Raw genomic sequence first — 56,994 nt, forward strand, 5'->3', positions numbered from 1 at the left:
CTGGACCGTTACCCGATGACCTTGTGACACGTACTTCTTCACCGTCTCGGGCGTCGCGGCGACGCGTGTTTCGTACGGCCGCGTCTCGGCTGGCACTCCGATGTGCATCGTAAATCCTCCTCGACCATCCTGTTATGAAAATCTGGAATCGCCGACGAGGGGCCACGCCGGCAATGCAATATGGCAAGTGCAACGGCTACGCACGGCTGGGGCTTCAGCCTACGCTGCCACTTTAACTGAAGTCCGGGGGCGGATCGAAATTCGTAACAATCCCGGTATTCAGGAACACGATCCTTGTGTCTTTCCGTGATTTTTTCACCGACATGTGCTAGGGCACGGCCCGCGCGCGTTGCGAGCGCCGGCAAGCCCGGCCCATAACCGGTAAAATGCCGTCCCATGAAACCGGAAACCTGGGCCCCGCATGTGACGGTGGCGGCCGTCGTCGAATGCGACGGGCGCTTTCTGCTGGTCGAAGAGCACACGCCGGCCGGGCTGCGCCTCAACCAGCCCGCTGGGCATCTGGAAGCGGGCGAAACGCTGACGCAAGCCGTGATCCGCGAGACGCTCGAAGAGACGGCGCAGGCGTTCACGCCCGAGGCTTTGATCGGCGTGTATATGACGCACTTCAGCCGGCCCGAAACGGTCGATGGCCCGTCGAACGGCGTCACATATCTGCGCTTCACGTATTGCGGCTCGACGGGCGGCTCGCCCGCCGCGAGCCGCGCGCTCGATCCTGACATCGTCCGCACGGTATGGATGAGCGCCGACGAGCTGCGCGCATGCCCCGAGCGGCATCGCACATCGCTCGTCATGCAATGTATCGACGACTACCTCGCAGGCCGGCGTTTCCCGCTCGACTTCGTGCAAACGCATTCAGTCGGGCCGTCCCGATAGAACGCGTGCTTCGGCACGGATGAAAGCTGTAGGCAGATTCAGATGAGCAAACAGAAGGTAGTGGTGGGCATGTCGGGCGGCGTCGATTCGTCCGTCACGGCATGGCTGCTGAAGGAACAGGGTTACGACGTGGTCGGCCTGTTCATGAAGAACTGGGAAGACGACGACGACAGCGAATACTGTTCGACGCGTCAGGACTGGATCGATGTCGTGTCGGTCGCGGACCTGATCGGCATCGACGTCGAAGCGGTCAACTTCGCAGCCGAATACAAGGACCGTGTGTTCGCCGAATTCCTGCGGGAGTACTCGGCGGGCCGCACGCCGAACCCCGACGTGCTGTGCAACGCCGAGATCAAGTTCAAGGCGTTCCTCGACCACGCGATGTCGCTCGGCGCGGAAACCATCGCGACGGGCCACTATGCGCGCGTGCGCGAGGTCGACGGCCGGTTCGAGCTGTTGAAGGCGAAGGATCACACGAAGGACCAGTCGTACTTCCTGCATCGCCTGAACCAGGCGCAGTTGTCGAAGACGCTTTTCCCGCTCGGCGAGATACCGAAGACCAAAGTCCGCGAGATCGCCGAACAGATCGGCTTGCCTAACGCGAAAAAGAAGGACTCGACGGGCATCTGCTTCATCGGCGAGCGGCCGTTCCGAGACTTCCTGAACCGCTATCTGCCGACGAAGCCCGGCCCGATGAAGACGACCGATGGCAAAGCCGTCGGCGAGCACATCGGCCTCGCGTTCTACACGTTCGGCCAGCGCAAGGGCATCGGCCTCGGCGGCAGCAAGGACGGCAGCGGCGAGCCGTGGTTCGTCGCGGGCAAGGACATCCCGTCGAACACGCTGTATGTCGCGCAAGGCCACGATCATCCGTGGCTGCTGAGCCACACGCTGACGGCGGGCAACACGAGCTGGGTCGCGGGCCACGCGCCCGACGAAGGCCACGCGTGCGCAGCGAAGACGCGCTATCGCCAGGCCGATGCGGCATGCACGTTCGGCGCGGCTGACAGCGGCAACGAAAATACCGCCAGCTTGGACGCCGTAAGCACGGACGCCGTAAGCACGGACGCCCTCTTCTCCCTCCATTTCGCCGACGCCCAATGGGCCGTCACGCCGGGCCAATCGGCCGTGCTCTACGATGGCGACGTGTGCCTCGGCGGCGGCATCATCGAACACGCGGCCACCGCGCAGCCGGTCGCCCGCCAGCCGCAGAAGGCGGCGCTGCTGACAACGCGCCAGGCCTTGCCGGGACAGGCTCGCGGCTGATTTTCGCGAGCTTTTCCGTCTGTCGACGCTGCACCGATCTCCGGTTCGTTGTATCTTCCGGGCGGCGGTTGTCCCGCCGCCCGCTTTGCGCGCGCCATCGCGCCGCTTCCAAGGCCGCCTTGAAGGCCGACTCAAGCGCCGCCGTCATTGCGCCGTAAAACATCGGTGTCTGGACAACCTGCCGTACCGACTCGCAGCGCAAGTCATCCGCACGGGCCGCCTCGTCTTCGCGCAAGACCCGATGCAACCCGGCGCCGATGCATCCGCTGCGGTGAAATCACTGCAATGGAGTTGCCATGTTTTCTCGACGCTATCTGGCGATGTGGTGTGTCATCCTGCTGCTCGCGGCCTGTGCCGCGCTCGCGGCAACCCGTCACATCGGATGGCCATGGATCGTCGTGCCCGTGCTGCTGGTCGCGCTCGGCGTCTACGATCTGACGCAGGAGCGCCACGCGATCCTGCGCAACTATCCGCTCTGGGGCCATCTGCGCTTCCTGTTCGAGTTCATCCGTCCAGAAATCCGCCAGTATTTCGTCGAAGACGACACCGACGAAAAGCCGTTCTCACGCGCACAGCGCAGCATCGTCTATCAGCGCGCGAAAAACGAAGTGGACAGCCGTCCGTACGGCACCGAGGTCGACGTGAAGGCAGCCGGCCATGAATGGATCAGCCATTCGCTCGTGCCGACGAAGCTCGAAGGCCATGACTTTCGCGTCGTCGTCGGCGCGAACCGTGCGCAGCCGTACTCGATGTCCATCTTCAACATTTCGGCGATGAGCTTCGGTTCGCTGTCGGCGAACGCGATCCGCGCGCTGAATCTCGGCGCGAAAAAAGGCAACTTCGCGCACGACACGGGCGAAGGATCGATGTCGAAGTATCACCGTGAGCATGGCGGCGACATCATCTGGGAGATCGCGTCGGGTTACTTCGGCTGCCGTAACGACGACGGCACGTTCAACGCCGACAGGTTCGCGAGGCAGTCGCGCGAGCCGCAAGTGAAGATGATCGAGGTGAAGCTGTCACAAGGCGCGAAGCCGGGCCACGGCGGCGTGCTGCCCGCCGCGAAGATCACGCCCGAAATCGCCGAAACGCGCGGCGTGCCGATGGGCCGCGACTGCATCTCGCCCGCTACGCACTCGGAGTTTTCGACGCCGCGCGAGCTGCTCGAATTCGTCGAGCGTCTGCGCAATCTGTCGGGCGGCAAGCCGACGGGCTTCAAGCTGTGCATCGGCCATCCGTGGGAATTTTTCGGCATCGCGAAGGCGATGCTGGAGACGGGCATCCTGCCGGACTTTATCGTCGTCGACGGCGCGGAAGGCGGCACGGGCGCGGCGCCGCTCGAGTTCACCGACCACGTCGGCGTGCCGCTACAGGAAGGGCTGCTGCTCGTGCACAACACGCTGGTCGGCATCGGGCTGCGCGACAAGATCCGCATCGGCGCGAGCGGCAAGATGATCACGGCTTTCGATATCGCCAAGACGCTCGCGATCGGCGCCGACTGGGTGAACGCGGCGCGCGGCTTCATGTTCGCGGTCGGCTGCATCCAGGCGCAGACGTGCCACACGGGCCGCTGCCCGACGGGCGTCGCGACGCAGGACCCGGTGCGCCAGCGCGCGCTGATCGTCACGGATAAATCGGACCGCGTATTCAATTTCCATCACAACACGCTGCACGCGCTGCAGGAAATCGTGCAGGCGGCCGGGCTTCTTCATCCCGCCGATCTGCGCGCGCATCATATCGTGCGACGCGTATCGTCGTACGAAGTGCGGCTGATGTCGGATCTGCTGAAGTACCTCGAACCGGGCGATCTGCTCAAGGGCAACTATCGCTACACGCTATACGAGAAATGGTGGCCCGTGGCGCGCAGCGATTCGTTTGCGCCGAATCTCGAACGAGTTGCCGCCTGATAGCGCGCCCTTCGCTTCAACGGAATGCAAAACAAAAACGCGCGCCGGATTTCAGCCCGGCGCGCGTTTTGTATTCGGCTTTAGCCAATGCTCAAGGTCGTCTCGCGCACGATCCGCGTCTGGCACCAGCCAACACCGCATTCCGAGACGATGACGCTATCACGCTAGCCTTCGTGCTCAGCGAAAAGATCGCCAAAAAGATCCGTCGTTGCAGCGCGCGCCGGTTCAGGCGGTGGCAACTTGCCGTCCCTGACCTGCGCGAGAAGGGCTGGCGGCAGCCAGGTCTCTTCCATCGCGCCGATGCTCGTCTCGATCATCTGCTGCAGAAAGAACGACTGCTTGCGTCCCGTTGCTTCTGCCAATAGCCGCAGCCTTCGTTCGATCGCGGGATCGATACGTACCGCGACCACATTGCGCCTGTTTTCGGCGGTCCTCTTCACCGTATGCTCCTGTAGACAAACTGCGCGCGGGAATCGGGCGCGTCCGCGCGATGCTTCTATCACGGAACCTGGGCACAAGGCAATGCCTTCCTTAGGTTGCCTGCCATCGAGACGGAGCAGTTCGTCGAGTATCCGGCCGCGCTACTTGCTCGACGCAATCCGCTGCTGGATATGCTGTGCGCGCGACGCCGATGCCGGATGTGAGTTCAGCATGCTCGAGTTGCCGCCGTCGAGCTTCGCGAGCTTGTTGAACGCGGTGACGAGGCCCGATGGATCAAGGCCTTTCTTCTTCTGGATATCGAACGAGTAGTCGTCGGCCGCCGACTCCTGCGATTGCGAGAACTGCGCGTTGATCAGCTTCTCGGAAAAGTCGCCAAGCTGCGACGCCGAAATCGCCCCTGTGATGCCCCCAGCCGACGACGCCACCGAACGCAGCGCCGATGTCGCATACGCGACCTGCATCGCCTTCTTCGTATGGCCGAGCGCCACGTGTCCCATTTCGTGACCGACGACGCCGCGCACTTCGTCGTCCGTCATCATGTCCATCAGCCCGCTATAGACGCGCACGCAGCCGTTCGCCATCGCCCATGCGTTGACGTCCTTCGTGATGTAGACCTTGTAGTTGACCGGCACGCCGTTGATATTGTCGCCAAGCTGCGCGGCGATCTTGTTCAGGCGAGTCGTGTACGCGCTGCCTTTGGGCGCGATCTTGTTCTCGGCATCTAGCTGCGCGCACGACTTGTCGGACAGCGCGCGCACGTCGCTATCGGTGAGCGACGCGGCCTGCAAAGCCTGTGAGCCGGATTGAACGAGGGAACTGGGGTCGAGGCTCGCAGCCGAACAGGCGGCGAGCACGCCGCACGCGGCGGCAGCGAGAGCAACGCGGATCGTTTTCATGGTCGAACGTCCCTTTGACGGATGTTATCGATGGTCGAGCGCCGGCTCCGTCACGCGTACAACCCTGAACGGACCGATCGCCGGCGTCTTTGTCCGCGCAGGCTATAAAAAAGGCGCCTGACGGTCAGGCGCCTCTTTTAGCATGTAGTAAGGAGATTACGCGAAAATCGAAAGATTTCTTGACATTTCTTCCGTGATGTTCGCCATCCGCGTGAAGCGGGGCCGCCCGTCAGCTCAATTGCGTATCGATGAACGACTGACGTTGTGACAGCTTCTGATAGTACTTGTCGAGGTTCGGATGCAGCTCGCGCCAATTGACGTGCGGCATGCGGAAGTCGAGATAGCTGAGCCCGCAGCCGACTGCCACGTCGGCAAGCGTGTAGTGATTGCCCGCGCACCACGTCTTCGAGCCAAGCCCTTGCGCCATCGCCTTCAGACTGTCGTCGATCTTGTGACGTTGACGCGCGACCCACGATTCGCTGCGGTGTTGTTCTTCGCGCAGCACGCCTTCGAGGCGGATCAGGACGGCCGCGTCCATCATGCCGTCGGCGAGCGCTTCCCAGCAGCGCACTTCGACACGCTCGCGGCCCGATTGCGGCATGAGCTTGCACACGGGCGACAGCGTATCGACGTACTCGCAGATCACGCGCGAATCGAATACGGCCGCGCCGTCTTCCATCACGAGACACGGGACCTTGCCGAGCGGGTTGTAGTCGTGGATGGCCGTGTCATCGGCCCAGACGTTTTCAAGTTCGAGCTTGTAGTCGATTTTCTTTTCGGCGAGCACGATCCGCGCCTTGCGGACGAACGGGCTCGATAGCGAACCGATGAGTTTCATCACATTCTGCCTCTATTGGAATTGGCCGAAAGTATACGTGCGTTACCGAGCGCCGAGGATTTTCCGTGCAGCGCGCCGGGCGCTTCGCCCGGGCGGCGCACTGGGCTGTAGACAGATTGCAACAATGCCGGCCGCACGCACAGGCGGTCTACCTGGCCTGATGGCCAGGCTCTCCGGATGACCGTCGCCAGATCGGCGATGAAGTCCGTCGCACATCCGACGCGTGCAGCGCGTTCCGGACCGCTCGAGTCCGGGGCTTGCGGGCCGCCAGGAAGCGATTCCGGTTGGGCGATACAATCGCAGCATTGCAGCGCGGTTCGGCCTCAAGTCGACCCCAAGGATGCGCCGCCCACCTCGCACGATGAACCCGCCGACGGAACCTATGACCGATCTGAATCCCGCTATCGACATCTACCGTCAGCGCCGCGCGCGCGTGCTCGACGCGTTGCGCGCGGCGGGCGGCGGCGTCGCGATCGTCCCGACCGCGCCCGAAGCGCTGCGCAACCGTGACGCCGACTATCCGTACCGGCACGACAGCTACTTTTACTATCTGACAGGCTTCACCGAGCCCGAAGCGATGCTCGTGCTCGACGCGAGCGCGAAGCAGAACGAGCCTGCCGCGATCCTGTTCTGTCGCGCGAAAAACGCCGAGCGCGAGACTTGGGAAGGCTTCCGCTTCGGCCCGGAAGGCGCGCGCGAGGCGTTCGGGTTCGACGCCGCCTTCGCGTTCGACGAGATCGACACCCAGCTGCCGCGCCTCATCGCCGACAAGCCCGCGCTGCACTATGCGCTTGGCGCTTCGGAGCAGCTCGACGGCAAGGTGCGTCAATGGCTCGATGCCGTGCGCGCGCAGGGCCGCAGCGGCGTGGTGGCGCCGTCGGCCGCGCACGACCTGATGCCGCTGCTCGACGAGATGCGCGTCGTCAAGGACGCTCACGAACTGTCGATCATGCGCCGCGCCGCCGCGATCTCCGCGCAGGCGCATCGTCGCGCGATGGCCGCTTGCCGTCCCGGCGTGCGCGAATACGAACTCGAAGCCGAGTTGCTGTACACGTTCCGCAAGCACGGTGCGCAGGCGCCCGCCTATGGCTCGATCGTCGCGGCGGGCGCGAACGCGTGTGTGCTGCACTATCCCGCCGGCAATGCCGTCGCGCAGGACGGCGATCTGATCCTGATCGACGCGGCGTGCGAACTCGACGGCTACGCGTCCGACATCACGCGCACGTTTCCCGCGAACGGCCGCTTCACGCCCGCGCAGCGCGAGCTCTACGATATCGTGCTGGCCGCGCAGCAGGCCGCCATCCACGCGACGCGCGCAGGCGCGAGTTTCGACGCGCCGCATCAGGCCGCCGTGCGCGTGCTTGCACAAGGGCTGCTCGACACGGGCATTCTGAATAGGGATCTGTTTGCGGGCGTCGACGAGGTGATCCAGGAGCGCGCCTATGCGCGCTTCTACATGCATCGCACGGGCCATTGGCTCGGCATGGACGTGCACGACGCAGGCGACTATCGGGAGCGCGGCTTGCCCGCCGACGAAAACGGCGCGCTGCCCTGGCGCACGCTCAGAGCCGGCATGACGCTGACTATCGAACCCGGCCTCTATATCCGCGCCGCCGACGACGTGCCCGAGCAATATTGGAACATCGGCATCCGCATCGAAGACGACGCGATCGTCACGGCCACGGGCTGCGAGTTGATCACGCGTGACGTGCCCGTCGACGGGGATGAAATCGAAGCGCTGATGCAACAGGCGCAATGGGAGCAACGGGAGCAGCATGCGCGCAAGGCCAGCGCCGCCTGAGCACCAAGGAACACACAAGAAGATGAACGACGTCCAACAGGCGACGAGCGCGCCGCCCTTGCCCTCGAACGGCGAGCCCTTCGACTACGACGTGGCGATCGTCGGCGCCGGGCCCGTCGGGCTCGCGCTCGCGGGCTGGCTCGCGCGTCGCAGCGCGACGCAGAACCTGAACGTCGCGTTGATCGACGCACGCGAGCCGGAAGACTCGGTTGCCGATCCGCGCGCGATCGCCGTGTCGCACGGCAGCCGCATGATCCTTGAACCGCTGCGCTGGCCCTCCGACGCGACCGCGATCCAGCGCATCCATGTGTCGCAGCGCGGTCATTTCGGACGCACGCTGATCGATCACGCCGAACACGGCCTGCCCGCGCTCGGCTACGTGCTGCGCTATGGATCGATCGTCCACGCGCTCGCCGAGGCCGTGCGCACGACGCCCGTGCACTGGTTCAAATCGACGAAGGCGCAATCGCCCCAGCAACTCGACGACGGCGTTGTGCTGCCGATCGAAAGCGCACACGTGACGCGCATGCTGCGCACCCGCATTCTGGTGAACGCCGAAGGCGGCCTCTTCGGCGAACAGCAGGCAGGTTCGGGCGAAAACCGCGATTATGGGCAAACCGCGCTGGTCGGCACCGTCACGCTGTCCGCGCCCCAGCCGCATGTCGCGTGGGAGCGCTTCACGTCACAAGGCCCGATTGCGCTGCTGCCGACGGGGGGCGTGCGCGGCGCGGACTACGCACTCGTCTGGTGCTGCGCACCGGAAGAAGCGGCCCGGCGCGCGCAATTGTCGGACGAAGCGTTCCTGCGCGAACTCGGCGCGGAGTTCGGCGGCCGGATGGGCCGCTTCACGCAGATCAAAGGACGCGCAGCGTTCCCACTCGGCCTCAACACTGTCGATACGCTGGTCAAGGGCAGCGTCGTCGCGATCGGCAACGCGGCGCAGACGCTCCATCCCGTCGCCGGCCAAGGGCTGAATCTCGGCCTGCGCGACGCCCACGCGCTCGCCGACGCGCTTTCGCACCACGGTGCGACGCGCACCGCGCTCATTGCCTTCGCGCAACGCCGCGCGCTCGACCGGCGCATGACGATCGGCGCGACCGATACGCTCGCGCGTCTGTTCACGATCGATTTCCCGCCGCTTGCGACGCTGCGCGGCCTCGCCCTCACCGCACTGGAGTTCGTGCCGCCCGTGAAGACAGCGCTCGCCCGCCAGATGATGTTCGGGCAACGCCGCTAGCGCGCCGCATGTCGAAGCCAAAGTGGCCGCCGTTCTATGACTGCGGCCACTTTCATAGAAGATTTAATGAGTTACCTTAGGGCCGGTTGTGCCGGGGGCGATTCCGTTAACGCTAAAATATCGGTTTTCCCTCGTATTTTGCGGTCCGTGCCGCGCGCCATTTCTTTGATTTGACGCACCGAACACTTACCGCCGATGTCCGCCATGCCTACTCTCGGCTCCCACACACTGCGTAATAACCTGTTCGTCGCTCCGATGGCGGGTGTGACCGACCGGCCGTTCCGCCAGCTCTGCAAGCGGATGGGCGCGGGCTATGCGGTGTCGGAAATGGTGGCGTCGAACGCGCAGTTGTGGAAAAGCGAAAAGACGATGCGCCGCGCAAACCACGCGGGCGAAGTCGAGCCGATCGCCGTGCAGATCGCGGGCGCCGACCCGCAGATGATGGCCGAGGCCGCCCGCTACAACGTGGCGAACGGCGCGCAGATCATCGATATCAACATGGGCTGCCCGGCCAAGAAGGTGTGCAATGTCGCGGCGGGGTCGGCGCTGTTGCAGAACGAGCCGCTCGTGCAGCAGATCGTCGAGGCCGTGGTGAACGCCGTGGGCGTCGGGCCGGATGCCGTGCCCGTCACGCTGAAAATCCGCACCGGCTGGAACCGCGAGAACAAGAACGCGCTGAACGTCGCGCGCATCGCCGAACACGCCGGCATTTCGATGCTGACCGTGCATGGCCGCACGCGGGCGGACCTCTACCACGGCGAAGCCGAGTACGCGACGATTGCCGCCGTGAAGGCCGCCGTGAAGATTCCCGTAGTGGCGAACGGCGACATCACGTCGCCGCAAAAGGCGCGCGACGTGCTGACGGCGACGGGCGCCGACGCGATCATGATTGGCCGTGCGGCGCAGGGGCGCCCGTGGCTCTTCCGTGAGATCGAACATTTTCTGCTGACGGGTGCACTGCTGGAAGCGCCGCGCATCGACGAGATCCAGCAGGTAATGAACGAGCATCTGGAGGATCACTACGCGTTCTATGGCGAATTTACGGGCGTTCGCACTGCGCGCAAGCACATCGGCTGGTACACTCGCGGCCTTTCCGGCGCCAACGTGTTCCGCCACCGCATGAATACGCTGGATACGACGCGCGAACAACTGCTCGCCGTCAATGAGTTCTTCGACGCGCAAAAGGCGATTTCGGACCGCCTCGTGTACGTCGACAACGAAGTCAACAACAACGGTGAGCAGGACCAAACCGACCGACTAGCAGCATGAGCAAGCACAATATCGAACAATGTGTCCGCGACAGCCTGGATATGTACTTTCAGGATCTCGACGGCTCCAATCCGCACGACGTCTACGACATGGTGATTTCGTGCGTCGAAAAACCGATGCTCGAGGTGGTGCTCGAGCAGGCCGGCGGCAACCAGTCGCTGGCCGCCGAGTATCTCGGCATCAACCGCAATACGCTGCGCAAGAAGCTGCAACAGCACGGCCTGCTGTAGCTTCGGCGCCCCGCCACGCCTTTCATCGGCTTTTGTTCCCATCATGATCAAGCAAGCGCTCATCTCCGTTTCCGACAAGTCCGGCATCGTCGATTTCGCGAAATCGCTGTCGGACCTCGGCGTCAAGATCCTGTCGACGGGCGGCACCGCGAAACTGCTCGCGGACGCCGGTCTTTCCGTCACCGAAGTGGCCGACTACACGGGCTTTCCGGAAATGCTGGATGGGCGCGTGAAGACGCTGCACCCGAAAGTGCACGGCGGCATTCTTGCCCGCCGCGATCTGCCGGAGCACATGGCCGCGCTCGAAAAGCACGACATTCCGACCATCGACCTGCTCGTCGTAAACCTGTATCCGTTCGTGCAGACCGTATCGAAGGAAGAATGCACGCTGGAGGACGCGATCGAGAACATCGATATCGGCGGCCCGACGATGCTGCGCTCGGCGGCGAAGAACCATCGCGATGTGACGGTCGTCGTCGATCCCGCTGATTACGCGAGCGTGCTCGAAGAAATGCGCGCGAGCGGCAACAAGGTCGGCTACAAGACCAACTTCCGCCTGGCGACCAAGGTTTTCGCGCACACCGCGCAGTACGACGGCGCGATCACGAACTACCTGACGAGCCTCACGCAAGAACTGCAGCATCGCGACCGCAACACGTATCCGGCCACGCTGAACATGGCGTTCGAAAAGGTTCAGGATCTGCGCTACGGCGAGAACCCGCACCAGAGCGCCGCGTTCTACCGCGACATCGCGGTGCCCGCCGGCGCGCTAGCGAACTATCGCCAGTTGCAGGGCAAGGAACTGTCGTACAACAACATCGCCGACTCGGACGCCGCGTGGGAATGCGTGAAGACGTTCGACGCGGCCGCCTGCGTGATCATCAAGCATGCGAACCCGTGCGGCGTGGCCATCGGCGCGAATCCGCTCGAAGCGTATTCGAAGGCGTTCCAGACCGACCCGACTTCGGCGTTCGGCGGCATCATCGCGTTCAACCGTGAAGTCGACGAGGCGGCGGCGCAGGCCGTCGCGAAGCAGTTCGTCGAAGTGCTGATCGCGCCGTCGTTCAGCGAAGCCGCGAAGCAGGTGTTCGCGGCCAAGCAAAATGTGCGTCTGCTCGAAATCGCGCTGGGTCTCGGCCACAACGCATTCGATCTGAAGCGCGTCGGCGGCGGTCTACTGGTGCAGTCGCTCGATGCGAAGAACGTGCAGCCGCATGAGCTGCGCGTCGTCACGAAGCGTCACCCGACGCCGAAAGAGATGGACGATCTGCTGTTCGCGTGGCGCGTCGCGAAGTTCGTGAAGTCGAATGCAATTGTGTTCTGCTCGAACGGCATGACGATGGGCATCGGTGCGGGCCAGATGAGCCGCGTGGATTCGGCACGCATTGCGAGCATCAAGGCGCAGAACGCAGGCCTGACGCTGTCGGGCACGGCGGTGGCGTCGGATGCGTTCTTCCCGTTCCGTGATGGTCTCGACGTGGTCGTCGCAGCAGGTGCAACCTGCGTGATCCAGCCAGGCGGCTCGATGCGCGACGACGAAGTGATCGCCGCCGCCGACGAACACAACATCGCGATGGTCGTGACGGGCATCCGCCACTTCCGCCACTGATCGGCTGACCCGCTTCCCTGGAAACGGCCCGGCGGTTTGCAACTGCCGGGCCGTTTTACATTTGAATCGTTGTAGTATCGCAGGCACTGAACACGCACTGCACTTATGAGAATTCTCGGCATCGACCCAGGCTTGCGCGTCACCGGCTTCGGCGTGATCGACCAGTCCGGCCATCAGCTGACTTACGTGACGAGCGGCGTCATCAGGACAGCCGATGCCGATCTGCCGACGCGCCTCGGCACCATCTTCGAAGGGATCTCGACGCTGATCCGCCAGCACGCGCCGGATCAGGCGGCCATCGAAAAGGTCTTCGTCAACGTCAATCCGCAGTCGACGCTGCTTCTCGGACAGGCGCGCGGCGCGGCGATCTGCGGACTGGTAGCGGGCGGCGTGCCCGTCGCCGAATACACGGCGTTGCAGTTGAAGCAGGCCGTGGTCGGCTACGGACGCGCGACCAAAGATCAGATGCAGCAGATGGTCGTGCGCTTGCTGTGCCTCTCGGGCATCCCGTCGACCGATGCCGCAGATGCGCTTGGCATGGCGATCTGTCACGCGCACGGCGGCGGGACGTTGAGCACGCTTGGCGGCATCGCACCGGCGTTGGCGAAGAAGGGGCTGCGGGTGCGGCGTGGCCGGTTGGTGGGTTAGCGCCCCGCCTCGATTCACACGCAACGAAAACGCTCGGCCCTGCGCTACACTCGCGCTTTCCCTCATTCTCGAACCCGCCATGATCGGTCGCATCGCCGGCGTCCTGCTGGAAAAAAATCCGCCTCACCTTCTGATCGACTGCAACGGTGTCGGCTACGAAGTCGATGTGCCGATGAGCACGTTCTACAACCTGCCCGGAACAGGCGAAAAAGTCGTGCTGCTTACCCAGATGATCGTGCGCGAAGACGCACATCTGCTGTACGGCTTCCTTACGCCGCAAGAGCGCTCCACGTTTCGCGAGTTGTTAAAGATCACGGGCATCGGCGCGCGGATGGCGCTCGCCGTGCTGTCCGGCATGAGCGTGCAGGAACTGTCGCAGACGGTGACGATGCAGGACGCCGCACGCCTCACACGCGTGCCGGGCATCGGCAAGAAGACGGCGGAGCGGCTCCTGCTCGAACTGAAGGGCAAGCTCGGCGCCGACCTTGGCGCGATGGCGGGCGCCGCGTCCCAGTCCGACCATGCGTCCGATATCCTGAATGCGCTGCTGGCATTGGGCTACTCCGAAAAAGAAGCGTTGGCGGCCATCAAAAACGTACCGGCGGGCACCGGCGTTTCCGAGGGCATCAAGCTTGCGTTGAAGGCGCTGTCGAAAACCTGAGCGGGCTTGCGGCAACGGCGATGCATGAAGCTTCGCACGCGGCGCGAGCGCCCGCACCCTGGCCATTCGGCCAGGTCTTCGAACAGGCCGCGCGCGGTACAATGCCCGCATGATCGAACACGACAAACTCGCCGCCGAACGCATCATCGCCGCCACGCCCGTTTCGCCGAACGAGGAAGCGTTCGAGCGCGCGTTGCGCCCGCGTCACCTCGACGAATACGTCGGCCAGGAAAAAGTGCGCGGCCAGCTGGAAATTTTCATCGAGGCGGCCAAACGCCGCTCGGAATCGCTGGATCACGTGCTGCTGTTCGGGCCGCCGGGGCTCGGCAAGACGACGCTCGCGCACATCATCGCGCGCGAAATGGGCGTCAACCTGCGGCAGACATCGGGGCCCGTGCTGGAACGCGCGGGCGATCTCGCCGCGCTCCTGACCAATCTCGAAGCCAACGATGTCCTATTCATCGACGAAATTCACCGGCTGTCGCCTGTCGTCGAGGAAATCCTGTACCCGGCCCTCGAGGATTATCAGATCGACATCATGATCGGCGAAGGCCCCGCCGCACGCAGCGTAAAGCTCGATCTGCAGCCGTTCACGCTGGTCGGCGCGACCACGCGCGCGGGCATGCTGACCAATCCGTTGCGCGACCGCTTCGGGATCGTCGCGCGGCTGGAGTTCTATAACGCCGAGGAACTGGCGCGCATCGTGAGCCGCTCGGCATCGCTGCTCGGCGCACAGATTCATCCCGACGGCGCACTGGAAATCGCAAAGCGCTCGCGCGGCACGCCGCGTATCGCGAACCGGCTGCTGCGCCGCGTGCGCGACTACGCCGAGGTGAAGGCGGACGGCAATATCACCGCGAAGGTCGCGGACGCCGCGCTAAAAATGCTCGACGTCGATCCCGTCGGCTTCGATCTGATGGACCGCAAGCTGCTCGAAGCGATCCTGCACAAGTTCGACGGCGGGCCCGTCGGCGTCGACAACCTGGCAGCCGCGATCGGCGAAGAGCGCGACACGATCGAAGACGTGCTCGAACCGTATCTGATCCAGCAAGGCTTTTTGCAGCGCACGCCGCGTGGACGCGTCGCGACGCTTTTGACGTATCGGCACTTCGGCCTCGCCGCGCCAGATTCGACGAACCCCGTGCGCGGATTGTGGGATGCTGAGCCGAGCTGATTCGTGCGAGCGCGACGCATACGTCGGACCCCGGCTCTTTGAAATTTGGAGCCGGGATGCTGGTGGGCTCTTAGGTGAGCAACGCAGCACCTGCGTCGATTCCTGGCCGCGCCGCCCGCTGCGTTTGCCGACCGTCAACGCCGCGCTTCGGGCGTCTTCTTGAAGCTGTCATCGGCGCTGCGGCCGTCGAGATGTGCGACATCGGCCCAAGATATGACCGTCGCGTGCCCGTCTTCGAAATCGACCACATTCATACTCGTGTTCAGTAGCGCGTAGTTGCGCGGCGCATCGAGCGGCAAACCGTTCGCGAAGCGATACACGCAATCCAGCACGCCGCCATGTGCGACGCACGCGATCCGCCCGTTTTGATGGGCGGCGACGATCGGCTTGATCGCATGCAGCACGCGATGATAGAACACGCGCTGCGATTCTCCCTCGGGAGGCGAAAAGCCGGGATCGCGCGTCTGCCACTGCGCATATTCATCGGGAAAGCGCAGCGCAATCTCATCGCTGTCGTGCCCCTGAAATGCGCCGTAATTGCGCTCGCGCAACCCTTCCTTCAGTTGCAACGGCAGACCCAGCACCTCGGCAAAAGGCTGCGCCGTCTGCTGCGCGCGCAACAGATCGCTCGAATAAATCGCATCGAGACGCGCGCCGTCCTGTGCCTCGCGCGCGAAACGCCCGGCGAGACGCTGTGCCTGCTCGATGCCGCTCGTCGCAAGCGGAATGTCGATATGCCCTTGAATCCGCTTGATGCGGTTCCAGTCGGTCTCGCCGTGGCGGATGAAGAGAACTTGTGTGGCCATGAAATCGGCGTCGGTTATCGATGAACGCGACGGTTAAGCGCGCGTTTGCAGCCAGAACGTGACAGGTCCGTCGTTGACGAGCGAAACCTGCATGTCCGCGGCGAATTCTCCCGTTTCGACTACGGGATGCTTCGCGCGTGCGGACGCGACGAAGTACTCGAACAGGCGCTTGCCCTCGTCGGGCGGCGCAGCGGGCGTGAAGCTCGGGCGCAGGCCGCTGTTCGTGTCGGCGGCCAGCGTGAACTGCGACACGAGCAGCAGGCCGCCCGCGCGGCCCGCGCCATCGATGTTCTGCACGGACAGGTTCATCTTGCCCGCAGCGTCGCTGAACACGCGATAACCGAGCACCTTGGCGAGCAGCTTGTCGGCGACGGCGTCGGTGTCGCCGCGCTCGGCGCAGACCAGCGCGAGCAGGCCCGCGTCGATTGCGCCTGTCACACGGTCGCCGACGCGCACCTCGGCGCGCTTTACGCGTTGAATCAGCGCAATCATGCGGCGCGTCGCCGTTGCGGCCAATGTGAAGCGTCGCGGAGCATCATGCCGTCAACGTCACGCGTGCAAAGCGGCGCTTGCCGACCTGCACGACGAACTCGCCCGCTTCGACCTTCAGCCCCTTGTCGGACACGGTCGCACCGTCGATCTTCACGCCGCCCTGCTCGATGTTGCGCAGCGCTTCGCTCGTCGACGGCACGAGGCCCGCCTGCTTCAGCAGTTGGCCGATCGCCAGCGGCGCGCCCGCGAGCGACACCGACGGGATATCGTCCGGCACGCCGCCCTTCGCGCGGTGGTTGAAGTCGTCCAGCGCACGCTCGGCGTCCGCCTGCGAGTGGAAGCGCGCGACGATTTCCTGCGCGAGCATCACTTTGAAATCGCGCGGATTGCGCCCGCCTTCGATTTCACGCTTGTAGCCTTCGATCTCCGCCATCGGACGGAACGACAGCAGTTCGAAGTAGCGCCACATCAGCACGTCGGAGATACTCATCAGCTTGCCGAACATGTCATTCGGCTTCTCGCTGATGCCGACGTAGTTGCCCTTCGACTTCGACATCTTTTCGACGCCGTCGAGTCCTTCGAGCAGCGGCATCGTCAGGATGCACTGCTGTTCCTGGCCATACTGCTTCTGCAATTCGCGGCCGACCAGCAGGTTGAACTTCTGGTCCGTGCCGCCGAGTTCGAGATCGGCGTTCAGCGCGACGGAGTCGTAACCCTGCATCAGCGGATACAGGAATTCGTGGATCGAGATCGGTACGCCGCTCTGGAAACGCTTCGTAAAGTCCTCGCGCTCGAGGATGCGGGCGACGGTGTAGCGCGACGCGAGCTTGATCATGCCGTCGGCGCCGAGCGGCATCGACCATTCGCTGTTGTAGCGGATTTCCGTCTTCGCGCGGTCGAGCACGAGCGCGGCCTGCTCGAAGTACGTCTTGGCGTTCGTTTCGATCTGCTCGCGCGTCAGCGGCGGGCGCGTCGCGTTGCGGCCGGACGGATCGCCGATCAGCGACGTGAAATCGCCGATCAGAAAAATTACCGTATGACCGAGATCCTGCAACTGGCGCATCTTGTTCAGCACGACGGTATGGCCGATATGGATGTCGGGCGCCGTCGGATCGAGACCGAGTTTGACGCGCAGCGGCGTGCCCGTGGCCGCGCTCTTTGCGAGCTTTTGCGCGAACTCCTCTTCGATCAGCAGTTCGTCGACACCGCGCTTGGTGACTTCGAGCGCGTGGCGGACTTCGTCGGTGATCGGGTAGGTGGAATTGGGCTTGGCGGTGGACTCGGTACTCATGTTGGAACGTGAGGTCGCAAAAACGGGCATTGTCCCATAGTTGCGAGTCGTTGCACTCCGATCTCACGCGAAACGCGCCTGATTTGCGGCGCGATGCGGGTCGTCGGCGCAATGTCGCGCGATTGTCCGCGGCCTCCCCGGTTGTTTCGCGTCGCGCCGATGAGCGACAATCGTCGTCAACGGTGCGCCTGATGGGTTCATGAGGCGCGATAGACGACGATGAGAGGAGCACAGCGTGGCCAAAGACGCGGCAGACGGCGTGTATTTCGGGTTGATGTCGGGCACGAGCATGGACGGCGTGGACGGCATCGCAGTCGAATTTGCGAAGGGTAAGGCGCCCGTCGTGCGGTCGCAGGCGTTCGTGGGCTTTTCGGAAGGCCTGCGCGACGCGCTGTTCGCCCTGCAGCAACCCGGCGATAACGAGATCGAGCGCGAGGCGATGGCCGCGAACGCGCTGGCCGCGCGCTATACGGTGTGTTGCCACGAATTGCTGCGCGCCGGGAACCTTTCCGCCACCGAGGTCCGGGCGATCGGCGTACACGGTCAAACCGTGCGCCACCGGCCCGAGAAGGGCTACACGCGGCAGATCAACAATCCGGCGCTGCTCGCGGAAATGATGCATATCGACGTAATCGCCGATTTCCGCAGCCGTGACGTGGCGGCGGGCGGCCAGGGCGCGCCGCTCGTGCCGGCCTTCCATGCGACTGTTTTCGGCGCGAAGAACGAGACGCGGGTTGTCTGCAATCTGGGCGGGATCAGCAATATCACGATCTTGTCGGCCAACGGCGCGGTGCGGGGCTTCGACTGCGGTCCTGCGAACGCGCTGCTCGACGAATGGGCGCATCGCCATCTGGGCAAGCCGTTCGACGAAAACGGCCAGTTCGCGGCGACGGGACAGGTGTACCGGCCGTTGCTGAATACGTTCCTCGAAGAGCCGTATTTCGAGGCGCAGCCGCCCAAAAGCACGGGCCGCGACCTGTTCAATCCGGACTGGCTCGACGCAAAGCTGCAAGGATTCGCCGACGTGAGCCCCGCCGACGTAGGGGCGACGCTGGTCGCGCTGACGGCTTTGACGGTCGCGCGGGAGATCGAGCGTCATGCGCCCGATTGCAAGGCGGTCTACGTGTGCGGCGGCGGCGCGCGCAATCCAGAGGTGATGAAGGCGCTGCAGAACGCATTGGCGGACAGCGGTTGCAGCGGCGTGCCCGTGCTGACGACAGAAGCGCTGGGCGTGCCGCCGCATCAGGTGGAGCCGCTGGCGTTCGCATGGCTGGCGATGCGCTGTGTCGCGCGCGAGCCGGGAAATCTCGCCTCGGTGACGGGCGCCGCTGGGGAGCGCGTGCTCGGAGCGATTTATCCGCGGTGATTCGCGCCGCGCCCGTGTGGCATAAGACACGGGCGCGTCTGCAGTGGCCCGTGCACACGCCACAAATAAAAACGGAGCCGAAGCTCCGTTTTCGTGCAACTTAGGCGAAGTACGCCGTCGATTACACGGAAAACGACGAACCGCAACCGCAGGTAGTCGTCGCGTTCGGGTTCTTGATGACGAACTGCGCGCCGTTGATATCGTCCTTGTAATCAATCTCGGCGCCGACCAGGTACTGGTAGCTCATCGAGTCGATCAGCAACTGGACACCGCTCTTGTTCATCACGGTATCGTCCTCGTTGATCGCTTCGTCGAACGTAAAACCGTACTGGAAGCCCGAGCAGCCGCCGCCCTGCACGAACACGCGCAGTTTGAGGTCCGGATTGCCTTCTTCGTCGATCAGTTGCTTGACCTTTTCTGCCGCTGCGTCAGTAAAGACGAACGGGGCCGGCATCTCGGTCACGGGGGTGTCGGTCACTGCGTCCATGTGAACTCTCCAAAATAGCTTCTACGCGCTATTGTATTGCTCTTCCCGATATCGTGCTGAAGCCCATGAAATCAATAGGTTCTTATGCGAAATAGCTGATCGGATCCCAGCGCGCAAAGTGTTACCCATGTCCGCGCACATCTGTCAGCAATGTCCCATACCGCGCGAAATGCGAAATGCAGCACGAAAACGTAAAAAAGCCGCCTTCGCGTAAGCGTTGGCGGCCTTTTTGCAGCAGGCCCCGTTTGGAAACAGAGCCGGCACGAAGCGATTAACGCTTCGAGAACTGCTTGCGGCGGCGTGCCTTGTGGAAGCCGACCTTCTTACGCTCGACTTCACGTGCGTCACGCGTGACGAAGCCTGCGTTCGACAGTGCCGACTTGAGCGTCGCGTCGTAGTCCATCAGCGCGCGGGTGATGCCGTGGCGAACCGCGCCGGCTTGACCCGTTTCACCGCCGCCCGACACGTTGACCTTGATGTCGAACGTTGCAGCGTGGTTCGTCAGTTCCAGCGGCTGACGCACGATCATCAGCGAGGTTTCGCGCGAGAAGTAGTCGGCGATGGGCTTGCCGTTGACGACGATATCGCCCTTGCCTGCCTTGATGAAGACACGAGCAACTGCGCTCTTGCGGCGGCCCGTACCGTAATTCCAGTTACCGATCATGTGGGCTCCCCTTAGATCTCGAGCGCCTTCGGCTGTTGTGCCGAGTGCGGATGCGTTGCGTCTGCGTAGACCTTCAGCTTCTTGATCATCGCGTAGCCGAGCGGGCCCTTCGGCAGCATGCCCTTGACCGCCTTCTCAAGCGCGCGGCCCGGAAAGCGTTCCTGCATCTTGCCGAACGTCGTTTCATAGATACCGCCCGGGTAGCCCGAGTGGCGATAGTACTTCTTGTCCGTGGTCTTGTTGCCCGTGACCTTCAGCTTGCCGGCGTTGATAACAATGATGAAATCACCGGTGTCGACGTGCGGAGTGAACTCAGGCTTGTGCTTGCCGCGAAGACGGTGTGCCACTTCGCTGGCGACACGGCCGAGAACCTTATCCGTCGCGTCAATCACAAACCATTCACGCGTCACCTCATGGGCTTTTGCGGAAAACGTCTTCATGATCGATCCAAAAAATAGTGCTGCGCCCTGTGTTTTTTCCTGCTTGTAAGTGCGCATCGAGGCGCGTGCAGGCTCTCCCTGTTCTTCCTCCGCGGGCACGAATGCGGAAAAGCTGATGATTATAAAGGATTTTGCTTCGAGGAGTCAAAAAATGCGGAGCAACTGGGGCGGACGGACGAAAAAAAGCCCGAACTAGCGGTTCGGGCTTAATCCACCTTAGGAGGAGGGTGGAGGAGACATGCGGAGGCTGCCGAACTGCGACAACCAATGAGCAGATTATAAGGTCGACGCTTGTGCAACGCAAGAACATTTGCAATGCGAAATACGATTTCATAATTTGAAATCAGCCCGGCCCGCCTGATCCACGTTACATATTTTTTAAAAACAATGACTTGTAGTAGTTTCATCTGAAGCTGCCACAAGTGACGTCGAAGCAACACCCTAAAAATCGTCGGTCTATCCCGGATATTGGAAGCATGCGGCACTGCAGCAAACGGCCCTGAACCTACATAACCTGCGGCAAGTGTCGCCTCGGGCGAGCCAGCACCCGTCGGGCTACAATGCGTTTCCCGAATATAAGCTTGCGAGCGGAGTACACGCATGGAATGCAAAGTCAGCTGGATGGGTCAGGAGGGCATGGCGTTCGCCGCCGAAACGGGCAGCGGCCATCTCGTCGCGATGGATGGCGCACCGGAAGGTGGCGGCCGCAATCTGGCGCCGCGTCCGATGGAAATGGTGCTGCTCGGCACAGGCGGCTGCACGGCGTACGACGTCGTGATGATCCTGAAGAAGAGCCGTCAGGAAATCACGGGCTGCTCGGTGACGCTGAAAGCCGAGCGCGCCAGCGAAGATCCGAAGGTCTTCACCAAGGTCCATTTCCACTTCACGGTGACGGGCAAGAACCTGAATCCGTCGACGGTGGAACGGGCGATCAATCTGTCGCACGACAAATACTGCTCGGCGTCAATCATGATCGCCAAGACTGCCGAACTCACGCATTCGTTCGATATCGTCGCGGCCTGAGCCTCGCTCTCGCGCGAGCGCGCTCAACGGCGCGAAAGCCGAAAAAAATGCCGGCGTCCCCAAGGACGCCGGCATTTTTCACTTGAATGGGCAAAGCAGGCCGATAAGCCGGATTCTGTGCACGCGACGCGCCCTGAAGCGCGCCACGCGTGGCAGTCATTCCTCTAGGCGCGCCATTGCTGACGCGCTCAAGCTTCCTACCCGCAGACGAGACGGGGGCCCCGTCCTGCATCGCGAAGATGCGCGCCTGCCTACTTGGAATTGCTCCGGGTGGAGGTTACCGTGCCGGTCTGCGTCGCCGCAGCCGCGGTGCGCTCTTACCGCACCGTTTCACCCTTGCCTGATCCCGGCTTGCGCCGGGCCATCGGCGGTTTGCTTTCTGTTGCCCTGTTCCGCGTGTCGCCACGGATGGCCGTTAGCCATCACCCTGCCCTGTGGAGTCCGGACTTTCCTCGCCCTCGCCGGCCGAAACCGTCGAGGCCGCGACTGCCTGACCTGCTTTGCTGGCGGCGATTTTACCATCTGGCATCGCGCGGGACCGCCGCCGGCCGCTGCGAAACACGGACGCGTCGTCGTAGAACGACGGCGCGCTGTTCTCGCCCCACCAGCCCGGGATGCCAAGCACGGGGAGCGGCGCGAACATCCGGCCGCTGAATTCGATGCCGTCGAGCAGAGCGCGAGCCACCGTTTCGTCCAGAAACGAATCGCGCGCGGCGCGCGTCCACGAAAAATACCCAGGCGGCACAATCACGATCCACGCATGCGCGGTGCATGCCTTATACGGCGTGACGAGCTTTTCCAGCAGTGCGTGCCCGGAGCAGCGCACCTCGCAACGCTCACCCCACGCGTCGCGATGATCGATGAACAGACTTTTCCAGTCGAACGAGCGCAGCGCGGCGCTCAACGCCGGGTCCGCGCATGCAAACAACACGGCGTTCTCGTCGAACAGCGTTAGCGCGTCGCGCGTGCCGCCGCGAGTCGGGCCGACACCCTGCGCGTCAACCACGGCCGACCCGCGCGCGCTCAGCGCCGCCTTGATGCGCGGAAACTGAAACCACATCAGCGCATTGAAGAAATCGTGCAGATTGTGGCGCGTCGGCACACGACCCGTCGCGGCGATGTGGGCTTCGTAGGCGATGCCGTTCGGCAACGCATCTTGCGGGATGAACGCGAGTCGCTGCCCCCGGCCCGTCGTTTGTCCTGTTGACGCAGCGTCGGCATTCATCTCGTGCAACTGGTCGGCCGCGCTGCGCAGCGCGGCCTGTTGCCAGCGCGTGCCGCGCGCCGCGACCTGCGCGAACCACGGCCTCGACCAGTCGATATCAGCGAAACCCGGCGCAGCGCGCTTCATCTCGCCGCCGGCTGAAACAACTTCACGCGACATCCCGAACGCTAGTCCTCAGACCAGCCGCCAGCCGATCGCCTCGCCGCCGCGCAGTGGCACGACGGGCGTATCGCCTGCTTCGACTTCGGCCGGCAGCGTCCACTCTTCGCGGCGCAGCGTCACCTTCTCGGCGCTGCGCGGCAGACGGTAGAAATCCGCGCCGTGGAAACTCGCGAAGCCCTCGAGTTTGTCGAGCGCGCCCGCCTTGTCGAATGCTTCTGCGTACAGTTCGAGGGCATGCAACGCCGTATAGCACCCCGCACAGCCGCACGCGTGCTCCTTCAGGCCCTTCGGATGCGGCGCGCTGTCCGTGCCGAGGAAAAAGCGCGGATTGCCCGACGTCGCAGCCTCGACGAGCGCCACGCGATGCGTTTCGCGCTTGAGCACGGGCAGGCAGTAGTAATGCGGACGAATCCCGCCCTGGAAGATCGCGTTGCGGTTGTACAGCAGGTGATGCGCGGTGATCGTCGCGCCGAGCAGTTCAGGCGACACACCCGCATCGCGGACGTAATCGGCGGCATCCTTGGTCGTGATGTGCTCGAACACCACTTTCAGCGCCGGGAAATTGCGGCGCAGCGGCGTCATCACGCGGTCGATGAACACTTTCTCACGGTCGAACAGGTCGATCGACGAATCGGTCACCTCGCCATGCACGAGTAGCGGCATGCCCGTTTCCTGCATCATCTCCAGCGTTTTTGCACATTTGCGGATGTCGGTGACGCCCGCGTCCGAATTCGTCGTCGCGCCCGCCGGATACAGCTTCACGCCATGCACGAAGCCGCTTTCGCGGGCGCGGCGGACTTCCTCGGGCGGCGTATTGTCGGTCAGATAGAGCGTCATCAGAGGCTCGAACTTCACGCCGGACGGAATCGCCGCAACGATGCGCTCGCGGTACGCGCGCGCCATCTCCGTCGTCGTGACGGGCGGCTTCAGGTTCGGCATGATGATCGCGCGGCCGAACTGGCGCGCGGTGTGCGGCAGGACGGCGGCAAGCATCGCGCCGTCGCGGACGTGCAGGTGCCAGTCATCGGGACGGGCGAGCGTGAGGGTATCGACGGAAGCAGCAGTGGATGCGGTCATGGCGAGGAGTCACGAGCTTCGCGGACGCGGCAAATGCGCAACTGACGGCACAAATAACGAGGTCTGTGCACAAAATGCAGCCAAAACACCCGTCAATTTTGCTTTTTGCCGCTTCTGGCTCGGTGATATGCTTGGAAAATCATCATTGTAACGGGTCGGCCCACGGGGGCTCATACCCCGTTCGAAAGGCTTGTCTTCCGCATCATGTGCCAATTACTCGGAATGAACTGCGCCGCACCGACGGACGTCACGTTCTCGTTCACCGGCTTTGCGGCGCGCGGCGGCGTCACCGACCACCACGCCGACGGCTGGGGCATCGCCTTCTTCGAAGACAAAGCGTGTCGCCTGTTCATCGACCATCAGTCGTCGGCCACCTCGCCGATCGCGGAGATGGTCAAGCGCTACCCGATCAAGTCGAAAAACACGATCGCGCACATCCGCAAGGCGACGCAAGGGCATATCGTGCTCGAGAACTGTCACCCGTTCATGCGGGAGCTGTGGGGACGGCACTGGATCTTCGCGCACAACGGCGATCTGCAGAGCTACAGCCCGGTGCTGTCGGGCGTGTATCAGCCCGTCGGCAGCACCGATAGCGAGCTGGCGTTCTGCGCTCTGCTGCAGGGCCTGCGCAAGGCGTTTCCGGGCTCGCAGCCGCCGCTGGGCGAACTGTTCGCCGCGCTCGAATCGCTGACGCGCGAAATCACCCAGTTCGGCGTGTTCAATTTCCTGATGTCGAACGGGCAGGCGCTGTTCGCGCACTGCTCGACGCATCTGCACTACCTCGTGCGCAGCTGGCCGTTTTCGACCGCGCATCTGGTCGACGCGGACGTTTCTATCGACTTCGCCAAATACACGACACCCGAGGATCGCGTCGCCGTCATTGCCACGCAACCGCTCACCGACAACGAAGTGTGGACCGCCTTCGAGCCCGGCGACCTGCTGATGCTCCAGCATGGCGAAGTGATCGCCCGCGCGAACGTGCCCGTGCCGCCGGCTGTGCTCGAAAAGGCGCGCAATCCGGCGTGCGACGCGAGCGCTTCGGCGAGCATGCTGCCCGCCGCTTCCGTCGTCGATCTTGAATCCGACGACGCCGCCGCGTACGAGTCCTGATGACTGACGGCCGGCTCCGCGCCAGCCGCCGTCATTGCCCACGTGCCTTTGCGCAAGCCCCGGCAGTGATTTGCCCGTCGCACTGACCGGCCTCGCGGCACGCGTTTGCTTCGCAGACAAGCAGACGCAACGCGGCATGACAGCCCAATTCGCCCGACACGTGACGTCCGTTCGCGGCGCCCTTCTCACCGTTGCCTTGCCCGCGATCGCACAGCGTCTCCCGGCAGGCCTTCAGACTCGCAGCCAATACACGCGCGCTCAACGGGTTTGCGTAGTTGACGTCGCAAATATTCCGGAGAAGGCACTTCAACGGCGACCCTCCAAGCCCGGCTTTGCCTTCTATCGTCAGTCGCTCTGCAATCCGAATCGCTTCCCGCTGCAATTCTCCGACAAACCGTTCGGACAACTTCTCTTCAGACGCATGACGAGAAACCCAAAGCCGCGCTGACTCGGTGAACTGCTCCGAAGTCAGCCATCTTCCTTCTAAATGCATTGAAATTAATTCGTGAACGACAAGGTCACTCAGCAAGAATACTTTCATCGATGATCTCTTGTTGGTCGTCACTGAGCGACGGCGACGCACATCGCTCGCCATCGCCCAATCTCGACCACCAAGCTTATGCCTGCGACAGGACTACTCACATGAGACGATTCCGATTTCCAAATCAAAATACTAGATAATATTCCTAAATATTTAAGGAAAATTCAGGCTAGATGTAACTGATCTGCAACTCAATTGCGAAAAGACAAAAAAAAGCCGCTTCCAGAGAAGCGGCCTTTTGATCAATCGATCTTCCAAGCTCTTAGTGCAAGATCTTCGCAAGAAAGTCTTTCGCACGGTCCGACTTCGGATTCGCGAAAAAGTCTTCCTTCCGGTCGTCCTCGACGATGAGGCCCTTATCCATGAAGATCACGCGATGCGCAACCTTCTTCGCGAAGCCCATTTCATGCGTCACGCACATCATGGTCATGCCTTCCTGCGCCAGTTCGACCATCACGTCGAGCACTTCGTTGATCATTTCGGGATCGAGCGCGGAAGTCGGTTCGTCGAACAGCATCGCGATGGGGTCCATCGACAGCGCGCGCGCAATCGCGACACGCTGCTGCTGACCACCCGACAACTGGCCCGGATATTTGTCAGCATGCGCGCGCAGGCCGACCCGGTCGAGCAGCTTCAGGCCCTTTGCGGCCGCTTCGTCCTTCGATCGGCCGAGCACTTTGATCTGCGCGAGCGTCAGATTTTCGGTGATCGACAGATGCGGGAACAGTTCGAAGTGCTGGAACACCATGCCTACCTTCGAGCGCAGCTTCGACAGGTTCGTCTTCTTGTCGGTGAGCGACTGGCCGTTGATCACGATGTCGCCCTTCTGGAACGGCTCGAGCCCGTTCACGGTCTTGATGAGCGTCGACTTGCCCGAACCCGACGGGCCGCACACAACGACCACTTCGCCCTTTTTCACTTCCGTCGTGCAGTCGGTCAGCACCTGGAACTGGCCGTACCACTTGGACACATTCTTGATAGAGATCATCTTGCGACCTTTTTCTGAAGACTTTTGACGAGGCCCGACGCGACCACGCAGATCACGAAGTAACACGCACCGGCGAACAGTACCATCTCGACGTTCGTGCCGTCACGGTCGCCAATATTGGTGGCCGTGCGGAAGAAGTCGGCGAGACTGATCACGTAGACGAGCGACGTATCCTGAAAGAGCACGATGGCTTGCGTGAGCAGCAGCGGCACCATCGCGCGGAACGCCTGCGGCAGCACGACGAGTCGCATCGCCTGCGCGTAGTTCATGCCGAGCGCGAACGAAGCATTGACCTGCCCGCGCGGCACGGCCTGAATGCCCGCCCGGATGATCTCCGAGTAGTACGCGGCTTCGAACAGCGAGAACGCGACCATCGCCGAAGCGAGGCGGATGTCGATGTCGGCTGACAGACCCAGCACATTCTGCAACACCTGCGGCACGATCAGGAAGAACCACAGCAGAACCATCACGAGCGGGATCGAGCGGAAGATCGTCACGTAGAGCTTCGCGAACCACTCCAGCGGCTTGACCGACGACAGCCGCAACAGCGCGAGCACCGTGCCCCACAGGATGCCGATCACGATCGCGAGTATCGTGATCTTCAGCGTGACGACGGCGCCCGTCCATAAAGTAGGCAGTGCGCCCGGAATGCCGCTCCAGTCGAAATGATGCATCACTTGCCTCCGATATAGCCAGGCAGCCGGCTCTTGGCTTCGACGATGCGCATCAGCGACATCACGATCAGGTTGATGAGCAGGTAAGCGACCGTCACGGCGATGAACGACTCATACGTCTGCGCGGTGTAGTCGACGAGCTGGCGCGCCTGCGCGGACAGATCGAGCAGACCGATGGTCGACGCGACGGCGGAGTTCTTGAAGATGTTCAGGAACTCGGACGTGAGGGGCGGCACGATGATCCGGTACGCGACGGGCAGCAGCACATAGCGGTACGTCTGCCATTGCGTGAAGCCGAGCGCGAGTCCCGCGCCGCGCTGGCCGCGCGGCAGCGCGTTGATGCCTGAGCGCACTTGCTCGCACACGCGCGCGGCGGTGAACAGGCCAAGGCAGATGATCGACGACGAGAAGAACTGCGCGGAGGGCGGCAGTTGCTTGAACCATGTGCCGATCGAAACGGGCAGCAACTCCGGTATCACCAGATACCAGATGAAGAACTGAACGATCAGCGGGATGTTACGGAAGATCGCGACGTAGACGGTGCCGATGGCCGCGAGCTTCTTGTTCGGCACCGTGCGCAGCACGCCGAACAACGACCCGACGATCAGCGCGATCACCCACGCGGAAAGCGAAACGGTGACCGTCACCCAGAGACCGGACAGCAGCCAGCCGAGATAGGTGGTCGGCTCGCCGGTGGAAACCGGACTCAGCAGAATGCCCCAGTTCCAGTGGTATGACATGACGAAGACTCCAACAAAAAGAAACGGAAGAAGCGCCCGCCCCTTCCGTTCCGTTCAACACGTTGTCCGACTAGTTCAGCGTAGTTAGTCGATTGCCTTGTCGTTCGGTGCCTTGTACAGCGCCTTCATGTCGTCGCTTTCCGGGAAGGCCAGGTTCAGGCCCTTCGGCGGAATCGGCGATTCGAACCACTTCTTGTAGATCTGCGACGCTTCGCCCGATGTTTCGACCTTCGCGATCGCGTCGTCGACGACCTTCTTGAATTCCGGATCGTTCTTGCGCAGCATGCAGCCGTACGCTTCATGCGATTGCGGCGCGCCGACGATCACGAAATCGTTCGGCGTGTTCGACTTCGCGCGCTCGCCGGCGAGCAGTGCGTCGTCCATCATGAACGCAGCGGCACGACCCGTCGACAGCGTCAGGAACGATTCCCCGTGATCCTTCGCGCTGATGATGTTCATGCCCATGTTCTTGTCCTGATTCATCTTGCGAAGCAGGCGCTCGGACGTCGTGCCCGCCGTCGTGACGACCGTCTTGCCCTTCAGGTCAGCCCAGTCCTTGATGCCCGAATCCTTCTTCGTCATCAGGCGCGTGCCGATCACGAAGATCGTGTTCGAGAACGCGACTTGTTGCTGACGCTCGGCGTTGTTGGTGGTCGAGCCGCATTCGAGGTCGACGGTGCCGTTTTGCACCAGCGGAATGCGGTTTTGCGACGTGATCGGCGTCAGCTTGACCTTCAGGTCCGGCATGTTCAGTTTGTGCTTGACGGCCTCGACGACCTTCAACGCGAATTCCTGCGAATAGCCGACCACGTTTTGCTTGTCGTCGTAGTACGAGAACGGAATCGACGATTCGCGGTGGCCCAGCGAAATGACGCCCGTGTCCTTGATCTTCTTCAGCGTGCCGGCGTCCTGCGCTTGCGCGCCAACGGTGAACAAACCCAGTGTCGCGAGAAGCAGCGCAGCTTTTTTAACCTTCATTTGTGATCTCCTTGGCAAGAACCGGCGCCAGTTTATATCAGTAATTATTCTGAAAGTATGGTTGTTAACCATGTTCCGCGCGCAGTGTTGCATAAAGCCACCACTTGGCGCGGCGCGGCGCCGGCATTGGCTTACAGCGGCGTTACCGGACGATGCGTGTGTCATCGAATGCGTCGTTTTTGCCGGGTCGAGCCGCCTTCATCTGTACAAAAGCGGACGGCACCCGAATGATGCCGTCCGCCCGGTATTCTGCGCGAGAACATGCAATCGCGCTGGTGAAGCTACTGGTGACGCGTTCCCTGCAAGGCGCCCGCCTCCGTGTTGGGCGCCTTGTCAGCCATGCGGCCGTGTATCGATCGATACCGGCTGCGAGCCCGGATCAGGGATACAGGCCGCGCATCTCGCGCGCTTGCAGGATACGCTTGCACGCGACGATAAACGCCGCCGTGCGCACCGACACCTTCTGCTCGCTCGACACCTGCCACACGGCTGCGAACGCTTCGCGCATCACGCGCTCGAGACGCTCGTTGATCTCGTCTTCCGTCCAGAAGAAGCTCGAGAAGTCCTGCACCCATTCGAAGTACGAGACGGTCACGCCACCCGCATTCGCGACGACGTCGGGGATCACGAGGATGCCCTTGTCGTGCAGGATGTCGTCGGCGGCCGTCGTCGTCGGGCCATTCGCGCCTTCGACGATGATCTTCGTACGAATCTTGCCCGCGTTCTTTTCGGTGATCTGGTTTTCCAGCGCGGCCGGAATCAGGATATCCGATTCGATCGTCCAGAAGTCTTCGCTGGCGATCTTGTCTGCTTCAGCGTAGCCGCCGACACCGCCATGCTTCGCGACATGATCGAGCAGCGCGACCGAGTCGATGCCCGATTCGTTGTACAGCGTGCCCGTGTGATCCTGCACGGCGACGACCTTCGCGCCCGCTTCCTGATATAGACGCGCCGCGATGCCGCCCACGTTGCCGAAGCCCTGCACGGCGATGCGCGCGCCTTCGATGTCCATGCCGATGCGACGCGCCGCTTCGCAGCCGACGACGAACACGCCGCGGCCCGTCGCTTCACGACGGCCGAGCGAGCCGCCGAGCGTGATCGGCTTGCCCGTCACGACGCCCGTCGAAGTTTGGCCCTGGTTCATTGAGTACGTGTCCATCATCCACGCCATGATCTGCTCGTTCGTGTTCACGTCCGGCGCGGGAATGTCGGTGTTCGGTCCGATGATGATGCCGATTTCGCTCGTATAGCGGCGCGTCACGCGTTCGAGCTCGCCACGCGACAGCGTGCGCGGATCGACACGGATGCCGCCCTTCGCGCCGCCGTACGGCACGTTGACGGCGGCGTTCTTCACCGACATCCACGCAGACAGCGCCATCACTTCCGACAGCGTGACGTCCTGGTGATAACGCACACCGCCCTTGCCAGGACCGCGCGAAACATTGTGCTGCACGCGATAGCCTTCGAAGTGGGCAACGGTGCCGTTATCGAGTTCGATAGGCACATCGACGACGAGAATGCGCTTCGGGCGCTTCAGCGTTTCGAGCCAGCGCGACAGCGAGCCGAGATACGGCGCGACGCGATCGACCTGACGGAGATAGTTGCCCCAGGGGCCGAGATCGTCGGCGTGAAGGTAGGACGGGATGGACTGCAGATTTGCCGCGGTAGACATGAACGCTCCAGCGTTTTATCGGGTGCCGCCATTGTCGAAAAAAAGCGCCGAACGGGTCCAATGCCGTTTGATCATCCCTTTATGTTTTTTTTGCATAACGCTGTGGAAACCGCAAATACGTGTCGCGAAGCTGGTATTTGCGAGTCCGGCAATGCACTGTTGACTACTTCGAGGCTTGCGCGAGCTCCGCGCTCACGACGTCCCACAACGCGCGCACGAGTTGCTGACGCGCATCGTCGGCCTGTGCCGCGAGCTTGTCGCGATAGAGGCGGATCTCCATCGTCAGCGTGAGCTGTCCTTGCGGGACGCCGCGCGAGGCCCGGTCGAGCCGGATCAGGCGGCCGTCGGCGACGGCATCTTCGACAGCGCTGTGCGGCAGGAATGCGACGCCGTGACCGGCGAGCGCCATCGCCTTCAGCCCTTCAGCCATGTCGGTTTCATACACGCGGTCGAGATAGAGACGCCCCGGCGCGGTCGCGAAGATCACTTCCGTCATGCGGCCCAGGTACGCGTTCGGCGTGTAGGAGAGATAAGGCGTCGGCGCGTCGGGCGTGCCGGGCAGCGTGTAGCGCGGACGTCCGCCTTTGCCCGGCGCGGAGAAGGGGCTGATCGATTCGATGCCGAGCGTGAGCATGTCGTAGCGCGCGGGATCGAGCGCGACGGGATGGCTCGGATGGTGGTAGCCCATCACCAGATCGCAGCCGCCTTCGACCAGCGACAACACGGCATCGTGCACATTCAGCGCGCGCAAGCGCGTGTGGATCGAGCCGAGGTGCGCTTCGATGCGCTGCAGCCAGCGCGGAAAGTACGTGAGCGACAACGTGTGCGGCACGGCGAACTCAATCGTCGCGGCGGGCGTCGCCGTGTGGCCGCGCAACAGCGTGCGTGCCTCGTGGAACTGCGACAGCATCGCGAGCGCCTGCTCGTAGAAGACCTGGCCGGCCGCCGTGAGCCGCGTCGGGTAAACCGAACGGTCGATCAGTTCCGTCCCGAGCCACGCTTCGAGCGCCTGAATGCGCCGAGAAAACGCGGGCTGCGTCACGTGCCGCAATTCCGCCGAGCGACTGAAGCTGCGGGTCTCCGCAAGCGAAACGAAGTCTTCGAGCCATTTCAGTTCCATACGGACCCAGCGCTCCAGCAATGACGGAAAGCCTGCATTCTAGCGGCGGCGCGCCGCCCGAAGCGCTGCCATGCACTCGCACGCTGCGGGCCGACTGTCCCAAAGTGGTAAAATTCGCGGTTCTCCCCGTACTGCTTTCTTCACCGTTCCTGCCCGCCCATCATGTCCGACACTCGCCCCGACACCCTCTTCGCGCTGACTGCCCTTTCCCCTCTCGACGGCCGTTACGCATCGAAAACCGAAGCCCTGCGCGACTGGCTCTCGGAAGCCGCGTTCATGCGCCATCGCGTGATGGTGGAAATCCACTGGCTGATCGCGCTGTCGCGTGCCGGTTTTGCCGAAGTGCCGCGCTTCTCCGAAGCGTCGGAGCAATTCCTGCTGCAACTGGTCGAGCGCTTCACCGCACATGACGCCGCGCGCATCAAGGACATCGAGCGCGTGACGAACCATGACGTGAAGGCCGTCGAGTACTGGCTGAAGGAATCGGTGAAGGGCCAGCCGGAACTGGAGCGCGCAAGCGAGTTCATCCACTTCGCTTGCACGTCCGAGGACATCAACAATACGTCGCACGGCCTGATGCTCGCGGGCGCGCGCGAACATGTCGTCCTGCCCGCGCTGCGCGCCGTGCATCAGCGGCTCGTCGCGCTCGCGCACGCGCAGGCCGGCCAGCCGATGCTGTCGCGCACGCACGGCCAGCCCGCCAGTCCGACGACGCTCGGCAAGGAAATCGCGAACGTCGCGGCGCGTCTTTCGCGCGCGATCGACCGCATCGCGAAGGTCGAACTGCTCGGCAAGATGAACGGTGCCGTCGGCAACTTCAACGCGCATCTGTCCGCTTATCCGGAGTTCGACTGGGAGGCGTTCTCGAAGGAAGTCGTCGAAGAGCGCCTGAAACTCACGTTCAACCCGTACACGATCCAGATCGAACCGCACGACTATATGGCCGAGCTGTTCGACGCGGTCGCACGCGCGAACACGATTCTGCTCGACCTCGATCGCGACGTGTGGGGCTACATCTCACTCGGCTATTTCAAGCAGAAGACCAAGGCGGGCGAAATCGGTTCGTCGACGATGCCGCACAAGGTCAACCCGATCGACTTCGAAAATTCCGAAGGCAACCTCGGCCTTGCAAACGCAACGCTGCGCCATCTCGCCGACAAGCTGCCCGTGTCGCGCTGGCAGCGCGACCTGACGGACTCGACGGTGCTGCGCAACATCGGTGTCGCGTTTGGTTATTCGCTGCTCGCGTACGACGCACTCAATCGCGGTCTCGACAAGCTCGAAGTGAACCCGCAACGTCTGAACGAAGACCTCGACGCGACGTGGGAAGTCCTGGCCGAGCCGGTGCAAACGGTAATGCGCCGTTACGGCATCGAGAATCCGTACGAGCAGTTGAAGGAGCTGACGCGTGGCAAGGGGATCACTCGCGATGCGTTGCAGACGTTCATCAACGGTCTCGCGATTCCCGCCGATGCGAAGGAGCGTCTGCTGGCGATGACGCCCGCGTCGTACGTCGGCAAGGCGGCGGAGCTGGCGAAGCGGATCAAGTGACGATTTGCGGCTGGTAATGTGGGTTTTTGCGTTGCGCGGCATGCGCGATGCCGTTTGCTTTGCCAGCTTTCGCTGGCATTCGCGATTTGCTTTGCCCTTTCGCGGGCATCCGCGATGCGCCTCGCGGCACAGGCGTTGCCCCTGTGCGGGGCGGCACTTACTTTCTTTGCCGCCGCAAAGAAAGTAAGCAAAGAAAGCGGCTCACCCGAGCCGCTTGACGATTACCCACGGGTCCCCAACGTTCCGAGTACAGCACTTGCCCACGGGCCCTCAACGTCCCCACGCTGACAAGGGCGGTGAGATGTTCGGCGCTGTATGTCGGTGCGCAAGCGCCAGATGCGGGTGAGGCGTTAGCCAGCACGTTGGCAACGAACGCTCGCCGGTACGCTAGCGCAATAAGTATGGGGACGCTGAGAGCCCGTGGGTAGGAACAAGGATTGGCGGTGTGAGCGGCTTTCTTTGCCTACTTTCTTTGCCGCGGCAAAGAAAGTAGGTGCCGCCCCGCACAGGGGCAACGCCCGCGCCGCGAGGCGCTTTCGCGGATGCCAGCGACAGGCCGAAACACAAACCGCCTCGCGGATGCCAACGACAGCGGCTAAACACGAGCCGCATTGCCGATACCAAGGCAAGCGGCCGCAGCCAAAAACAGCCCTTAAGACTTCTTCTGAATAAACTCGATCTTATACCCGTCAGGGTCCGTAACAAACGCGATCACCGTCGTGCCGTGCTTCATCGGGCCAGCTTCGCGCACGACCGTGCCACCCTGCTGTTTGATCTTTTCGCACGCGGCATACGCATCGTCGACTTCGATTGCGAGGTGGCCAAATGCGTCACCCATGTCGTATGACTCGGTGTCCCAGTTATGGGTCAGCTCGATCACCGTGCCGTCTTTTTCATCCTCGTAACCGACGAACGCGAGCGTGAACTTGCCTTCCGGATAATCATTGCGGCGCAGCACTTTCATGCCGAGCAGCTCCGTATAGAACTTGATCGAGCGGTCGAGATTGCCTACCCGAAGCATGGTGTGAAGAAGGCGCATCGTGTACTCCCTTGTTGCTTGATGATATCGAGGACGTAAATGTACCGAAAAAGCCGCACGCCCGCTGAACGCGGCCTTCGCGAGATGCCCGCGCACGCACGCGAGGCGCTTTCAGAACAGATGCCGCAGCCCCGCCATCAAGCCGATCTGCGAGCCCTTCTGCGCCAGCCCCACACCGTTGACGCCCTGCAATTGCGCGCCGATCAGATCGCCGTGATACAGCGCGTAATCAGCTTCGAGATAGACATCCGTGCGCCTGGACATATTGTAGTCGGCGACGAGCTGGTACTGCCATGCAGAGCCGTCCTGCGCGGCCGTCTTGCCGTCCTGCAAGGTCCGCCACACATTCGCCGCGAAATGCCATGCCGCGCCCACCTGTTGCGTGATGCCGCCCAGTATCATGCGCCTGCGTGAAAAGTCCGTGTACTTGAGCGCGGCGAGGATGGGCGCCGTGAACGGGCCATTCGCGAAGTTCGAAAAGCCCGCATCGTTCTGGTTGACGATATAGCCGAGCGCAACGCGCGTCTGGGCCCACATGTACGACGCGCCGAATGTCCACGCTTTCGCCGTGCTGCCGTTCACGGAATCGCGCGACTCTTCATAGGCGCCGCCCAGGTTCACGGGCCCGCCGCTTGGCGCATATGCAGCGGCCACGCCAAACTGCGAGCCGTACGACGCATGTCCCGCGACCCCGCCGAACGCATACGCAACCGACAACAGCACGTCATGCGCGCGCGCCTGGTACTGCACCTGATTGCTCGTCCAGATGCCGCCCGACATCGTCACCTCAGGCTGGAAGCTGAAGTCGTACGGAATCCATGGATTGCTGCCGTAGCCGCCGATCGTGATGCCTTCGATCAGCACGTTCGGCATCCGGCCGAAGATCAGCTTGCCATACGACGACGATTGCACGCCGATCTGCGCTTCGTTCATGAACGGCAGTGTCGGATCGCTCTGGCCGGTGTTGATATAGATGCGGTTTTCGAGCTTGAAGAAGGTGGACCAGCCGCCGCCCAGATCCTCGACGCCGCGCAAGCCCCAGCGGCTCTCCGACATGCCGCCGTTGCCGAGACCCACGCTCGAATCGCCATTCCTGTTCACGTGCGTCATGTAACGGACGCTTTCGTCGACGATGCCGTACAAGGTGACGCTCGATTGCGCGTGAGCCGCCGCGCTCATCAATGCAACGGAAAGCGCAGCCCATGCGCAGACCGTGAGCCCCCTGGTCACCTTCGTCATGCCGTCTCCTCATCAGGTATGCATGGGCATTGAACAGCGTGGGAATGTCATCAAGCAGTGAGACGGTGCGCGGCGAGTCGCAAATCGGCGAGCGTTAAGTAGGCTAAAGATTAATCGGTATGAAGGGTTCGGAAGATAAAAGAAAGCCCGCATGTTGCGGGCTGCCTACAGAGATCCGTGCGAATGCAACGAGCTGCCGTGGCGGATCTTCCGGCTAGGCTCGCGATGCGCGCGACACGGCCTGCGCGACGGCCACATATTCATCGACGGGCACGTCTTCGGCGCGGCGTTGCAGATCGAAGCCGAGCGCGTCGAAATCGACGGTATCGCGATACGCCGACAACGTATTGCGCAACATCTTGCGACGCTGCGAGAACGCAGCCGTGACGACTTCGCCGAGCGTCGTTTCATCGACGGAAGGCAGTTCGTGCGGCGCATAGGGAATCATCCGCACGATGGCCGAATCGACCTTCGGCGGCGGCTGGAACGATTCAGGCGGCACGTCGAGCAGCTTGTCCATCACATAGCGGTGCTGCAGCATCACGGACAGCCGGCTGAACGCCTTGCTGCCAGGCTCGGCGACCATGCGCTCGACCACTTCGTTCTGCAACATGAAATGCTGATCGATCACGCGATCGGCGAACGCGGTCAGATGGAACAGCAGCGGGCTCGAAATGTTGTACGGCAGATTGCCGACGATGCGCAGCGTCGGCTTGTCGCCCGCTTGCGCGAGCGAGCCGAAGTCGAACGCGAGCGCGTCGCCTTCGTGCAACTCGAGCAGATCGCCGAATTTCTTCTTCAGACGCCCAATCAGGTCGCGGTCCAGCTCGACGGCATGCAACGGCGTCTCGGGAGTCGCGAGCCGCTCGATCAGCGGCTCGGTGAGCGCGCCCAACCCCGGCCCGATTTCGACCATGCGCTCGCCGCGTTGCGGACGGATCACGTCGACAATCGAATCGATGATGCCCAGGTCGACCAGAAAATTCTGTCCGAAGCGCTTGCGCGCGAAGTGGCCCTGGTGCTGTTTGCTTGAACTGTTGGACATCGGCAAAGCTACAAAAAAATCATGCGGCGCGGCGGTTGCGCGCCATGGAAACGGCCGTGTCGATCGCGGCGATCAGGCTGCCCGCGTCGGCGCGGCCGGTGCCCGCAAGGTCGAGCGCGGTGCCGTGATCGACGGACGTGCGGATGATCGGCAAGCCCAGCGTCACGTTGATGCCTTCGCCGAACGTCGCGTACTTGAGCACGGGCAGGCCCTGGTCATGGAACATCGCGAGCACGCAATCGGCTTCGTTCAGATAGCGCGGCTGAAACAGGGTATCGGCGGGATACGGACCGCGCGAGTCGATGCCCTGCTCATTCGCGAGCTTCAGTGCCGGCGAGATCACGTCGATTTCCTCGCGGCCCAGATAGCCGTTTTCGCCTGCATGCGGATTGAGGCCCGTGACGAGAATGCGCGGCGCGGGCAAGCCGAAATGATGACGCAGGTCGTGATCAATGATACGCAGGGTGTCGACGAGCCCGTCAACAGTCAACGCCGCCGACACGTCCTTCAACGGCAGATGCGTCGTCGCGAGCGCGACACGCAGCGGCCTTGCTCCCGTGCCCGCCAGCATCATCACGACGCGCGGCGTATGGGTGCGTTCCGCCAGATATTCGGTGTGACCGGTGAAAGGCACGCCCGCGTCGTTGATCGTGCTCTTTTGCAGCGGCGCCGTGACGACAGCATCGAACGTGCCGGCGAGCGCGCCGTCAATCGCGGCATCGAGCAGGCCGAGCACGTACGGACCGTTCCTCACGTCGAGCTTGCCGGCCTGCGCGGGCGCAGCGAGCGCATGATGCTGTGTCGTGACGCGGCCGCCCTGCTGCCGCGCCCAGTCGATCCCGACGGCCTTCGCGCGGTCCGCCATCAAGCCGCTGTCGCCGAGCACCGTGAAGTGCGCATCGGGCCAGTGCGCGCTCGCCGCGGCGAGCGCCTGTGCCGTCAGTTCAGGACCGACGCCAGCAGGCTCGCCCGTGGTGATCGCGATATTCAGCGGTGCGTTCGAGGGCTTGGCAGCGGTCATGACGACTCCAGAGACTATTGTGCGGACGTTCCCATAACGGGGCCTACCTTGTAATCGACATACGCGGTGTCGCGCAGTTCACGCAGCCAGTCGGCGTACGCCTGCTCCGCCTTGCGCTGGCCGATGGCCTGGCGCGCGAGATCCATCTGCTGCGTGACCGAGCCTTCGGCTTCGCGGCGGCCCAGCACCTGAATCAGATGGTAGCCGTATTCGCTTCGCACCGGCTGGCTGATCTGGTTGTCCTGCAACGCGTTCATCGCGCGCTCGAACTCGGGCACCGTTTCGCCCGGGCTGATCCAGCCGAGATCGCCGCCTTGCGACGAAGAGCCGTCCTGCGAATACGTGCGCGCGAATTTGTCGAAATCGCCCTGGCCCGTTTCGATATCGCGCCGGATTTCGAGCAGCTTCTGACGTGCCTGCGGCTCCGACATGCCTTCGCCGACGCGCAGCAGAATGTGGCGCACGTGCGTCTGCACGAGTTTCGTCGAGTCGGCGGAAGCCGAGCCCTGGCCCGAGCGGCGCTCGACGAGACGCACGATCTCGAAGCCGTCGCTGGTTCGGATCACAGTCGGATTCACTTGGCCCGGACGCAGTGTCGATGCCGCCGTCACGAATTCAGGCGGCAGCTTCGACGGACTCTGGAAACCCATGTCGCCGCCCTTCGATGCATCGGGAGCCTGCGAATTCGCCTTCGCGAGTTTTTCGAAGTTGCCGCCGTTCATCGCTTCGTGCAGCAGCGAATTCGCCTTCGCCTGGGCCGCCTCGATGTCCGTCTGCGGCGCGTTGAGCGGCGCCTTCAGCAGGATGTGCTCGAAGTGCAGATCGCTCGTCAGCCCCGCCGTCGGCCCGCGCTGGCTCGCGATGTAGTTCGCCACTTCCGCGTCCGATACGGTGATCTTGCTGTCCACTTCCTTTTCGCGCAGGCGCGACAGGATCAGCTCCGTCTTCGCATCGCCCGTGAAGGTCGCCCAGGGCACGCCTTGCGCCTCGATGCGCGCGCGGTACATTTCGAGCGGCATGTTGTTGGCCTGCGCGAGACGTTCGAGCGTGCGCTGCACCGTCGTGTCGTCCACGCTGATGCCGTCTTCGCGCGCCTTCTGCAGCTGGATGCGTTCCAGCACCAGCTGGTTCAGCACCTGCTGGCGCAACTGGTCCGCCGGCGGAATCGGCGCGTGCTGCTGCTCCAGCCGCTTCGTGATCAGGCCGACGCGCATGTCGAGCTCGCGCTGCGTGATGACGCCGTTATTGACGACAGCCGCGATCGTGTCGACCGTTTGGGCATTACTGTCGCCGCTCAGCGCCTGCGCATGTGCAGGGGCGGCCAGCAGAATGGAAGCGGCCGCAGCGAGGCCGGTCGCGAACGTTGCCAGGCGAAGCTTTTTCATGATTGCCACAGATACTCCAAAGATGTCGGGCACGCTCGGCCCGTCTGTCGACCAGAGTTGGCGCTTTAGCGCCTTACTCTGGTCCCATGCCCTGTCGGCTGGTGTTGGCGCTTCAGCGCCTTACTCCAGCCCCATGGCTAGTCGACCAGAGTTGGCGCTTTAGCGCCTTACTCTGGTCCCATGCAAACTCCAGTTTGCGTATCGACTGCGAACGACGCGGTAGCGGTCCGTCATTCGTAGTTGTTGAACTGCGATTCGGGCGGCGGCGGCGGCGGCAGCGGCGTATAGCCCGCCACGCTCGCGCGGAACGCGGACATCAGCCCGTTGTCGACGCTCGACAGCCCCTTGAACGTCAACTGAGCGAGCACCCGCGTCCCGGAGGTCTGGCTGCCCGTCGTGTTCACCCCGTTTGCATAACGCTGGAAGCCCACGCCGAGCGTCCAGCAATCCGCGTCGTATTGCACGCCGAGGAGCGCATCGACGGCGCGATGTCCCTTCAGATCGTAGTTGATCCGCCCGACGCCGAAGACGCGATGCGCCAACGGCCATTGGCCCGAAATTAGCAACTGGTTGATCGGCTGATTTTCGAGCGTCGTGTTGGCGCGCGTGTAACGGTATCCGACGTTGATCACCTTGCCGGCTTGCGGGCTATAGCCGAAGCCGACGCTGGTCTTGACCAGCTGGTTGTTGTCCGCATTATATTGGAACGCCGTTTCCGAAGCGAAACCTGCCCCGAGCTTCAGCGACGCACCGAGAATCAGGTCCGAATGCGTCGCCTGTTCCGTCGTCTGCGTCTGGTTCAGCGTCACGCGCTGGTCGCGGAAATAGTACTGCTGCGCGATCACGAAGCGCGCGCGTTCGTCGCCCGTCGCGGGGTTCAGGAAACGCGTCGTGAGGGCGGCCGTCAGGCGGTTCGCATCGGCGATACGGTCGTTACCGACGAACGTATTCGGCGTGAAGATTTCAGCCAGACCGAAGTCCGATTCGGCCGTGTCGAACAGCGGCGCGAAGTTCTGGTTGCGATACGGCGTATAGACGTAGTACAGACGCGGTTCGAGCGTCTGGATATAGTCTTCGCCGAACACGCGCACCGAGCGGTCGAAGATCAGGCCGGTATCGAACGAGAACGTCGGCACCGACTCCGTGAAATTCTTCGGCTGGCCGGGGGGTGCATCCGAGCCGATGTTGCTCAGGTCATACGACGCGAAGTGCCATTGCACTTTCGGCGTGACGAAGTAGCCCGGACCGACGACGGAATATGACAGGTACGGATTGAAGACGACACGATCGCCTTCCGTCGAGTCCGCCGTCGTGATGCGAAAGCGCGAATAGTCCGCTTCCGCGCCGAAGTCGAAGCCGCCGACGTTGTACTTCCCGTACTTCACGTTCAACTGAGGCTCGCGGCCGTACGGCGCGGTGGACGGCGAAAGCGTCTGCCAGTGCTGCTCGCGCGCGAGCACGGACCACGGCCCGTTGTTGTACGTGAGGCCAGCTTCCTGCTGGAACAGCAGCTGCGTGCCGTTCAGGAACTGGTTCGTCGCCGACGACAGGTCTTCCGGATACGTGTTGTCCGAGACCTTGTTGTAGTAAATGTAGCCGCCGAAGCCGGAACCGAAGTTCTGGTTGTGCTGGATATACAGCGCGTAGCGGTTCGTATGGGTGATCTTGTCGTCGGGCAGGAACTCGCCCGTGATCGAACCACTATACGTCGGCGACAGATACCGGAAGTTCGCCTGCCATTGGACGCCGCGCTTGGACAGGATGCGTGGCGTCAAGGTCAGATCGCGGTTCGGCGCAATGTTGAAGTAGTACGGCAGCGACAGCTCGAAGCCATTGGTCGAACTGAGCGACGCGGTAGGCGGCAGCAGGCCGCTGCGCCGCGCGCCCGACAGCGGGAACGACAGCCACGGGCTCGCAAACACGGGGACGCCCTGGAAGAACAGCACGCCGTTGTGCGCGACGCCATCGTCGGAGCCCGTGTCGAAATCGAACTCGCTGCCCTTGATGTACCACGCGGGATCTTCCGCGCACTGACACGCCGTATAGGTGCCGCGCGTGAACACCGAGCGTTCGTTGTCGAGCAGATCGACGCGCTCCGCGCTGCCCGAGCCGCCCGTCACGTTGAAGCGATACTTCGGCGCGGTCATGAAGCCTTCACTCGACTCGACCTTCATGTGCGCTTCCGGGCCCATGAATACGCTGCCGTTTCCCGACAGATGGACATTGCCGTACGCGTCGGCCATGTCCGTATCCTGATCGTAATGTAGCGCGTCGGCCTTGAGCGCCGAGGTGCCGCGGCGGACTTCGGCGGACCCCTTCGCCGCGATGTCCTGGTCGGCCGTCCCCGTCGTCGAGTCGCCGAGCACGAAGGTCGCGGAACTCTGGCCGCGAGGCGTCGGGTGTTCCTCGAGTTGAGGGTCCAGCCGCAGGCCCCACGGCGCGTCGATCGGCTGTGCTTGCGCCGCCTCCCCCGCCAGCTGCGCATGCGAAAGCGCGGGCAGCAGGCCCGGCACGGCGACCAGCGCCGCTGCGAGCCGCCTTCTGCGCGGCAGGCCGTCAGAAGAGGGAGTGTTTGGGAAAAGCTTTTTGGGCGGCATGTATCGTTTGGCGTATCGGCCCTGCTGTCAGTTCATCCGCCCCGCTCATCAGTCACGAGTTGCCGCCTGTGCAATCGGGCATCGAATGCACAACTTTTGACGATTCATGCAGCGGTAAGGCGGGCGACCAGCGAGATGCGCGAGAACTGACGCGAGTCGCGTCAAAAAAGTCGTGGGGTATTATATGGCAAGACGTTGTCCACTCTGATTTTGTCACCTGCTTTTCATGACGCCTTCCCCCGCATCCTCCCTTACTTCCGCTTCTTCGACGGCCGATGCCCGTCTCGAACTCCTGGACGCCTGGCTGCGCACGCACGCCGACCGCTACGGTCTCGACCTTGCGACGCTCAAGCCCGCTTCCGCCGATGCGAGCTTTCGCCGCTATTTCCGCCTCGCGGGCGACGGCGTGGCGCTGGGCGCGGGCAGCGCGGGCGCGACGGTGATCGCCGTCGATGCGCCGCCACCCGAAAAATGTCGCGAATTCGTGCAGATAGCGGGCTTGCTGGCTGACGCGGGCGTCCACGTGCCGCGCGTGCTCGAAGTGGATCTGGACGCGGGCTTCATGCTCGTCTCCGATCTCGGCACTCAGCCGTATCTGAGCGCGCTCAAGCACAGCGATGCCAGCGACGCGAAACATCTGATGCGCGCCGCCCTCGATGCGCTGATCCGCTGGCAGCTCGCATCGCGCGAGGACGTGCTGCCGCCGTTCGACGAAGCGTTCCTGCGGCGCGAGATGGAACTGATGCCGGAATGGTTCATTGGCCGCCATCTCGGGCGTGAGGTCGACGCGAACACGCGCGGCGTGCTCGATCGCACGTTCGCGCTCCTGATTGCGAGCGCGCGCGCGCAGCCTCAGGTCTTCATGCTGCGCGACTTCATGCCTCGCAATCTGATGATCGCGAGCCCGAATCCCGGCGTGCTCGACTTCCAGGACGCCGTGTACGGCCCAATCTCGTACGACGCCGCGTCATTGCTGCGCGATGCGTTTATCAGCTGGGACGAGGAGTTCGAACTGGATTGCTTCGCGTACTACTGGGAACGCGCCAGAAAGGCCGGCCTGCCCGTCGATGCCGATTTCGGCGAGTTCTATCGCCAGCTCGAATGGATGGGTTTGCAACGGCACATCAAGGTGCTGGGGCTTTTCTGCCGGATCAACTATCGCGACAGCAAACCGCACTACATGGCCGACCTGCCGCGCTTCATCGGCTATGCGCGCAAGGTCGCGCAACGCTACCGGCCGCTCGCGCCGTTCGCGAAGCTGCTCGATGACCTCGAAGGCCGCGCCGTCGAAGTCGGCTACACCTTCTGACGGATGACGAACTTGAACAAAGCGATGATCTTCGCCGCGGGACGCGGCGACCGGATGCGTCCCCTGACGGACACCTGCCCGAAGCCGCTGCTGAAAGTCGGCGGCAAGGCGCTGATCGAATGGCAGATCGAACGGCTCGCGCGCGCGGGCTTTGCGGTCATCGTGATCAATCATGCGTGGCTCGGCGCGCAGATCGAACAGGCGTTGGGCGACGGTTCGCGCTTTGGCGTTGAACTGCGTTATTCGGCTGAGCACGAGGCGCTCGAAACTGCGGGCGGCATTGCTCAGGCGTTGCCGTTGCTCGAAGAGGCGGGCAAGCCGCAAGTGTTCGCAGCTGTCGCCGGGGATGTGTACGCGGATTTCGACTATTCGACGTTGCGCGCGCATGCCGCGCGTCTCGCCGATGCCGAAGAGCCGGGCATGCATCTGGTGATGGTGCCCAATCCTGCGTTTCATCCGAATGGCGACTTCGTGCTGGCAAGCGACGGCACGCTGGCGCTCGACGGCGCGCCGCGCTACACGTTCGGCAGTATCGGGCTCTACGATACGCGTATGTTTCGCGATCTCGCGCCGGGGACGCGTCGCGCGCTGACGCCGTATTATCGTGAGGCGATTGCCGGCAGGCGCGTGACAGGTGAGCTTTATGACGGGCCGTGGGAGAACGTCGGGACGCCCGCGCAGCTTGAAGCGCTGGATCGGCAGTTGATCGCGCAAAGCGCGTGAGGGCGGGTCTGGTCGATTGCATGCTGGACAGTCACAAGCACATCGCCCCCGTCATCACCGCTCAGCGCCGTCGTCATGCTCCTCCACCACCTCCTCGCGATGCGCGGCCCTCTGCTGCTGCAACGCCCACATCTGCGCGAACAGTCCGCCCGCCACGATCAAATCGCCGAACGTACCGCGCTCGACGATGCGCCCCTTGTCCATGACGATGATCTGCTGCGCGTGCACGACCGTCGATAGCCGGTGCGCGATGATCAACGTCGTGCGATCGCGCGCAATCTGATCGAGCTCATGCTGGATCGCGCGCTCGGAGCGCGAATCGAGCGCGGACGTCGCTTCGTCGAACAGCAGAATGGGCGGATTCTTCAGCAGCGTGCGCGCGATCGCGACGCGCTGCTTCTCGCCGCCCGACAGTTTCAGGCCGCGTTCGCCAACAGGCGTTTCATAGGCCTTCGGCAAGCTCTCGATGAACTCGTGAATGTGCGCCGCGCGCGCCGCCGCAATCACTTCGTCGCGCGTCGCCGATGGGCGGCCATACGCGATGTTGTAGTAGATCGTGTCGTTGAAAAGCACCGTATCCTGCGGCACGATGCCGATCGACGCGCGCAGCGAGTCCTGCGTCACGTCGCGAATGTCCTGTGAGTCGATACGTATTGCGCCGCCCGTCGCGCGCTCCAGGTCGTAGAAGCGGAACAACAGGCGCGCAAGCGTCGACTTGCCCGAGCCGCTATGGCCGACGACGGCCGTCGTCGTCCCCGCCGGTATCGTGAAGGTCACATCATGCAGGATCGGCCGCGACGCTTCATAAGCGAAGTTCACATGCTCGAAGCTCACCTGAGCGCCGCGCACCTCGAGCGGCGGCGCATCGGGCGCGTCAGGCACCTCGCGCGCCGCGCCGAGCAGCGTGAACATGCGGTCCATGTCGGTGAGGCTCTGCTTCAGCTCGCGATACACGACGCCGAGAAAATTCAGCGGAATATAGAGCTGCAGCATGAACGTGTTGATCAGCACCAGATCGCCGAGCGTCAGGCGCCCCGCCATCACGCCTTGCGTCGCGCGCCACAGGATGAACACGAGCCCGGTGCCGATGATCGCCTGCTGTCCGAAGTTCAGCGCCGACAGCGAGTTCTGCGACTTGATCGCCGCCGCGCGATAGCGTTTGAGGTTCTCGTCATAACGCGTGGCTTCCCACTCTTCGTTGTTGAAGTACTTAACCGTCTCGTAGTTCAACAGCGAATCGATCGCGCGCGAATTCGCCTTCGAATCGAGCTCGTTCATCGTGCGGCGGAAATGCGTGCGCCACTCGGTCACCTTCACGGTGTACGTGATGTATGCGACCAATGCGACGAACGTGACGATCGCGTAATACGCCTCGTATTTGACGACGAAGAACCCGAGCACGAGTCCGACTTCGACGAGCGTCGGCAAAATGCTGTACAGCGAATACGAGATCAGTTGCGTAATGCCGCGCGTGCCGCGCTCGATGTCGCGCGACATCCCGCCTGTCTGCCGCTCCAGATGAAACCGCAGCGACAGCGAATGCAGATGCCGGAACACTTTCAGCGCAAGCTGGCGCACCGCGCTTTCCGTCACCTTGGAAAAAAGGATCTCGCGCAGTTCGGTGAAAAGCGACGTCGACAGCCGCACGACGGCGTACGCGACCACCAGCAGCCCGATACCGCCGAGCAGCACGACGCCCGGCGCATGCTCCGCGCGTCCGAGCGCGGTCAGATGCTGCACGGAAGCAAGACTGTCGACGATGCGCTTCATCACGATCGGCACGCCGAGATTGGCGACCTTCGCGCCGATCAGGCAACTGAGCGCGAACACGACGCGCCACTTGTACGTTGCGAGATACGGCAGCAGCGAGACGATCGTTTGCCAGTCGTTGCGCGGCTGGGTCGAGATCGGCGACGGTTCGGAAGAAGCGGAAAAACGACGCATGATTGTTTTGCGGGGGAAGCCTGCACGCTTGACGCGCGACTCATACGGAATGTGACGGGCGCGGCGCGCTCGCGACGGACAGCCACAAAAGCATTCAATCCGTCCCGAACGCACCAGGGCTGGCAATAAACTCCAGCGAGTGCTTTCCCGTACAATCCCTGAACTGGCAATATTGTCGCAGAAGCCGGCTGGCGCCGCTTTCGCCGCGCTGACGGTATCGAGTCTCCCCGGTCGTGCCGTGGTCGTGAGACGCGCCGCCGTCGGCTCAATTGAATTTCATGGATGCCCCGATGACCGAGACTCCCCCACTCCCGCAGAAACAATGCGCGCTGCGCGTCGTCCCGCAACCCTCGGATGCGAACGTCCACGGCGATGTGTTCGGTGGCTGGATCATGGCTCAGGTCGACATTGCCGGCTCGATTCCGGCGAGCCGCCGCGCGAACGGCCGCGTCGCGACCATCGCGGTCAACTCGTTCGTGTTCAAGCAGCCGGTGTTCGTCGGAGACCTGCTTAGCTTCTACGCGGATATTGTAAAGACGGGCAATACGTCGGTGACGGTTGCCGTCGAGGTCTACGCGCAGCGTATGAGCCTCGCAGAAGAGACAGTGAAGGTCACGGAAGCAACCCTCACGTATGTTGCGACGGACAGCGACCGCCGCCCGCGCGCGCTGCCTCAACTGGATTGAGCTCGACGCGCCGCGCGCCATTCTGGCGCGTCGTTCGGCGCGGCGTCAGGCGTTCGCCGCGGCCTCGTCGGCATTCTCCGCGGCGCTCTCGACGCTACGCTGCAGCATGCCGGGAATCGCGTCGTGCGGCATCGGCTTCGCAAAAAAATAACCCTGCATCTCGTCACACGCGCGCTCCTTGAGGAAGTCGAGCTGCGTCGATGTCTCCACGCCTTCCGCAATCACCTGCAGATTCAGCGAGTGCGCGAGCGCGATGATCGCGGACGTAATCGTTTCATCGTCCGACGATTCGCCGATATCCGACACGAACGATCTGTCGATCTTCAGGCGATCGACGGGGAAGCGCTTCAGGTAACTCAGGCTCGAATAGCCGGTGCCGAAGTCGTCGATGGCAAGACCGATGCCGAGCGCGTGCAGTTCGTTGAGCATCGTCACGGCTTCTTCCGCGTTGCGCATGATGGTGCTCTCCGTCAACTCGAGTTCCAGATACTGCGGTTCGAGCCCGGTCTCTTCGAGCACCTGCGTGACGAGCTTGGCGATGTCGCGCTGCTGGAACTGCCGCGCCGACAGGTTCACCGACACCCGCGCGGGCGGCAGCCCTTCGTCCTGCCACGCCTTGTTCTGCCGGCACGCTTCGCGCAGCACCCATTCGGACAGCGGCCCGATCAGCCCGCTTTCCTCGGCGACGGGAATGAACTGCGACGGCGGAATCAGGCCGGCTTCCGGATCGCGCCAGCGCACCAGCGCTTCCATGCCGACCACCTGCCCCGTTTCGATATCGACCTGCGGCTGATAGTGCAGCAGAAACTCGTTGTCGCGCAGCGCGCGGCGCAGACGCCGTTCCATGTTCAGCCGCGCCCCCGCCGATACGTTCATCTCCGGCTGGTAGAACTGGAACGTGTTGCGGCCCATGTCCTTCGCGCGATACATCGCGAGATCGGCCTTCTTCATCAGTGTTTCGGCGTCCTCGCCGTCCTGCGGGAAAAGGCTCGCGCCCATGCTGCAGCCGACGTACAGTTCCGTGCCGTCGAGCCACACGGGCTCCGAGATCGACGCACGCACGCGCTCCATCCATGCGATCAGCGACTGCTCGTCGACGGTATCCGTCATCACGATCACGAACTCGTCGCCGCCGTGACGCGCGACCGTGTCGCTCGCCCGCGCGCAGCGCGCGAGACGATCGGCCACCACCGACAGCAGCCGGTCGCCGACGCTATGTCCGAGGCTGTCGTTGACGTTCTTGAAGCCGTCGAGATCGATGAACACGACGGCGAGGCCCTTGTGATGCCGCCGCGCGACGATCAGCGCATGTTGCAGCCTGTCGCGCAGCAGATAGCGGTTGGGCAGGCGCGTGAGGCTGTCGTAGTTCGCCTGATACTCGAGCTGTTCCTGATAGCGGATCAGCGCCGTCACGTCGTTGATGACGGCGATATGGTGCGTGGTCTGCCCATCGGCATCGGGCACGGGCGCAATGTATAGCTGATTCCAGAACAGCGCGCCGTCCTTGCGGTAATTGCGCAGAACCGCGCTCACCTCGCGGTTCGCCGCGAGCGCCTGGCGGATTGCCTCGATGCCCTCCTGATCGCGGTCGTCGCGCTGCAACAGGCGGCAGTCCTGGCCGATCACTTCCTGCGGATCGTAGCCCGTGATGCGCTTGAACGCCGGGTTCACATACTCGATCAGGTTGCCTTCCTTCGAGGGTGCCGTAATCAGGATCGCGTTGACGCTCGCGTCGAGCGCGCGGCTTTGCAGACGCAGCGCGAGGTCCGCGCGCTTGCGCTCGGTGACGTCCGTATAGGAGCCGAGCACGCCGATCACGCGGCCATCGCCGTCGGTGAAGGGGAGCTTGCTCGTCACCGTCGTGCGATGCACGCCGTCGATCACCACGTCGACTTCGAAGTTCATCTTCGGCACGCCCGAGTTCATCACTTCGAATTCGTGGCGGCGCAGCTCGCCGGCGAATGCGCGCCACGGCATGTCCTCGTCGAGCTTGCCGATCACCTGCTCCGGATACGCGAGGCCCGCGTCGCGCGCGAACGCCATGTTGCAGCCGAGATAGCGCAAATCCTTGTCCTTCCAGAAAATGCGCTGCGGGATATTGTCGATCACCGTCTCCAGCATCTGGTTCGAACGCTGGGCTTCGGCTTCGGCGTTGATCTGCTCGGTGACGTCGTCGGCAAGCACGAAGAGCGCGGGGCGGCCCATGAACGTCATCGCGTGATACGAAATGTCGGCGCTGATCAGCGAGCCGTCCTTGCGGCGGTGATGCCAGATGCCCGCCATCGTGCGCGGGCCGCCCGGCGTCGAGTCGCTGCGCAGCAGGTGCGATTCGAGACGAGCAATCTCGGCGTGCGGGCGGATCGCGTGAATCGTCATCGAAAGAAACTCGCTCTCCGCAAAGCCGTACTGCTGGACGGCGGCCGCGTTGACGGCCAAAAAGCGCAGCGATTCGCGGTCGAAGATGTACATCGGCACGGGATGCTCGTCGAACAGGCCGCGAAAGCGCTCGTCGGTGCGATGCAGCGCCCGCGCGATGCGCAGCTTTTCGCGCGCGACGCTTTCGCGTGCGCCGAACGTGTAGATCAGGAGCGCGCTGCCCGTGAGCATCGTCACGATCAGCAACAGCATCGCGTACTGCGAATCGTGCATCGACTGTTCGAGCGCGGCTTTCAGTGCGCGGTCTTCCTGCTCGCGCACCGCGTCCATGCGCGCTTCGAGCCGGTTGACTTCCATCCCGAGGCGCGTATAAGTCTGCGCGGCCCACGCGCGCGAACCGTCCTGCTCCGGCGCGTTGGTCTTCGCGAGGGCGAGCGCGATGTCCTGCTGGAGCCGCTTGCCGTCGGCCGTGAGCTGGACGAGCGCGGCGGCGATGAGCGGCTCGCTCGCCAGCTGATCGCGCAGCGCCTTGTCGAGTTTCGCGAGCGACGCCGACATCGCCGCGACGGCATCGGCGGGCGCCGGCTGCGCCCGGGCCTCGTAGCGCCCGAGGACGCCCAGGCCATCCTCGAGCGTCGCGCGATAGGCTTCCAGGTTCTGACGGATGCCCGTCGAGCGGACCGTGCGCGCGTCGGCGTCACGCTGTCCGCGAATCTGCGTGTACGCGACGAAGGCGTTCGCGCCGACTGCCGCGACGACGACGGCCAGATTGATCAGCAGGCGCTTCGATAGAAAAGAAATCATGGTTCCGAACGTCGTTCGATCCTGCAGGCAGGGCGCGCGGGAGAAGCCGTTCAACTGCGGCGCGCGCCGGCAACGCGGATGCAACAGACGTAGCCGCGCGCAACGCTTGACGCGCCAACCTTTGGATAACGGCAGCATTCGGACAAGATTGAGGGCAAAAGACGAAAAATCTTCCGCCGCATCAGCCAGCGAGGCCGAATTCCTTCATTGCGGGCAGGAAATCGTGGTTGCTCGCCGCCTTGCGCGACAGTTTGGCAAGCACGTAGCGCTGGAACGCGTCGAGCCGCGCCCAGTCGTCGGCGCTCGGCAGGTTGAGACTGGCGAGCTTCGCCTGCTGCAGGACGCTGTCGGGCACGACTGCAGTGTCCCGCCACGCCGGGTTATCCTCGGGCGTGAACCACTCGGGCTCGACGTTCGCGTGAGTGCGCAACATCTCGAACAGCGCGTGATCGAAGTTCGGCTCGATCTGCGTGTCGTCTTCGACGGGAAAGCGGGCCAGCAGCACGCGATCTTCATACGGCAGCGTCTGCCACTGTTCGAGCGAAATGCGCAGCCCGAAGCGGTCGAGATTGAACCGGACCACCATCGGGATGAATTTCAGATTCTCCGAAGATTCGACCTCGAAGTTGAACAGCAGGGGCGCGTCATTGAGTCCCATGGCAGATTCCTCTTGTTCGGCGGACAACGTACTAGGCCGGTCTGAGGTATTTTAGAACCTTATTCGCGACGCGGCGGCGCTGCCGCCAGGTTGCTGCATCAATACAGGAGTCAGCAGGTGAACGAACTGGATACGGGCGAACAGCCGGGCGTGGTCGAGCAGCCGGTGCGCCGGCACCGCGGCGGCACGGTCGAAAGCGTCGCCGATCATGTCGGCCAGGAATGGCCCGTCGCGCTCGTCTTCAACGGCATTTCGCATGCGGTGATGATGTGCACGCCGCGCGACCTGGAGGAGTTCGCGGTCGGCTTCGCGATTTCGGAAGGGATCGTCGAGCGCGGCGCGCACATTCAGGACATCGAGGTCGAGTTTCGCGACGGCAAACTGCCGCATGCGGAAGTGCAGCTGACTGTCGTTCAGCAGGCGTTCGTCGCGCTGAAGGAAAAGCGCCGCGCGCTGTCGGGGCGCACGGGTTGCGGCGTGTGCGGGATCGAGAGCATCGATCTGCTCGATCTGACGCCCGAGCGCGTGCCCGACACGGGCTTTCTGCAGCGCCTTGCGCCGGACGCGATCGCCCGCGCCGCGAAGGAGTTGCCCGCGCACCAGGCGCTGACGAAGATGACGGGCGGCCTGCACGCCGCCGCGTGGTGCGACGCAACGGGTGCGATTCGCTACGCGTTCGAGGACGTGGGCCGCCACAACGCGCTCGACAAGCTGATCGGCCGGCTGGCGCTGGACCGCATCGATACGAAGGACGGCTTCGTGTTCCTGTCGAGCCGCGCGAGCTACGAGTTGGTGCGCAAGGCGGCGCGCGTCGACATTCCGATGGTCGCGACGATCTCGGCGCCGTCGTCGCTGGCGATCACGATTGCGCGCGAAGCGGGCGTGCGGCTCGTGAGCTTTTGCCGCGAATCGAGCTTCGTCGATTACGAGACGGTCTGACGCCGGATTCGTCCGGATTTGCCGCGCCGCTCCGCCGTTACTTCGCGCTCAGTTGAACTGGCGGAAATCCGGCTTGCGCTTCTCGAAGAACGCCTTGAAGGCTTCCTTCGCTTCAGGCGCGAGCAGCATCTTGGCGAAATGCACGGCCTCGTCGGTCATTTGCGCCTGCAGTTCGTGCTGTGCGGCGCGCTTCATCAGCTGCTTGGTCACGCGCAGCGACGACGCGGGCAGCGCGGCCAGCTTCTGCGCCTGTTGCAGCGCGAACGCATCCACTTCGGCGGCGGGGAGCAGCCGGTTCACGAAGCCCATGCGCTGTGCTTCATTGGCATCGAACGGTTCGCCGAGCATCAGCTTCTCGGCTGCCGCCTGATAACCTGCGACGCGTTGCAGCAGCAGCGACGATGCCGCTTCCGGGCACAGGCCCAGCTGCGAGAACGGCAGCGAGAATGTAGCGTTGTCGGCGGCATAGACCATGTCGCAATGCAAGAGCAGTGTCGTGCCGACACCGACCGCCGCGCCCGCGACCGACGCCACCAGCGGCTTTTCCGCCGAGCTGATCGCGCGCAGGAACCGAAACACGGGCGCTTCCTCGCCGACGGGCGGCTTCTTCATGAAGTCTTCGAGATCGTTGCCGGCACTGAAGATGCCGACGCTGCCGCGGATCAGGATCGCGCGGACCGTGGCGTCGGATTGCGCTTGCGCCAGCGCGTCCGCCATCGTCTGGTACATCGCCGATGTGATGGCGTTTTTCTTGTCGGGACGGTTGAAGGTTATCGTTTGCACGTCGGCTGTGCGTTCGATCAGGATGTCCATCGGTGTCTCCTATTTGCCCTGCGCGGGCAGTTCGCGATTCGGTTTGCTCTTGGCTTTGGCGGGCATCCGCGATGGCGGTTTGTTTTGCCCCTGCGCGGGCATCCCGCGATGGCGGTTTGTTTTGCCCCTGCGCGGGCATCCCGCGATGGCGGTTTGTTTTGCCCCTGCGCGGGCATCCGCGATACCGCCTCGCGGCGCGGGCGTTGCCCCTGTGCGGGGCGGCACCTACTTTCTTTGCCGCGGCAAAGAAAGGAGGCAAAGAAAGCCGCTCACGCCGCCAATCCTTGTTCCTACCCACGGGCTCTCAACGGCCCCGCACTTATTGCGCTAGCGTACCGGCGAGCGCTCGTTGCCAACGTGCTGGCTAACGCCTCACCCGCATCTGGCGCTTGCGCACCGACATACGGCGCCAAACATCTCACCGCCCTTGTCAGCGTGGGGACGTTGAGGGCCCCTGGGCAGGTGCTGTACTCGGAACGTTGGGGGCCCGTGGGTAATCGTCAAGCGGCTCGGGGTGAGCCCGCTTTCTTTGCTTACTTTCTTTGCGGCGGCAAAGAAAGTAAGTGCCGCCCCGCACAGGGGCAACCTTCGCGCCGCGAGGCGCATCGCGGATGCCAGCGACAGCGGCAAAACAAACCGCCATCGCGGGATGCCCGCCGCAAGGGCAAAACAAGCCGCCATCGCGAATGCCCGCGAAAGGGCAAAACGACAGCAGCAAATGCAACTCCGCCCATCAAACTCTCTCGATAATCCCGGCAGCCCCCATCCCGGTCCCCACGCACATCGTCACCATCCCATACTTCAAATTCCGCCGCCGCAGCCCATGCACGACGGTTGCCGCACGAATCGCACCCGTCGCGCCAAGCGGGTGCCCCAGTGCAATCGCGCCGCCGATCGGATTGATCTTCGCCGGGTTAAGACCGAGATCGTTGACCACCGCCAGCGACTGCGCCGCAAACGCCTCGTTCAGTTCGATCCAGTCGATATCGTCCTGCTTCAAACCCGCCGCCTTCAACGCAGCCGGTATCGCTTCCTTCGGGCCGATGCCCATGATCTCCGGCGGCACGCCGCGCACCGCAAAACTCACGAAGCGCGCGAGCGGCGTCAGGTTGAACTGCTTGAGAATCTTCTCCGACACGACGATCAGCGCGCCCGCGCCATCCGACGTCTGCGAACTGTTACCCGCCGTCACCGAGCCCTTGTTCGCGAACACAGTGCGGAGTTTCGCAAGACCCTCCATCGACGTATCGGCGCGCGGGCCTTCGTCGAGCTTCACTTCCCGCGTCTTCACCTTCACTTCGCCCGTCGCGAGATCAGGGAAACGCTCAGTGATCGTGTACGGCGCGATCTCGTCGTTGAACTCGCCCGCCTCTTGCGCGGCAATCGCCTTGCGGTGCGATTCGACCGAGAACCGGTCCTGCTGCTCGCGGCTCACCTTCCAGCGCTCCGCGACTTTCTCCGCCGTCAGGCCCATGCCGTATGCAATGCCCACGTCTTCATTGCGATCGAAGATGTGCGGCGACAGCGACGGCTTGTTGCCCATCATCGGCACCATGCTCATCGACTCGCAGCCGCCCGCGATCATCACGTCCGATTCGCCGACGCGAATGCGGTCCGCCGCCATCGCGAGCGCCGTGATCCCCGATGCGCAGAAACGGTTCACCGTCACGCCGCCGACCGTGTTCGGCAGTCCCGCCAGCAACGCGCCCATGCGCGCGACGTTCAAGCCCTGCTCGGCCTCGGGTATCGCGCAGCCGACAATCGCATCTTCGATCAGCGACGTGTCGAGGCCCGGCACCTGCGCGACGGCCGATCTGATCGCGTGCACCAGCAGTTCGTCCGGGCGCGTGTTTCTGAACATCCCGCGCGGCGCCTTGCCGATCGGCGTGCGGCTCGCGGCGACGATATATGCATCCTGCAATTGCTTGCTCATCTAATGCTCCTTTGTCGGCCAGAAGTGGCGCCTCAGCGCGTTACTCTGGCCCCATGCAATGAATCGCGACGCTCAGTTGCGCACCGGTTTGCCCGTTTGCAGCATGCCCATGATCCGTTCCTGCGTCTTTTGCGTGCCGAGCAGTTCGACGAATGCGCGGCGCTCCAGCGCCAGCAGCCATTCTTCGTCGACCAGGCTGCCCGCTTCGACGTCCCCGCCGCACACGGCTTCCGCGATACGGCTCGCGATCAGATAGTCGTGATCGCTGATGAAACGGCCGTCGCGCATGTTCACGAGCGACGCCTTGATCGTCGAAATCGCCGAGCGTCCGGCCACAGGCACCTGCGTCACGCGAAGAGGCGGACGATAGCCCGCGGCCGCCAGCGCGCGCGCTTCCTTCTTCGCGGTGTCGAGCAGTTCGAACACGTTGAAGACGATCGTGTCGGACGGCTTCAGATAGCCCATCGCGCGGGCGTCGAGCGCGGAGCCCGAGACCTTGGCCATCGCGGCGTTTTCGAACGACTTCTGCAGGAACTTCAGCAGATCGCTGGTCGCGCCGACTTGCGTCGCGGCTTCGGCGGCGCGCAGTGCCGCTTCCTTCAGGCCGCCGCCCGCGGGCACGAGACCGACGCCCACTTCGACGAGGCCGATATAGCTCTCGATATGCGCGACGCGCTTCGCGCTATGCAGCAGCAGTTCGCAGCCACCGCCGAGCGCAATGCCCGACACGGCCGCGACCACGGGCACGTTCGAATACTTCACGCGCAGCATGCCCTGCTGGAATTTCTTCACGAACGGCTCGATGCCCTTCGCGCCGCCCATCATGAACGCGGGCATCGCTTCTTCGAGATTCGCGCCCGCCGAGAACGGACCGCCCGGCGCGCCGAGCTTCAGCGAGGTCGGCTGCCAGATCACGACGGCCTTGTAGTCCTTCTCGGCCGTCTCGATTGCCTGCGTCAGGCCGTCGATCACCGACGGCCCGATCGTGTTCATCTTGCTCTTGAACGACACGATCAGCACGTCGTTCTCGCCAGCGCGATCGTCGACCCACGCGCGCACTGCGTCCGTTTCGAACACGGTCTTGCCATAGGTCTTCGGATCGGCGCCCGTTTCACCGGCGACCGGCGCGCGGAACACCTGCCTGTCGTACACGGCCAGCGACGAGCGCGGCACGAAGCGCTGCGCAGCCGGCGACCACGAGCCTTCGTTCGTGTGCACGCCGCCTTTTTCGGCGACGGGACCTTCGAGCACCCACGCGGGCAGCGGCGCATTCGACAGCGCCTTGCCTGCCGCGATGTCTTCCTGCACCCACTCGGCGATCTGCCTCCAGCCCGCCGTCTGCCAGCCCTCGAACGGACCTTCGTTCCAGCCGAAACCCCAGCGGATCGCGAGATCGACATCGCGCGCGTTGTCGGCAATCGACTCCAGATGCACGCCGATGTAGTGGAACACGTCGCGGAAAATCGCCCACAGGAACTGCGCATGCGGATGCTGCGTTTCGCGCAGCAGCTTCAGGCGCTCGGCGGCCGGACGCTTGAGAATGCGGCCGACCAGTTCTTCCGCCTTCGCTCCGCCGTCGACATAGCTGCCCGTCTTCGCGTCGAGCACCTTGATCGCCTTGCCTTCCTTCTTGTAGAAGCCCGCGCCCGTCTTCTGGCCGAGCGCGCCCTGCTTCACCAGTCCGGCGAGTACAGCGGGCGTCTCGTAGACGGGGAAGAACGGATCGTCGGCGAGGTTGTCCTGCATCGTCTTGATGACATGCGCCATCGTGTCGAGGCCCACGACATCCGCCGTGCGGAACGTCGCCGACTTCGCGCGTCCGAGGCGGCTGCCCGTCAGATCGTCGACTTCATCGAAGCGCAGGCCGAACTTCTCGGCCTCCTTGATCACCGCGAGGATCGAGAAAACACCGACGCGGTTCGCGATGAAGTTCGGCGTGTCCTTCGCGCGCACGACGCCCTTGCCGACCACGCTCGTCAGGAACGTTTCCAGCTGATCGAGAATTTCCGGGCGGGTCGCCGTGGTCGGAATCAGTTCGACCAGGTGCATGTAGCGCGGCGGATTGAAGAAATGCACGCCGCAAAAGCGCGCCTTCAGCTCGTCGGCGAAGCCTTTCGACAGCTCCGTGATCGACAGGCCCGACGTGTTCGTCGCGAAGATCGCGTTCGGGCCGATATGCGGCGAGACCTTCTTGTACAGGTCATGCTTCCAGTCCATGCGCTCGGCGATCGCTTCGATCACCACGTCGCACTCGGCGAGTTTCGCGATGTCGTCGTCGTAGTTTGCGGGCTGGATGTATTGCGCGTCGTCCTTCACGCCGAACGGCGCGGGCGACAGCTTCTTCAGGTTCTCGATGGCCTTCAGCGCGATGCCGTTCTTCGGGCCTTCCTTGGCGGGCAGATCGAACAGCAGCACGGGCACCTTGGCGTTGATCAGGTGCGCAGCGATCTGCGCGCCCATCACGCCGGCGCCGAGCACGGCGACCTTGCGAATGATGAGATTGCTCACGTCGTTTCTCCGGAGAGTGATGCGGTGTCGAGAGTGGCCGCGCGCGGACGGGTTCGGAGCGCGGCATGTGTGAGAGGCCGGTGCTGCGCGGCGCGATCGTCGAGCGCCGGCAGCCGGTAGCGTCAGAACAGCGCTTCGTCGACTTCCATCAACGTCTTCGAACCGGCGCGCGCGGCGCGGATCGTCGAGGCCGTTTCGGGCAGCAGCTTCGCGAAGTAAAAGCGCGCGGTCGCGAGCTTCGACTTGTAGAACAGATCGCCGGAGGCTTCGTTGTCGAGCGCGATGCGCGCCATGCGGGCCCAGAAGTACGAGAACACCAGATGGCCGACCGTGCGCAGATACGGCACGGCGGCAGCGCCGACTTCGTCCGGGTTCTGCATCGCCTTCATGCCGATTTCCATCGTCAGCTTCTGGACCTTGTCGCCAATGTCCGCGAGCGGATTGACGAACTCCTGCATCTCCGGCTTGATCCCTTCGGCTTCGACGAAATCCGTCACGAGCTTGCCGAACTTCTTCAGCTTCGCGCCCATGTCGCCGAGCACCTTGCGGCCCAGCAGGTCGAGCGACTGGATCGTGTTGGTGCCTTCGTAGATCATGTTGATGCGCGCGTCGCGCACATATTGCTCCATGCCCCATTCGGCGATGTAGCCGTGGCCGCCTAACACCTGCATCGCGAGGTTCGTCCCTTCGAACGCGT

General features: G+C 63.3%; 50 protein-coding genes, 1 other RNA gene and 1 pseudogene (1 of these 52 only partly in view). 19 read left to right on the forward strand and 33 right to left on the reverse strand.

Annotation, left to right across the window (positions count from 1 at the left end; all coding sequences use genetic code 11):
* On the reverse strand, positions 1–108 hold a 108-nt coding region (locus J8I87_RS45755; RefSeq protein WP_209935417.1), incomplete at its 3' end, for a hypothetical protein.
* 288 nt (positions 109–396) lie between these two features.
* On the opposite strand from J8I87_RS45755, the gene J8I87_RS28000 reads away from it, so the two are divergent.
* From J8I87_RS28000 to J8I87_RS28010, 3 genes are all read left to right on the forward strand, one after another.
* Positions 397–894 carry an NUDIX hydrolase gene (locus tag J8I87_RS28000; RefSeq protein WP_209935343.1) on the forward strand — a complete coding sequence of 166 codons (498 nt, stop codon included), beginning with the start codon at positions 397–399 and terminating at the stop codon, positions 892–894.
* 42 nt (positions 895–936) lie between these two features.
* A complete protein-coding gene (mnmA, locus tag J8I87_RS28005; RefSeq protein WP_209935344.1) occupies positions 937–2,160 on the forward strand; it encodes a tRNA 2-thiouridine(34) synthase MnmA in 1,224 nt (407 codons plus the stop codon).
* 296 nt (positions 2,161–2,456) lie between these two features.
* Positions 2,457–4,067, forward strand: a complete 1,611-nt coding sequence (locus J8I87_RS28010; RefSeq protein WP_209935346.1) for an FMN-binding glutamate synthase family protein — start codon at positions 2,457–2,459, stop codon at positions 4,065–4,067.
* A gap of 164 nt (positions 4,068–4,231) precedes the next feature.
* On the opposite strand, the gene J8I87_RS28015 is transcribed toward J8I87_RS28010, so the two are convergent.
* The 3 genes from J8I87_RS28015 to J8I87_RS28025 form a co-directional block, all read right to left on the reverse strand.
* Entirely contained in the window at positions 4,232–4,507 is a 276-nt protein-coding gene (locus J8I87_RS28015; RefSeq protein WP_209935347.1) for a hypothetical protein, read from the reverse strand.
* Positions 4,508–4,648: 141 nt separating this feature from the next.
* Positions 4,649–5,404, reverse strand: a complete 756-nt coding sequence (locus tag J8I87_RS28020) for a M48 family metallopeptidase (protein WP_209935348.1) — start codon at positions 5,402–5,404, stop codon at positions 4,649–4,651.
* Between the two features lie 229 nt (positions 5,405–5,633).
* On the reverse strand, positions 5,634–6,245 hold the full coding sequence (locus tag J8I87_RS28025) for a glutathione S-transferase N-terminal domain-containing protein (protein ID WP_209935349.1): 612 nt from the start codon (positions 6,243–6,245) through the stop codon (positions 5,634–5,636).
* Between the two features lie 358 nt (positions 6,246–6,603).
* Here J8I87_RS28025 and J8I87_RS28030 point away from each other — a divergent pair, with 358 nt between their 5' ends.
* From J8I87_RS28030 to ruvB, 8 genes are all read left to right on the forward strand, one after another.
* Positions 6,604–8,043, forward strand: coding sequence for an aminopeptidase P N-terminal domain-containing protein (locus tag J8I87_RS28030; RefSeq protein ID WP_209935418.1), 1,440 nt, complete (start codon positions 6,604–6,606; stop codon positions 8,041–8,043).
* Between the two features lie 22 nt (positions 8,044–8,065).
* Entirely contained in the window at positions 8,066–9,280 is a 1,215-nt protein-coding gene (locus J8I87_RS28035) for a UbiH/UbiF/VisC/COQ6 family ubiquinone biosynthesis hydroxylase (RefSeq protein ID WP_209935350.1), read from the forward strand.
* Positions 9,281–9,484: 204 nt separating this feature from the next.
* The gene (gene dusB, locus J8I87_RS28040; RefSeq protein WP_209935352.1) at positions 9,485–10,549 is read left to right on the forward strand and encodes a tRNA dihydrouridine synthase DusB; all 1,065 of its coding nucleotides are present in this window, start codon (positions 9,485–9,487) and stop codon (positions 10,547–10,549) included.
* Complete coding sequence (locus tag J8I87_RS28045; RefSeq protein ID WP_175109498.1) at positions 10,546–10,779, forward strand: Fis family transcriptional regulator; 234 nt, start codon at positions 10,546–10,548, stop codon at positions 10,777–10,779. Before dusB ends, J8I87_RS28045 begins: the two co-directional genes overlap by 4 nt.
* A 43-nt stretch (positions 10,780–10,822) precedes the next feature.
* Positions 10,823–12,388 carry a bifunctional phosphoribosylaminoimidazolecarboxamide formyltransferase/IMP cyclohydrolase gene (purH, locus tag J8I87_RS28050; protein WP_209935353.1) on the forward strand — a complete coding sequence of 522 codons (1,566 nt, stop codon included), beginning with the start codon at positions 10,823–10,825 and terminating at the stop codon, positions 12,386–12,388.
* Between the two features lie 105 nt (positions 12,389–12,493).
* Complete coding sequence (gene ruvC / locus J8I87_RS28055; protein WP_209935354.1) at positions 12,494–13,036, forward strand: crossover junction endodeoxyribonuclease RuvC; 543 nt, start codon at positions 12,494–12,496, stop codon at positions 13,034–13,036.
* A 79-nt stretch (positions 13,037–13,115) separates the two neighbouring features.
* Positions 13,116–13,697, forward strand: coding sequence for a Holliday junction branch migration protein RuvA (ruvA, locus tag J8I87_RS28060; protein WP_209935355.1), 582 nt, complete (start codon positions 13,116–13,118; stop codon positions 13,695–13,697).
* Between the two features lie 109 nt (positions 13,698–13,806).
* Positions 13,807–14,871, forward strand: a complete 1,065-nt coding sequence (gene ruvB / locus J8I87_RS28065) for a Holliday junction branch migration DNA helicase RuvB (RefSeq protein WP_209935356.1) — start codon at positions 13,807–13,809, stop codon at positions 14,869–14,871.
* 134 nt (positions 14,872–15,005) lie between these two features.
* Here the strand turns inward: ruvB and J8I87_RS28070 are convergent, their stop codons facing one another.
* The 3 genes from J8I87_RS28070 to tyrS are packed head-to-tail and all read right to left on the reverse strand — an operon-like array spanning position 15,006 to position 17,460.
* Positions 15,006–15,677 carry a histidine phosphatase family protein gene (locus J8I87_RS28070; RefSeq protein ID WP_209935358.1) on the reverse strand — a complete coding sequence of 224 codons (672 nt, stop codon included), beginning with the start codon at positions 15,675–15,677 and terminating at the stop codon, positions 15,006–15,008.
* A 33-nt stretch (positions 15,678–15,710) separates the two neighbouring features.
* Entirely contained in the window at positions 15,711–16,169 is a 459-nt protein-coding gene (gene dtd / locus J8I87_RS28075; RefSeq protein WP_209935359.1) for a D-aminoacyl-tRNA deacylase, read from the reverse strand.
* A gap of 43 nt (positions 16,170–16,212) precedes the next feature.
* The gene (gene tyrS, locus J8I87_RS28080; protein ID WP_209935360.1) at positions 16,213–17,460 is read right to left on the reverse strand and encodes a tyrosine--tRNA ligase; all 1,248 of its coding nucleotides are present in this window, start codon (positions 17,458–17,460) and stop codon (positions 16,213–16,215) included.
* Between the two features lie 235 nt (positions 17,461–17,695).
* Here tyrS and J8I87_RS28085 point away from each other — a divergent pair, with 235 nt between their 5' ends.
* The gene (locus J8I87_RS28085; RefSeq protein WP_209935361.1) at positions 17,696–18,826 is read left to right on the forward strand and encodes an anhydro-N-acetylmuramic acid kinase; all 1,131 of its coding nucleotides are present in this window, start codon (positions 17,696–17,698) and stop codon (positions 18,824–18,826) included.
* 121 nt (positions 18,827–18,947) lie between these two features.
* Here J8I87_RS28085 and erpA read toward each other — a convergent pair whose 3' ends face one another.
* The 3 genes from erpA to rplM all read right to left on the reverse strand — a co-directional run bounded on the left by erpA (position 18,948) and on the right by rplM (position 20,417).
* Complete coding sequence (gene erpA, locus J8I87_RS28090; RefSeq protein WP_209935363.1) at positions 18,948–19,313, reverse strand: iron-sulfur cluster insertion protein ErpA; 366 nt, start codon at positions 19,311–19,313, stop codon at positions 18,948–18,950.
* A 271-nt stretch (positions 19,314–19,584) separates the two neighbouring features.
* Positions 19,585–19,977 carry a 30S ribosomal protein S9 gene (gene rpsI / locus J8I87_RS28095; protein ID WP_209935364.1) on the reverse strand — a complete coding sequence of 131 codons (393 nt, stop codon included), beginning with the start codon at positions 19,975–19,977 and terminating at the stop codon, positions 19,585–19,587.
* Between the two features lie 11 nt (positions 19,978–19,988).
* Entirely contained in the window at positions 19,989–20,417 is a 429-nt protein-coding gene (gene rplM / locus J8I87_RS28100) for a 50S ribosomal protein L13 (RefSeq protein ID WP_028371847.1), read from the reverse strand.
* 600 nt (positions 20,418–21,017) lie between these two features.
* Between rplM and J8I87_RS28105 the strand changes: the two genes are divergently transcribed.
* Positions 21,018–21,440, forward strand: coding sequence for an OsmC family protein (locus J8I87_RS28105; RefSeq protein WP_209935365.1), 423 nt, complete (start codon positions 21,018–21,020; stop codon positions 21,438–21,440).
* Between the two features lie 88 nt (positions 21,441–21,528).
* On the opposite strand, the gene rnpB is transcribed toward J8I87_RS28105, so the two are convergent.
* The 3 genes and pseudogenes from rnpB to pyrC form a co-directional block, all read right to left on the reverse strand.
* Positions 21,529–21,942, reverse strand: an RNA gene (rnpB, locus tag J8I87_RS28110) — RNase P RNA component class A.
* 54 nt (positions 21,943–21,996) lie between these two features.
* Positions 21,997–22,824, reverse strand: a pseudogene (locus J8I87_RS28115) (DUF3025 domain-containing protein); the annotation flags it as partial.
* Positions 22,825–22,839: 15 nt separating this feature from the next.
* A complete protein-coding gene (pyrC, locus tag J8I87_RS28120) occupies positions 22,840–23,904 on the reverse strand; it encodes a dihydroorotase (protein ID WP_209935366.1) in 1,065 nt (354 codons plus the stop codon).
* Positions 23,905–24,108: 204 nt separating this feature from the next.
* Between pyrC and J8I87_RS28125 the strand changes: the two genes are divergently transcribed.
* Entirely contained in the window at positions 24,109–25,014 is a 906-nt protein-coding gene (locus tag J8I87_RS28125; RefSeq protein WP_209935367.1) for a class II glutamine amidotransferase, read from the forward strand.
* 31 nt (positions 25,015–25,045) lie between these two features.
* On the opposite strand, the gene J8I87_RS28130 is transcribed toward J8I87_RS28125, so the two are convergent.
* The 7 genes from J8I87_RS28130 to J8I87_RS28160 form a co-directional block, all read right to left on the reverse strand.
* Positions 25,046–25,555: a hypothetical protein gene (locus J8I87_RS28130; RefSeq protein ID WP_209935368.1), complete on the reverse strand. Its 510-nt coding sequence runs from the start codon at positions 25,553–25,555 to the stop codon at positions 25,046–25,048.
* A 262-nt stretch (positions 25,556–25,817) separates the two neighbouring features.
* Positions 25,818–26,543 carry an amino acid ABC transporter ATP-binding protein gene (locus J8I87_RS28135; RefSeq protein ID WP_209935370.1) on the reverse strand — a complete coding sequence of 242 codons (726 nt, stop codon included), beginning with the start codon at positions 26,541–26,543 and terminating at the stop codon, positions 25,818–25,820.
* Complete coding sequence (gene gltK, locus J8I87_RS28140; RefSeq protein WP_209935371.1) at positions 26,540–27,217, reverse strand: glutamate/aspartate ABC transporter permease GltK; 678 nt, start codon at positions 27,215–27,217, stop codon at positions 26,540–26,542. The genes J8I87_RS28135 and gltK overlap by 4 nt, the downstream gene beginning before the upstream one ends.
* Positions 27,217–27,957 (reverse strand): amino acid ABC transporter permease, encoded by a 741-nt coding sequence (locus J8I87_RS28145; RefSeq protein WP_209935372.1) that lies wholly within the window; start codon positions 27,955–27,957, stop codon positions 27,217–27,219. Before J8I87_RS28145 ends, gltK begins: the two co-directional genes overlap by 1 nt.
* 84 nt (positions 27,958–28,041) lie before the next feature.
* Positions 28,042–28,935, reverse strand: coding sequence for a glutamate/aspartate ABC transporter substrate-binding protein (locus J8I87_RS28150; protein ID WP_209935373.1), 894 nt, complete (start codon positions 28,933–28,935; stop codon positions 28,042–28,044).
* Between the two features lie 379 nt (positions 28,936–29,314).
* Positions 29,315–30,607, reverse strand: a complete 1,293-nt coding sequence (locus J8I87_RS28155; protein ID WP_209935374.1) for a Glu/Leu/Phe/Val family dehydrogenase — start codon at positions 30,605–30,607, stop codon at positions 29,315–29,317.
* A 163-nt stretch (positions 30,608–30,770) separates the two neighbouring features.
* Complete coding sequence (locus tag J8I87_RS28160; RefSeq protein WP_209935375.1) at positions 30,771–31,727, reverse strand: LysR family transcriptional regulator; 957 nt, start codon at positions 31,725–31,727, stop codon at positions 30,771–30,773.
* A 162-nt stretch (positions 31,728–31,889) separates the two neighbouring features.
* On the opposite strand from J8I87_RS28160, the gene purB reads away from it, so the two are divergent.
* Entirely contained in the window at positions 31,890–33,278 is a 1,389-nt protein-coding gene (gene purB / locus J8I87_RS28165) for an adenylosuccinate lyase (RefSeq protein ID WP_209935377.1), read from the forward strand.
* Positions 33,279–33,930: 652 nt separating this feature from the next.
* Here purB and gloA read toward each other — a convergent pair.
* From gloA to J8I87_RS28195, 6 genes are all read right to left on the reverse strand, one after another.
* Positions 33,931–34,317 (reverse strand): lactoylglutathione lyase, encoded by a 387-nt coding sequence (gloA, locus tag J8I87_RS28170; RefSeq protein ID WP_209935378.1) that lies wholly within the window; start codon positions 34,315–34,317, stop codon positions 33,931–33,933.
* Between the two features lie 111 nt (positions 34,318–34,428).
* Entirely contained in the window at positions 34,429–35,556 is a 1,128-nt protein-coding gene (locus J8I87_RS28175; RefSeq protein WP_209935379.1) for a porin, read from the reverse strand.
* A gap of 214 nt (positions 35,557–35,770) precedes the next feature.
* Positions 35,771–36,601 (reverse strand): 16S rRNA (adenine(1518)-N(6)/adenine(1519)-N(6))-dimethyltransferase RsmA, encoded by an 831-nt coding sequence (gene rsmA, locus J8I87_RS28180; protein WP_209935380.1) that lies wholly within the window; start codon positions 36,599–36,601, stop codon positions 35,771–35,773.
* A 19-nt stretch (positions 36,602–36,620) separates the two neighbouring features.
* The gene (gene pdxA, locus J8I87_RS28185) at positions 36,621–37,622 is read right to left on the reverse strand and encodes a 4-hydroxythreonine-4-phosphate dehydrogenase PdxA (RefSeq protein WP_209935381.1); all 1,002 of its coding nucleotides are present in this window, start codon (positions 37,620–37,622) and stop codon (positions 36,621–36,623) included.
* Between the two features lie 14 nt (positions 37,623–37,636).
* On the reverse strand, positions 37,637–39,016 hold the full coding sequence (locus tag J8I87_RS28190; protein ID WP_209935382.1) for a peptidylprolyl isomerase: 1,380 nt from the start codon (positions 39,014–39,016) through the stop codon (positions 37,637–37,639).
* 221 nt (positions 39,017–39,237) lie between these two features.
* The gene (locus J8I87_RS28195; protein WP_209935384.1) at positions 39,238–41,604 is read right to left on the reverse strand and encodes an LPS-assembly protein LptD; all 2,367 of its coding nucleotides are present in this window, start codon (positions 41,602–41,604) and stop codon (positions 39,238–39,240) included.
* 226 nt (positions 41,605–41,830) lie between these two features.
* Between J8I87_RS28195 and J8I87_RS28200 the strand changes: the two genes are divergently transcribed.
* Both J8I87_RS28200 and murU read left to right on the forward strand, forming a co-directional pair.
* Positions 41,831–42,913: an aminoglycoside phosphotransferase family protein gene (locus J8I87_RS28200; protein ID WP_209935385.1), complete on the forward strand. Its 1,083-nt coding sequence runs from the start codon at positions 41,831–41,833 to the stop codon at positions 42,911–42,913.
* Between the two features lie 3 nt (positions 42,914–42,916).
* Positions 42,917–43,636: an N-acetylmuramate alpha-1-phosphate uridylyltransferase MurU gene (gene murU / locus J8I87_RS28205; protein ID WP_245254214.1), complete on the forward strand. Its 720-nt coding sequence runs from the start codon at positions 42,917–42,919 to the stop codon at positions 43,634–43,636.
* Positions 43,637–43,690: 54 nt separating this feature from the next.
* Here murU and J8I87_RS28210 read toward each other — a convergent pair whose 3' ends face one another.
* A complete protein-coding gene (locus J8I87_RS28210; RefSeq protein WP_209935386.1) occupies positions 43,691–45,580 on the reverse strand; it encodes an ABC transporter ATP-binding protein/permease in 1,890 nt (629 codons plus the stop codon).
* Positions 45,581–45,870: 290 nt separating this feature from the next.
* Between J8I87_RS28210 and J8I87_RS28215 the strand changes: the two genes are divergently transcribed.
* A complete protein-coding gene (locus J8I87_RS28215) occupies positions 45,871–46,266 on the forward strand; it encodes an acyl-CoA thioesterase (protein ID WP_209935387.1) in 396 nt (131 codons plus the stop codon).
* 45 nt (positions 46,267–46,311) lie between these two features.
* On the opposite strand, the gene J8I87_RS28220 is transcribed toward J8I87_RS28215, so the two are convergent.
* Both J8I87_RS28220 and J8I87_RS28225 read right to left on the reverse strand, forming a co-directional pair.
* Positions 46,312–49,446 carry an EAL domain-containing protein gene (locus J8I87_RS28220; protein ID WP_209935388.1) on the reverse strand — a complete coding sequence of 1,045 codons (3,135 nt, stop codon included), beginning with the start codon at positions 49,444–49,446 and terminating at the stop codon, positions 46,312–46,314.
* Positions 49,447–49,627: 181 nt separating this feature from the next.
* Positions 49,628–50,104, reverse strand: coding sequence for a nitrate reductase associated protein (locus J8I87_RS28225; protein WP_209935389.1), 477 nt, complete (start codon positions 50,102–50,104; stop codon positions 49,628–49,630).
* 117 nt (positions 50,105–50,221) lie between these two features.
* Here J8I87_RS28225 and fdhD point away from each other — a divergent pair, with 117 nt between their 5' ends.
* Positions 50,222–51,043 carry a formate dehydrogenase accessory sulfurtransferase FdhD gene (gene fdhD, locus J8I87_RS28230; protein ID WP_209935391.1) on the forward strand — a complete coding sequence of 274 codons (822 nt, stop codon included), beginning with the start codon at positions 50,222–50,224 and terminating at the stop codon, positions 51,041–51,043.
* Positions 51,044–51,091: 48 nt separating this feature from the next.
* On the opposite strand, the gene J8I87_RS28235 is transcribed toward fdhD, so the two are convergent.
* The 4 genes from J8I87_RS28235 to J8I87_RS28250 form a co-directional block, all read right to left on the reverse strand.
* Entirely contained in the window at positions 51,092–51,856 is a 765-nt protein-coding gene (locus tag J8I87_RS28235) for an enoyl-CoA hydratase (RefSeq protein WP_209935392.1), read from the reverse strand.
* A 733-nt stretch (positions 51,857–52,589) separates the two neighbouring features.
* Positions 52,590–53,789, reverse strand: a complete 1,200-nt coding sequence (locus J8I87_RS28240) for an acetyl-CoA C-acyltransferase (RefSeq protein WP_209935393.1) — start codon at positions 53,787–53,789, stop codon at positions 52,590–52,592.
* A 72-nt stretch (positions 53,790–53,861) separates the two neighbouring features.
* A complete protein-coding gene (locus J8I87_RS28245; protein ID WP_209935394.1) occupies positions 53,862–56,297 on the reverse strand; it encodes a 3-hydroxyacyl-CoA dehydrogenase/enoyl-CoA hydratase family protein in 2,436 nt (811 codons plus the stop codon).
* 122 nt (positions 56,298–56,419) lie between these two features.
* On the reverse strand, positions 56,420–56,994 hold the 3' portion of the coding sequence (locus tag J8I87_RS28250) for an acyl-CoA dehydrogenase C-terminal domain-containing protein (protein WP_209935395.1). Its footprint extends 1,213 nt past the window's final position; the window shows 575 of its 1,788 coding nt (coding positions 1,214–1,788); its start codon lies off the right edge, out of view — the gene reads right to left on this strand; its stop codon occupies positions 56,420–56,422.

This window comes from Paraburkholderia sp. LEh10 (assembly GCF_017814945.1).
GTDB lineage: Bacteria > Pseudomonadota > Gammaproteobacteria > Burkholderiales > Burkholderiaceae > Paraburkholderia.

What these genes read in the sequence shown, in the direction of transcription:
- J8I87_RS28000 (WP_209935343.1), top strand. Translation starts at nt 397, where the DNA reads ATGAAACCGGAAACCTGGGCCCCGCATGTGACGGTGGCGGCCGTCGTC.
- mnmA (WP_209935344.1), top strand. Translation starts at nt 937, where the DNA reads ATGAGCAAACAGAAGGTAGTGGTGGGCATGTCGGGCGGCGTCGATTCG.
- J8I87_RS28010 (WP_209935346.1), top strand. Translation starts at nt 2,457, where the DNA reads ATGTTTTCTCGACGCTATCTGGCGATGTGGTGTGTCATCCTGCTGCTC.
- J8I87_RS28020 (WP_209935348.1), bottom strand. Translation starts at nt 5,404, where the DNA reads ATGAAAACGATCCGCGTTGCTCTCGCTGCCGCCGCGTGCGGCGTGCTC.
- J8I87_RS28030 (WP_209935418.1), top strand. Translation starts at nt 6,604, where the DNA reads ATGAACCCGCCGACGGAACCTATGACCGATCTGAATCCCGCTATCGAC.
- J8I87_RS28035 (WP_209935350.1), top strand. Translation starts at nt 8,066, where the DNA reads ATGAACGACGTCCAACAGGCGACGAGCGCGCCGCCCTTGCCCTCGAAC.
- dusB (WP_209935352.1), top strand. Translation starts at nt 9,485, where the DNA reads ATGCCTACTCTCGGCTCCCACACACTGCGTAATAACCTGTTCGTCGCT.
- J8I87_RS28045 (WP_175109498.1), top strand. Translation starts at nt 10,546, where the DNA reads ATGAGCAAGCACAATATCGAACAATGTGTCCGCGACAGCCTGGATATG.
- purH (WP_209935353.1), top strand. Translation starts at nt 10,823, where the DNA reads ATGATCAAGCAAGCGCTCATCTCCGTTTCCGACAAGTCCGGCATCGTC.
- ruvC (WP_209935354.1), top strand. Translation starts at nt 12,494, where the DNA reads ATGAGAATTCTCGGCATCGACCCAGGCTTGCGCGTCACCGGCTTCGGC.
- ruvA (WP_209935355.1), top strand. Translation starts at nt 13,116, where the DNA reads ATGATCGGTCGCATCGCCGGCGTCCTGCTGGAAAAAAATCCGCCTCAC.
- ruvB (WP_209935356.1), top strand. Translation starts at nt 13,807, where the DNA reads ATGATCGAACACGACAAACTCGCCGCCGAACGCATCATCGCCGCCACG.
- J8I87_RS28070 (WP_209935358.1), bottom strand. Translation starts at nt 15,677, where the DNA reads ATGGCCACACAAGTTCTCTTCATCCGCCACGGCGAGACCGACTGGAAC.
- dtd (WP_209935359.1), bottom strand. Translation starts at nt 16,169, where the DNA reads ATGATTGCGCTGATTCAACGCGTAAAGCGCGCCGAGGTGCGCGTCGGC.
- tyrS (WP_209935360.1), bottom strand. Translation starts at nt 17,460, where the DNA reads ATGAGTACCGAGTCCACCGCCAAGCCCAATTCCACCTACCCGATCACC.
- erpA (WP_209935363.1), bottom strand. Translation starts at nt 19,313, where the DNA reads ATGGACGCAGTGACCGACACCCCCGTGACCGAGATGCCGGCCCCGTTC.
- rpsI (WP_209935364.1), bottom strand. Translation starts at nt 19,977, where the DNA reads ATGATCGGTAACTGGAATTACGGTACGGGCCGCCGCAAGAGCGCAGTT.
- rplM (WP_028371847.1), bottom strand. Translation starts at nt 20,417, where the DNA reads ATGAAGACGTTTTCCGCAAAAGCCCATGAGGTGACGCGTGAATGGTTT.
- J8I87_RS28105 (WP_209935365.1), top strand. Translation starts at nt 21,018, where the DNA reads ATGGAATGCAAAGTCAGCTGGATGGGTCAGGAGGGCATGGCGTTCGCC.
- pyrC (WP_209935366.1), bottom strand. Translation starts at nt 23,904, where the DNA reads ATGACCGCATCCACTGCTGCTTCCGTCGATACCCTCACGCTCGCCCGT.
- J8I87_RS28125 (WP_209935367.1), top strand. Translation starts at nt 24,109, where the DNA reads ATGTGCCAATTACTCGGAATGAACTGCGCCGCACCGACGGACGTCACG.
- J8I87_RS28130 (WP_209935368.1), bottom strand. Translation starts at nt 25,555, where the DNA reads ATGAAAGTATTCTTGCTGAGTGACCTTGTCGTTCACGAATTAATTTCA.
- J8I87_RS28135 (WP_209935370.1), bottom strand. Translation starts at nt 26,543, where the DNA reads ATGATCTCTATCAAGAATGTGTCCAAGTGGTACGGCCAGTTCCAGGTG.
- gltK (WP_209935371.1), bottom strand. Translation starts at nt 27,217, where the DNA reads ATGCATCATTTCGACTGGAGCGGCATTCCGGGCGCACTGCCTACTTTA.
- J8I87_RS28145 (WP_209935372.1), bottom strand. Translation starts at nt 27,957, where the DNA reads ATGTCATACCACTGGAACTGGGGCATTCTGCTGAGTCCGGTTTCCACC.
- J8I87_RS28150 (WP_209935373.1), bottom strand. Translation starts at nt 28,935, where the DNA reads ATGAAGGTTAAAAAAGCTGCGCTGCTTCTCGCGACACTGGGTTTGTTC.
- J8I87_RS28155 (WP_209935374.1), bottom strand. Translation starts at nt 30,607, where the DNA reads ATGTCTACCGCGGCAAATCTGCAGTCCATCCCGTCCTACCTTCACGCC.
- J8I87_RS28160 (WP_209935375.1), bottom strand. Translation starts at nt 31,727, where the DNA reads ATGGAACTGAAATGGCTCGAAGACTTCGTTTCGCTTGCGGAGACCCGC.
- purB (WP_209935377.1), top strand. Translation starts at nt 31,890, where the DNA reads ATGTCCGACACTCGCCCCGACACCCTCTTCGCGCTGACTGCCCTTTCC.
- gloA (WP_209935378.1), bottom strand. Translation starts at nt 34,317, where the DNA reads ATGCGCCTTCTTCACACCATGCTTCGGGTAGGCAATCTCGACCGCTCG.
- J8I87_RS28175 (WP_209935379.1), bottom strand. Translation starts at nt 35,556, where the DNA reads ATGACGAAGGTGACCAGGGGGCTCACGGTCTGCGCATGGGCTGCGCTT.
- rsmA (WP_209935380.1), bottom strand. Translation starts at nt 36,601, where the DNA reads ATGTCCAACAGTTCAAGCAAACAGCACCAGGGCCACTTCGCGCGCAAG.
- pdxA (WP_209935381.1), bottom strand. Translation starts at nt 37,622, where the DNA reads ATGACCGCTGCCAAGCCCTCGAACGCACCGCTGAATATCGCGATCACC.
- J8I87_RS28195 (WP_209935384.1), bottom strand. Translation starts at nt 41,604, where the DNA reads ATGCCGCCCAAAAAGCTTTTCCCAAACACTCCCTCTTCTGACGGCCTG.
- J8I87_RS28200 (WP_209935385.1), top strand. Translation starts at nt 41,831, where the DNA reads ATGACGCCTTCCCCCGCATCCTCCCTTACTTCCGCTTCTTCGACGGCC.
- murU (WP_245254214.1), top strand. Translation starts at nt 42,917, where the DNA reads ATGACGAACTTGAACAAAGCGATGATCTTCGCCGCGGGACGCGGCGAC.
- J8I87_RS28210 (WP_209935386.1), bottom strand. Translation starts at nt 45,580, where the DNA reads ATGCGTCGTTTTTCCGCTTCTTCCGAACCGTCGCCGATCTCGACCCAG.
- J8I87_RS28215 (WP_209935387.1), top strand. Translation starts at nt 45,871, where the DNA reads ATGACCGAGACTCCCCCACTCCCGCAGAAACAATGCGCGCTGCGCGTC.
- J8I87_RS28220 (WP_209935388.1), bottom strand. Translation starts at nt 49,446, where the DNA reads ATGATTTCTTTTCTATCGAAGCGCCTGCTGATCAATCTGGCCGTCGTC.
- J8I87_RS28225 (WP_209935389.1), bottom strand. Translation starts at nt 50,104, where the DNA reads ATGGGACTCAATGACGCGCCCCTGCTGTTCAACTTCGAGGTCGAATCT.
- J8I87_RS28235 (WP_209935392.1), bottom strand. Translation starts at nt 51,856, where the DNA reads ATGGACATCCTGATCGAACGCACAGCCGACGTGCAAACGATAACCTTC.
- J8I87_RS28240 (WP_209935393.1), bottom strand. Translation starts at nt 53,789, where the DNA reads ATGAGCAAGCAATTGCAGGATGCATATATCGTCGCCGCGAGCCGCACG.